The sequence below is a fragment of the Pseudoponticoccus marisrubri genome (assembly GCF_001482405.1).
GTDB classification, from domain to species: domain Bacteria; phylum Pseudomonadota; class Alphaproteobacteria; order Rhodobacterales; family Rhodobacteraceae; genus Pseudoponticoccus; species Pseudoponticoccus marisrubri.
In genome coordinates, this window is sequence record NZ_LPXO01000022.1 from 1 (window position 1) to 46067 (window position 46067).

A 46067-nucleotide genomic window follows, 5' to 3' on the forward strand; every position below is an offset into this window, starting at 1 on the left:
CGCCACGAAACTGCAAACGCGTAACATCAACCAGCGGTGAGCCAGAGCCTCCAGTCTGGAAAGCGCTCAAGCGTCCCAAATTATCTGACGACGGACAGAATGGGCGCCCACTGTTTCGCCGCCGTCATGTGAGGTGTCTCGCGGACGTAGCCAAACTGGTTCGGCTTCGGCACATGGGACCGGGATGCACGAAGCAAGGCGATAGCCTCCTCGTCAGTGTATCCCTTCTCGCGGCTAGCGACCTGGCGGGGCTTTGGCTGACGCACCTTTTCGGCGACGTTCTCCGGCAAGCGTTCGTTTTCATAAGCCCATGCGAAAACGGAGCGCACCGTTGGCAGGTAGATATCGCTCACCGTCTTGGGCGAAAGCCTCTCCACGTTCATCAGGTGGTCGCGCCACGCGATCAGGTCTTTCTTCGTTACCTGCCGGGCGTCCTCGTGCCGTAAGAAGGTCCGCAGGTTGCGAATGACCGGCTCTTGTCGCTTGCCACCGTCCTTGAGAAACCCGGCCTGGACGCGGCTCCGGCGGTAGTCCTGCCAAAGCAGCGTCAAGTTGACGGGCTTGGTTGCCGCTTCCGCAGGGGGCTTGCTCACCACAGGGTCAGATGGCTGGCCAGTATATTCGCCACGGTCGCGCTCAAGGGTCCGGCGAAGCGCCTCTATCTCGGCGCGCATCATGTGCGTAGCGAAAGCCGCGCGTTCCGCCGTTCCTCTATCGGCTGAGAGATTGTTGTACGATAGGAATGCGTCGATTTCGTGCTCGACCTGGTGCGTCTCACCGGCGGCGAGTTCGCGCTGCAGGGCGGCAAGGCGAGCCTCGCGGCTGGACTGGTCCAGCGCACGCGCTTCCTTGAGACTCAGGAAGTCGAGGGACGCGTAAAGGGCGGCTATAGGATCGGAGGCGACCTCGCCAGCTTCCACCTTTTTCATCAGCTTATCGCGCTCGGCGGCTATCTCATCTTTGCCGGGATAACTGGCGCGGTTGGCTTCGTCAGCTTCAAGCGCTTCGTTGTAGCGCTGCCAAACGGCGTGCCGAAAGTCGGCGGTCGTTATCGGCGTCCTGGCAGGAGCCGGTTTCAGTGGTGCTGGGTCTTCCGCCTTTGCCTTCCGCTCGGCGGCGGCGATCTGCTTTTGAAGACGGGCGACCGCCGCCGGGTGAAGCCGGAGCGCAGTGCGTCGGTCAGCACCTAGTGGCGCCACCAGTTCGCCACGCGGTCGGTCAAGGAATGGCCGAAGCCGCTTGGGAACGGCGATCCTCGCGTAGAAACGCCCGTCTTTCTCTTTCCAATACCGGAGCTTTCCAGCCATCACGCACTCCGTTTCTGGCACAGACTTTGGAACCAGAAACGGCATAAGTGCACGAAACGCAAGGGTTTTGTTTGCGATCAGTGACTTAGCCCGGTAGGCCCGGAGGGACTCGAACCCCCAACCAAGGCGTTATGAGCGCCCTGCTCTAACCAATTGAGCTACAGGCCCACCGTGGCGATCTGAGTACCAGACGGCCGCGAGGCGTCAAGCGGGGATGCGCCCTGCGGCTCGGAACGCGCATGTCGGACCGCTTCTCCTGTCGGCCCCGAATCTCCGCGCGGCCCGCGTGGTCAACCGACGGCGTTGCAGGGGCGCACGCTTTGGGCTAAGCGCGGGCGCAATTCGGGGAGATGGTGATGAGCGACGGCAAGAACGGGCTGACCTACGCGCAGGCGGGCGTGGATATCGAGGCGGGCAATGCGCTGGTGGACCGGATCAAGCCCGCCGCCGCGGCCACGGCGCGCGATGGGGTGATGTCGGGCCTCGGCGGGTTCGGTGCGCTTTTCGACCTCAAGGCCGCGGGTTTCAGCGACCCGGTGCTCGTGGCGGCCACCGACGGGGTGGGCACCAAGCTGCGCATCGCCATCGACACCGGCCATGTGGATGGGGTGGGCGTCGATCTCGTGGCGATGTGCGTCAATGACCTGGTCTGCCAGGGGGCCGAGCCGCTCTTCTTCCTCGACTATTTCGCCACCGGCAAGCTGGAGACCGAGACCGCCGCGCGGGTGATCGAGGGCATTGCGCGGGGCTGCGCGGCCTCGGGCTGCGCGCTGATCGGCGGCGAGACGGCCGAGATGCCGGGCATGTACCCCTCGGGCGATTTCGACCTGGCGGGCTTTGCCGTGGGCGCGATGGAGCGCGGCACCGCGCTGCCCGCCGGCGTGTCCGAGGGCGACGTGCTGCTGGGGCTGGCCTCGGACGGGGTTCATTCCAACGGCTACAGCCTGGTGCGGCGGCTGGTCGAGCTGTCGGGGCTGGACTGGGCCGACGACTGCCCCTGGGCGGAGGGCTCGCTGGGGGCAGAGTTGCTGACGCCGACGCGGCTTTACGTTCGGCCCGTTCTGGCGGCGCTGCGCGCGGGCGGCGTTCATGCGCTGGCCCATATCACGGGCGGCGGTCTGACCGAGAACCTGCCGCGTGTCCTGCCCGAGGGGCTGGGCGCCGAGGTGGATCTTGCCGCGTGGGAGCTGCCGCCGGTCTTCCGTTGGCTGCGCGAGACGGGCGGGATCGACACGGCCGAGATGCTGCGCACCTTCAACTGCGGCATCGGCATGGTGCTGGCGGTCGAGGCCGGCCGCGCCGAAGCGCTGGCCGAGGGCCTGCGCGGCGCCGGCGAGACGGTGGTGCCGCTGGGCCGCGTGGTGCCGGGGCAGGGCGTGACCTACACGGGCGCGCCGGGGTGATCCGTGTCGCGATCCTGATCTCGGGCGGCGGGTCGAACATGGTCCGGCTGGTCGAAAGCATGACCGGCGACCACCCCGCGCGGCCCTGCGTTGTGCTTTCCAACCGGCCCGAGGCCGGCGGGCTGGAGCGGGCGCGCGCGCTTGGCGTGCCGACCGAGGTGGTCGATCACCGGCCCTTCGGCCGCGACCGGGCGGGGTTCGAGGCCGCGCTGCAGGCCGCGCTGGCACCCCATGCGCCCGACCTGATCTGCCTGGCCGGCTTTATGCGGGTGCTGACCGCGGGCTTCGTCGCGCCGTGGGAGGGCCGGATGCTGAACATCCACCCCTCGCTTCTGCCCAAATATCGCGGGCTGGACACCCATGCCCGCGCGCTGGCGGCGGGCGATGCCGAGGCGGGCTGCACCGTGCACGAGGTCACCGCCGCGCTGGATGACGGTCCCATCCTTGGCCAGGCGCGGGTGCCCGTGTTGCCCGGCGACACGCCCGACACGCTGGCCGAGCGGGTGCTGGCGCAGGAGCACCGGCTCTACCCGGCCGTGCTGCGCCGGGTGGCCGCGGGCAATCGCGCGCCGCTGATGCTGGACGCGACGGCCTGAGATCCCGGCCGCCGGGGCACGTTGCATCCCCAACGCAATGCTATAGGGTGGCCGCCACGCCGCGGACCCGCGCGCCAGACCACAGAACAGGACCTGCCGGAGCCGGAATGAAGACAGTGACCACGACCGAAGACCTCGCGGCCTTCTGCCAACGCGCCGCCGCCGAAGACTACGTGACGGTCGATACAGAGTTCCTGCGCGAACGCACCTATTACTCCAAGCTCTGCCTGATCCAGCTGGCCCTGCCGGGCCGGGGCGACGATGACGCGATCCTCGTCGACCCGCTGGAGGGCGACCTGTCGCTGGAGCCGCTGCTGGAGCTCTTCCGCGATCCCTCGACCGTCAAGGTGTTCCACGCCGCGCGGCAGGATCTGGAGATCTTCCATGTCGATCATGGGGTGATCCCCACGCCGCTCTTCGACACGCAGGTGGCCGCGATGGTCTGCGGCTTCGGCGAGCAGGTGGGCTACGAGACGCTGGTCAAGCGCATCGCCAAGCAGCAGCTGGACAAGTCCTCGCGCTTCACCGACTGGTCGCGCCGGCCGCTGACCGAGGCGCAGAAGACCTATGCGCTGGCCGATGTCACCCATCTGCGCCAGATCTACGAGTTCCTCGACCGGAAGCTGGAAGAGACCGGGCGCGCGCGCTGGGTCGCTGAAGAACTGGCGACGCTGACGGACCCCGAGACCTACATCACCCGGCCGGGCGAGGCGTGGAAGCGGATCAAGACCCGCTCCAACAGCCCGCGGTTCCTGGCCATCGTGCGGGCGCTGGCCACCTTCCGCGAGGCCTATGCGCAGGAGCGCAACGTGCCGCGCAACCGGGTGTTCAAGGATGACGCGCTGGTCGAGCTGGCCTCGACCAAGCCGGCCAACCTGCAGGATCTGGGCCGCTCGCGGCTGCTGTTGCGCGAGGCGCGCAAGGGGCCGATCGCCGAGGGCATCCTGCAGGCCGTGCAGGACGGGCTGAACTGCCCCAAGGAAGAGCTGCCCGATGCCACCAACCCGCGCGACAAGCTGCAGGTGAACCCGGCGCTGGCCGACCTGCTGCGCGTGCTCTTGAAGGCCAAGACCGAAAGCTCGGGCGTGGCCTCCAAGCTGATCGCGCCCTCGGCCGACCTCGATGCCATCGCCGCGGGGGCGCGCGACGTGCCGGCGCTGTCGGGCTGGCGGCGCGAGGTCTTCGGCGAGGACGCGCTGCGGCTCTGCGAGGGGCGCATCGCGCTGGCTGCCAAGGGGCGCGACGTCTCGGTGATCGAGCTCTGACCGGGGCCGGGGCTGGGCGCCGGCACGGAATCACCCCGCCGGCCCCTGACGCGCGGGATCGGCAATTCCCCGCGCGGATGTGTTTTGACCCAATGCGCGATGCGATATACTGAGCCCTTGTCTGACAAGGGAGCGGCGCGTGCTGCGATTCATCTTTTCCTTCTTCGGCGGGATCTTTGCCGTGGTCACAATGGGCGCCATGATGGTCGCGCTGACGGTGGGTGCGGTGTTCTGGATGTACGGGCGCGACGTGCGCAGCCATGAACACCTGGCCCAGTACACGCCGCCGACGATCAGCCGCATCTACTCGGTCGAGGGGCGCGTGATCGACGAGTTCGCGCAGGAACGCCGCCTCTTCACGCCCGCCAACGAGATCCCCGACCTGGTCAAGCACGCCTTCATCTCGGCCGAGGACAAGAATTTCTACACCCATTCGGGCTACGACATCCGCGGCATCGCCGCCGCCGCCGTTCAGGCGGTGCAAAGCCGCGGCCGCGATGTGCGCGGCGCCTCGACCATCACCCAGCAGGTGATGAAGAACTTCCTGCTGAAGGGCGAGCGCCCGGCCGAGCGCAAGATCAAGGAGATCATCCTCGCCAACCGGGTCGAGGAGGCGATGAGCAAGGACAAGATCCTCGAGCTCTACCTCAACGAGATCTTCCTGGGCCAGAATTCCTACGGCGTGACTGCCGCCGCGCAGGTCTATTTCAACAAGACCCTGAACGAGCTTGCCCCGCACGAGGCCGCCTTCCTTGCCTCGCTGCCCAAGGCGCCGTCCAACTATCACCCCGTGCGCGAGAAGGAGCGCCTGCTGGCGCGCCGGGACTTCGTGCTCGAAGAGATGTACGAGAACGGCTATATCGACGAGGCCACCTATGAGGCCGAGGTCGCGCAGCCGCTGCGCTCGGTCCAGAACGGCGATTTCGAACCTTATCAGCGCGGCCTGCCGCCGCGGGACTATTTCACCGACGAGATCCGGCGCCAGCTGACCAAGGATTTCGGCGAGGACCAGTTCTTCTCGGGCGGCTACTCGGTGCGCGCCACAATCGACCGCGAGATGCAGGTCGAGGCAGCCACCTCGCTGCGCCGCGCGCTGGAGCAGTATGACCGCGGGCTGGGCCGCTGGACCGGCACGGGCAAGACCATCCCGGCCGAGGCACTGGCCTCGGAAGAGGCTTGGCGCGCGGCGCTGGCGGATGTGCGCGTGGCGCGCGACGTCGATCTCGTCCATCCCTGGCACCCGGCCGTGGTGCTCGAGGTGCGCGAGAACGAGCTGGTGATCGGCATCGAGGACGTGGCGCTGGACGACCCGCGCGGCAACCGCGTGCCGCGGTCCGACACGAACTGGTTCACCGGCAACCTCTTCGAGAATTTCGACGAGGGCGACGTAATCCATGTCCGCCAGATGACCGATGATTCCAGCGGCGCCTTCCTGCGCTGGTCGTTGCGGCAGGTGCCCAAGGTGCAGGGCGGCTTCATGGCGATGGACGTCAATACCGGCCGCGTGATCGCCATGCAGGGCGGATTTTCCTACCAGCATTCGGTCTTCAACCGCGCCACGCAGGCGCAGCGCCAGCCGGGGTCGAGCTTCAAGCCCTTCGTCTATGCCTCGGCGCTGGATTCGGGCTACACGCCCGCCACGATCGTGGTCGACGCGCCGATCGAGATCGACACGCCGCAGGGCGTGTGGCGGCCCAAGAACGCGTCGAACCGCTTCTACGGGCCGACACCGCTGCGCACCGGGATCGAGCGGTCGCGCAACCTGATGACCATCCGCCTCGCGCAGGAGGTCGGCATCGACGTGGTTGCGCGCTATGCCGAGAAATTCGGCGTCTACGACAACATGGGCCGCAACCTGGCCAATGCGCTGGGGGCGGACGAGACCACGCTGTTCAACATGGTCGCCGCCTACGCGATGTTCGCCAATGGCGGCGAGCGGGTCGAGCCGACGCTGGTCGACCGCGTGCAGGACCGCTACGGCGCCACGATCTACAGCCACGACGCGGCCGAGGGGAACCGCCGGGTCTGCGTCGATTGCGACGAGCCCGACCTTGCCCCGGGCCGCGGCCCGCGCATCGTGAACGAGCGCGAACGGGTCATGGACGCGATCACCGCCTACCAGCTGACCTCGATGATGCGTGGCGTGGTCGAGCGCGGCACTGCCAGCAAGACGGTCAACCTGTCGGTGCCGACCGCGGGCAAGACCGGCACGACCAACGATGCCAAGGACGTGTGGTTCGTGGGCTTCACCTCCAGCATCGTGGCCGGCTGCTATATTGGCTATGACACGCCGCGCCCGCTGGGCCGCGGGGCCTCGGGCGGGGGCATGTGCGGGCCGGTCTTCAACCGCTTCATGCAAAAGGCCGTGGCGAAATACGGCGCGGGCGAGTTCGACGTGCCGGCCGCCTGCGATTTCATCAAGATCGACCGCTTCTCGGGCGCGCGCCTTTCGGCCGATGCCTCGGGGCCCAACGTGGTCTCGGAATGCTTCCGCGAGGGCGAGGACCCGCTCTTCGGCATCCAGTTCGACGGTGGCTTCGCGGTCTCCGGCAGCTTCGACCTGATCCGCCCCGAAGGCGGCAACGCGGCCCGCGAGGTCACCACCTCCACCGGTCGCAAGGCCGTGGTGGGGCCCAAGGCGGGCTTCGGCACGCTCTCCTCGGGCGGGCTGTACTGATCGGGCGTCGGGGCGCACGTCGCCCCGCATCAGCAATGGGGCGGAGGCCGCCCCGCATCAGCAATGGGGCGTTTGCCGCCCCGTTCGGGCAAAGGGGGTGGCCACGGCCAAGGCAATGGGGGCGGTGGTCGCGCCGCCTAGGCGTCGGATGCAAGGGCGAGCAGCCGGGCCAGCAGATCGGCCTCGGCATCGCCCTCCAGCACCCCCTTGGCACGCCACGCGATGGAAAGCGCCGTCTTGGCCGCCGCCCACCGGGCGAGCCGCTGCGGCGTCGCCTGCACCGCGTCTGAAAACAGCGCCAACCGCCGGGCCAAGAGATCACCGTCGCGCTGCGCGCCGGCGCAGCCCCTGGGGTTGCGAAAGGCGTTGGCCAGCTCATAGCCCGGATCGCCCAGCACCCCCTTGGCGTCGATCACCACGGGCCCGGCCGCCGTGTCGATCACGTTGTCATGATGCAGATCGCCATGCAGGGGCGCCTGATCCGACCTGGCCAGCAGCGCCTCTGCCAGCGCGGATGCCCGGCCCATGTCGCGGCGCAGATCGTCAGGGCAGGCGGGGCCGCAGCGCAGCTGCCGCAGCGCCTCGAACCAGTCGGCCAGCACGGGCAGGCCGGGCGGCGGGCCGATCCGCGTGGCCCGCAGCGCGGCGGCACAGCCGGCCAGCCGCTCATCGGCGCGGACCAGCTGTCCCGCGCGGGCGAGATCGCCCAGCGTCGGCCCGGCCAGCCGGTCCATCAGCACCCAGCCCGGCCCATGCGCCCGCACCGGCACGACCGGTGCGCCCGCCGCCTGCCAGGCCTGCATCAGCGCGGCGCCGCCGGCTTCGTTCCCCGCATGGCCACGCCGGTAGAGCTTGAGCACCCGGTCAGCGCCCGCTGCATCAAGCACGCGCCACAGCTGCGCCGCCGGGGTCTCGGCCAGCGGTTCCGGCGCGCGCAGCCCCTCGGCCGCCATGATCCGCGACAGCTGATCTGCCATGTCGGTGCGTGCCTCCTTGCTCCGATCCCGGGCCCTTGGTATCACGCAGGCCTTGAAAGGCACGATAGAGGCAGGACCCGATGCGCGCGGAAGCTCAGAGCAATGTCGACAAGGTGCGGAAGTCACTGGACCTTCTGGCCCAGCGCCTGGGTGTCGAGACCGCCCAGCACCGGCTGGAGGAATTCAACGCGCGGGTCGAGGACCCCAACCTGTGGGATGACCCGGCCGCCGCGCAGAAGCTGATGCGCGACCGCCAGAGCCTTGTCGACGCGATGGAGACCTACGAGTCCATCAAGCAGGAGCTGGACGACCAGGTCGAGCTGATCGAGATGGGCGAGGCGGAAGAGGATGACGAGGTCGTCGCCGAGGCCGAAGCGGCGCTGGGTTCGCTGGTCGAGAAGGCCGCCAAGAAGGAGCTCGAGGCGCTGCTCAACGGCGAGACCGACGGCAACGACGCGTTCCTCGAGATCAAGGCCGGGGCCGGCGGCACCGAGGCCTGCGACTGGGCGCAGATGCTGGCGCGCATGTATGTCCGCTGGGCCGAGAAGCGCGGCTTCGAGGTGGAGCTGCAGGAGGAACAGGCCGGCGCCGAGGCGGGCATCAAGTCCGCCACCTACCAGATCAAGGGCAAGAACGCCTATGGCTGGCTGAAATCGGAATCCGGCACGCACCGGCTGGTGCGGATCTCGCCCTTCGGCAAGGGCACGCGCGAGACCTCGTTCGCGGCGGTGGGCGCCTACCCGGTGATCGACGACAATATCGAGATCGAGGTGAACCCGGCCGATATCCGCATCGACACGTTCCGCTCCTCGGGTGCGGGCGGGCAGCACGTGAACACGACCGACTCGGCCGTGCGGATCACCCACGCGCCCACCGGCATCGTCGTGACCAGTTCCGAGAAATCCCAGCACCAGAACCGCGACATCGCCATGAAGGCCCTGAAATCAAGGCTTTACCAGATGGAACTCGACCGGCGGAACGCCGAGGTCAACGCCCTGCACGAGGCCAAGGGCGATGCCGGCTGGGGCAACCAGATCCGGTCCTACGTGCTGCAGCCCTACCAGATGGTGAAGGACCTGCGCACCAACCACGAGACCGCCGATACCGGCGGCGTGCTGGATGGCAATCTGGATCCGTTCATGGAGGCCACGCTGGCCCTGCAGGTCGCCGGCAAGAGCCGCGCCGAGGCGGCCGCCGAGGACTAGGCGCGCTCAGCGCCGTGCCAGGCCGCTGGTGCAGCACTCGTCGACCCGACCCGGCGGCACGTCGCCCTTTTTCCAGCACATCGCTGAGTCGGCCTGGACACCGGGATTGACATAGGTCCAAGCCGCGCAGCGCGTGTCCGCGGCGCAGAGCAGCGCGCAGGTCCCGGTATCGGGCACCGGAATGCCGGTCTGCAGGTCGCGCCCGGGGATATTCACGTTCACCACGTGGCTGTGGCGCGCCAGCAGCCCGGTGATCTCGCCGGGCGACAGGGTGCCCTCGGCGAGGCCCGGGCGCGGCGCGTCGGGATCGGAGGAGGCCGCGGGTGGCGCCGGCTGCAACTGATCGCCGGACGGGGTGTCCTCGACGGAATTGCCCTGCGCGTGGCCGCCGGTGACCCAGAGCGTCAGGGCAAGCGACATAGCAGTCAGACGGCGCGACATGGCAGGACCTGCATTTGCGGATACCTGCTAGCCTGCCCGGAAACCCGCGTGCTGTCCAGATCTGCGTGCCCCCGGACGCCGGCGCCGGTCCGACCACTGCCGCGCGGCGGCAACCGTGGTGACACAAGGCGTCTTGCCCGGCCCGGCCACATGCCGTTTAGTGAATGTCGGACAGGGGAGGGTCTGACATGCCAGATACACCGAAACCCGGCGTGCCCGAACTGGGCCCGGTGGACATCTCGCTGCTGAAAGAGGCGCTGCGCCGCGGCTGGGGTGACCTGAAACGCGCCCCCGGCTTCGCGCTGGTCTTTGCCGGGGTCTATGTGCTGGGCGGCTGGATGATGATCTGGGTCACCTGGATCACCGGGCAGAGCTATTGGCTGGTCTTCGCCGCGATCGGCTTTCCGCTGATCGCGCCCTTTGCCGCGGTGGGCTTCTACGACATCAGCCGGCGGATCGAGCAGGGCCGACCGCTCGACTGGATGCAGATCTTCTCGGTGATCCTGCGGCAGTCACGCCGGCAGCTGCCCTCGATCAGCGCGATCATCATCGTCGTCTTCCTGTTCTGGTTCTTCCTCGCGCACATGATCTTTGCGCTCTTCCTCGGCCTGTCGACCATGACCAATGTCTCGACCTCCTACGACATCTACCTGACCTCGAACGGGCTGATGATGCTGGGGGTGGGCACGCTGGTCGGCGCGGGCTTTGCCACGCTGCTCTACATGATCACCGTGCTGTCGCTGCCGCTGCTGCTGGACCGCGAGATCGATTTCGTCACGGCGATGATCACCTCGTTCCAATACGTGCAGAGCCACCCGGTGCCGATGTTCCTCTGGGCGGCGTTCATCGCGGTCTTTACCTTCGTGTCGATGCTGCCGGGCTTTGTCGGGCTGTTCCTGTCGCTGCCGTTGCTGGGCCACGCCACGTGGCACCTCTATGACATGATCGCCTATGGCACGGCGCCGCATGGGCACCCGGCCGCCGCCTGAGATCACGGCGCCGTGATCTGGATCAAACCGGACATATATCGTTTCCTCTATACTTGAACCGCTGGTTCCCGTTGGCATGGGGCTGGCGGTCCAGCGCTGGAGGAGGAGGAACGATCATGTCGATCCTGAAATGGCTCTGCGTTGCCGCGCTGTCGCTGACCGCCCACGCGGCAAGCGCACAGAACGCGGAATACGGAGAGGAGTTGTACCAGCAGTTCTGCGCCACCTGTCACGGCGCTTCGGGCGAGGGCGACGGGCCCCTGACCCAGATGATGACGACCTCGGTGCCCGATCTGACCGGTCTGGCTGAGGCGAATGACGGCGCGTTCCCGATGCTGAACGTGCTGCACATCATCGACGGGCGCGACGACCTGCGGGCCCATGGCGGGCCGATGCCGGTCTATGGCGCGCTCTTCTCGGAGACGAGCGAGGTCAACTCGGCCTATGCCGACGTGCTGTACCGGCGCGGCCGGATCCTGTCGCTCGCCTATTACCTGGAGAGCCTGCAGAAATGAGTGCGGGGGCGCGGGGTTCAGGCCTCGCGCCCCTCGGCGCAAAGGCGGGCATGCAGTTGCGCCGCGCGCCCGTCGCCCAGTTCCAGCGCGAAGACATAGGCATGGGTCAGGAAGAACCCCGCCGCGTCGGCGTCGTTCACGCTGTCGGCGGCCTGCGTGTACAGCCCCACCAGCGCGCGCGTGTCGGCGCGGGCATGGGCGTCCAGCAGGCTGTCGTCGAGCGCCCTCATTCCGCCGCCTCCGCCTGTCCGCGATGCGCCATCAGCCGCATCGCCACCCAGTCGTGGAAGCAATGCGTGGGCCCATCCATCGCCGGCGAGAAGCGGCCCCCGTCGAACCCCGCCGCGTGGCGGCCGCGCTGCATCCCCTCTACCACGAAGATGTCCTCTTCGAAGACGGTCTTCCACAGCTGCGTGTTGCGTTGGCGCAGCCCGCTGTCGGTCTTGGGCTGCGCGTAGTAGAGATGCACGTTCTCGACTGTGCGGTCCGGCCCCTCGGGCACGACGATGATCGCGTAGGCGTGGTCGCGATGCACGCCCAGCAGCACGTTGGGATAGACTGCCAAGTACTCGGCCGCGGTGTTCCAGCGCTCGGACAGCCCGTCGAAATCCGGGAAGGGATCGCCGTTCTCGTTCAGCACCTGCCGGTAGACCAGCGTGCCCTGGCCCGAGAAGGCGCCGGGCTGTTCGATATTGTAGTGATCCTCAAGCCGGGAATAGGAGTTCAGGCCGGGATGCACCCAGGGCAGGTGGTAGCTTTCGCAGTAGTTCTCGACCGCGAGCTTCCAGTTGCCGGCCACCTCCAGCGTGATCACGCTGTCGCCGCCGCCATGGTGGAGCGGCTGCTCGAACTCGGCCCAGCGGGCCATCACCGGGGCCATGGCCTCTTCAAACGGCGGCGCGTCGCCCGAGATGTTGATCCACACGACGTCGCGCCAGACATGGCTGCGCACCTCGACCAGCCCCAGCGTCGCCCGGTCGATCGCGTCATGCACGTTGCGCCCGGGCCCGCCCACATGCGGGGTCGAGACGAGCCGGCCATCGGTGCCGTAGCACCAGGAATGGTAGGGGCAGCGGATCGCCCCCTCGATCTTGCGCGGCTCCTCGACCAGGATCATGCCGCGATGCCGGCAGATGTTCTGGAAGACGCGCACGGCGCCGTCCTTGCCGCGGATCAGCAGCAGCGGCATGCCTAGAAAGGTGATGGGCTTCGCGTCGCCCGCCTCGGGCACGTCCGCGGCCACGGCAAGGCCCGACCACGTGCCGAAGAGCAGCGCCTCGCGCTCCTCGGCATAGGTGGCCGGGTCGATGTAATGGGCGTTGGGCAGGCCATGGGCCTCGGCCACCGGGCGGCGGACATTGGCAAGCGTGTCGGCGGTGCGGGTCATGCGCGGGCTCCCGTATTCGTCAGGTGCCTTTCTCGCTAGCCCGCGGAGCCGATGCCGTCCCGCCCGTTCCCGACACGGATCGCCGCGCAGCGACGCGCGGCACGCGTCAGGAAAACGGCGTGCCCACCTGCAGCAGCTGCCGATGATAGGGGATCAGGTCATCCGCCGTGCAGAACCCCGCGCCGCGCGCGGCGGGCAGCACGTCCTTCAGCTTGCGCGCCACGTATTCGAAGACCAGCCGCTCGATCCGGCGCCCGGCGACACCCTCGCGCACGGTGCGCGCGGTATAGCCCACCCAGTAGTTGTTCTCGAAGGTGGGCACGCGGGCGAGGTAGTTGAACGAGGCGGTGGACGCGCCCTTGCGGCTGACCAGCGCCGCCACCCCGTCGCTCTGGGGCAGGATCGCGCCGCGGAACTCGCGCATGGCGGGGCTCATGGACAGGCCCTGCTGGCGCATGGCGTCCTTGGCCTCGAACCCCTTCATGAAGGTGCCGTCATCTGCGCGGAAGACGTAGACCACGCCCGTGACATAGCTGTCCTCGGTCAGGAAACTGCGCCGCGAGAAACGGTAGAAGCCGCTCGGGAAGTCCTCTTCGGGAACGGGACGGGCCGCGCTGCCCAGGAAATCGGCGATGGCGGGGTGACGCAGGATGCCCTCGTCGACGGTCGAGATCTGGTCCACCGGTTCCAGCAGGATACGCGCATCGACGCCGAAATAGGTGCAGATCCGGTGCAGCACGTCCGGCCGGGGAAAGCTTTCGCCGGCAAGGTAACGGTTGAATTGTGTCCGATTGATCCCGAGTTCGCGGCACAAGGCCGAAATCGAGACCGAGGTACCGGCCAGTTGACGCAGGTTTGCGCCAAGCATGCTGCGCAGCTCGGCAGGGCTGGGCCGATGAGGCGGCGAGGAGTCGGGTCCGGAGGGCATCTTCGCACTCTTATAAGTTGCTTGTTCTGTTGTGAAAACACTCGCCGAGACCTGTTCCTGCACGACTTGTACCACCTCTGTCTCTAGTTGGCGTCACTGTTGATGCTTACTCGCATCAAACCTGCCCAGATGCGGCACAAAAATCAAGGCGCCGACGCATGAAAACGAATGTTCTGTCTCAAAAGATTCATTCAATCTTTGGAGGTAGCTAACCAGAGAGTGCGTCATGGAAGATCGAATGTACGGAGTGGTGCTCTGGGCGGATCCCAGCGACAGCAAGGCGGTGATCTGGTGTGAAGATCACGGCAACCTCGCGTATTACTCCGCTGCCGAGCAGCCGGAGCAGAACATGCATCAGGGGATGGCGCTGGATGCGGGGGACCTGATCCAGTTCGACATGCGCGAGGACCGGGTCTGTCGCCGGGCGCGCAACCTGCGCCGGGTCGATGTGGGCTTTGCACCCACGCTGGCCGAGAAGCTGCAAGGCGGCGGCCGGAAGGGCGGGGAGGACAATGTCGTCGCCTTCCCCGCGGCACGGCGCGCCGTCGGCTGACCGACGGCGACGCCCGATCGCGTCAGGCGCGCGGGCTCAGTTGCCCCGCGCCAGCGCGGCCACACCGGTCCGCGCGATCTCGAGCAGGCCCAGCGGACGCATCAGGTCGGCAAAGGCGTCAATCTTGTCGGGCGTGCCGGTGATCTGGAAGACGAAGCTTTCCAGCGTCGAATCCACCACGTTGGCGCGAAAGATGTCGGCCAGGCGCAGCGCCTCGACCCGCTTCTCGCCGGCGCCGCCCACCTTGATCAGGGCCAGTTCACGCTCCACCGACTTGCCCTCGACCGTCAGGTCGTGAACCTCGTGCACCGGCACGATGCGGCCCAGTTGGGCCTTGATCTGCTCGATCACCTGCGGCGTGCCCGTGGTGACGATGGTGATGCGGCTCAGATGGCCCTGGTGGTCGACCTCGGCCACGGTCAGGCTCTCGATATTGTAGCCGCGCCCCGAGAACAGGCCGATCACCCGCGCCAGCACGCCGGGCTCGTTCTCGACCAGCACCGCAAGCGTGTGCGTCTCCTGCACGTCCGAGAAATTGGGACGCAGGTTGTAGGCCGAATGCTTCGACGAGCCTTTCTTGATATTCAGTGCAGACATTTCAGAGCCTCGGGTTTTCGATTGAGAGGAGAAACGGATGTTGATTGAGGGGCGGCGACCGCTGGGGGATGTCCTGTCGGAGGTGGCCTGTCCGGCCTCGCACGACCTGATCGCGCGCCTGGCTGCGAGCGAGCGCTTTGCCGTGCAACCGCTGAAGGTGCAGCTGATCGTCTCCCTCGACGGCGACAGGCTGGGCGGGTTCAGCCAACCGGGCGCGCGCTGGTTCCTGCGGATCAAGACGCTGATCGACAGCGATCTTCTCGGCAGCCGCAGCGGGCGCATTCCGGAGGGGTTTCACTGGCGCAGCCATCCGCGGTCCAATCCACATCTCTGGGTCGGGGGCAACAGCGCGGCCCCGGTCTTCGAGGCCGCGCTGCACGATATCACCGGCAGGCCGGTCTGATCACACCAAGACCGCGCCCTTGGTGCCGATGGCATCCTTGGTCGAGGCCTCGCCCAGCAGCATCTTGTTGTGCGGCTCGCCCGAGGGGATCATCGGGAAGCAGTTCTCGTGCTTCTCGACGAGGCAGTCGAAGATCACCGGCCCGTCATGCTCGATCATCTCCATGATCGCGTCGTCCAGGTCGGCCGGGTCGCTGACGCAGATGCCCTTGGCGCCGAAAGCCTCGGCCAGCTTGACGAAATCGGGCAGCGCCTCGGACCAGCTGTGCGAATAGCGCTCGCCATGCAGCAGCTCCTGCCACTGGCGCACCATGCCCAGCCGTTCGTTGTTCAGGATGAACTGCTTGACCGGCAGGCGGAACTGCACCGCGGTGCCCATCTCCTGCATGTTCATCAGCCAGGACGCCTCGCCGGCCACGTTGATGACCAGCGCCTCGGGATGGGCGATCTGCACGCCGATCGACGCCGGGAAGCCGTAGCCCATGGTGCCGAGGCCGCCGGAGGTCATCCAGCGGTTGGGATCCTCGAAGCCCATGTACTGCGCGGCCCACATCTGATGCTGGCCGACCTCGGTGCAGACATAACGGTCGCGCCCCTTGGTCAGCGCCTCCAGCCGGGCCAGCGCGTGCTGCGGCTTGATCGACTTGGGCGAGGGCTTGAAGGAGAGGCAGTCGGTCTTCTTCCACTCCTCGATCTGCGCCCACCAGCGCGACAGCGCCTCGCGGTTGACCTTGCGGCCGCGCGCCTTCCACAGGTTCAGCACGTCCTCCAGCACGTGGCCCACATCGCCCACGATCGGGAAGTCGGTCTTGACCACCTTGTTGATCGACGAGGGGTCGATGTCGATATGCGCCTTCTTCGACTGCGGGCTGAACGCGTCGATCCGCCCGGTGATCCGGTCGTCGAAGCGCGCGCCCACGTTGATCATCAGGTCGCAGCCATGCATGGCGAGATTGGCCTCGTAGAGCCCGTGCATCCCCAGCATGCCCAGCCAGTTCTTGCCCGAGGCGGGGTAGGCGCCGAGGCCCATCAGCGTCGAAGTGATCGGGAAGCCCGTCGCCTCGACCATCTCGCGCAGCAGCTGGCTGGCGGCCGGGCCGGAGTTGATCACGCCGCCGCCGGTATAGAAGACCGGGCGGGTTGCCGTTTCGATCGCCTCGACCAGGTCCTCGATCATCTCGGGATCGCCCTTGACCCGCGGCTGGTAATGGCTGACCGACACGCGCGGCGGCGGCGTATAGCTCGCCGAGGCGAACTGCACGTCCTTGGGGATGTCGACCAGCACCGGGCCGGGACGGCCCGAGCGCGCCACGTGAAAGGCCTCGTGGATGGTGGGCGCCAGCTTCTCGGTCTCCTTCACCAGCCAGTTATGCTTGGTGCAGGGCCGGGTGATGCCCACCGTGTCGGCTTCCTGGAAGGCGTCCGAGCCGATCATGAAGGTCGGCACCTGTCCGGTCAGCACGACCAGCGGGATCGAATCCATCAGCGCATCGGTCAGCCCGGTCACCGCGTTGGTGGCGCCGGGCCCCGAGGTCACCAGCACGACGCCGGGCTTGCCGGTCGAGCGGGCATAGCCCTCGGCCGCGTGCACCGCACCCTGTTCATGCCGCACCAGGATGTGGCGGATGTCGTTCTGCTGAAACACCTCGTCGTAAATCGGTAGAACGGCGCCGCCGGGATACCCGAATACGACGTCCACGCCCTGATCCTTGAGGGCCTGGACCACCATTTTCGCTCCGGTCATCTGACGTGTCATCTGCATTCTCCGTTCACGACACTTCGGTTCTGTTGCGCATAAAAAAGCCCCCGGTCGGCTGACGGGGGGCGCATGGGGTCCTCAATGGGTGTCCGTTACCGGCCCATGCGCCTGTTTCCTACGATTACCAGCAGGGTGCACATGACCCGGGGCTCCTTTCGTATGCGCTCGCGACATTAGGAGAGGGCCGTCGGGCCGTCAACCGCTGCACCTGCGAAAAGCGCGCCCGCGGGATGAAAAAATTGCGCGATCCGCCCGGCCTGCGACATTTTCGGCAAGGCCTTGCCGAGCAGGCCCGGCGGACGGGCCGAAGTTTCCGCGAGTTTTCCGCAATTCCGCCACGCCTGCGGGCGAGGCTGGGGGACAACGCGCGCGGCAATCCGTGCCCGCGCAGGACGACCGGACAGGAGGGGCGGCATGGCATGCAGGGTAACGCGATTGGCGGGGCGGGTCTTTCCCGAGGACCCGCTCGAGCTGGCCCGGACCGTGCGTGACTGGTTGGCGCGCACCGCGCCGATGGCCGACCGGCTGGTCGCGACCCCGCGCGCGGTGATCGCACCCCATGCCGGATTGCCGGTCTGCGGGGCGGTAATGGCCGGGGCCTGGTCGGCGACGCGCGATGCCGCGCCTGACCGGATCGTGCTGCTGGCCGCGGCGCCCATGCCGGATTTCACCGGCATCGCCGTACCCGTGCATCACGGCGCGATCGAGATCCCGGGCAAGAAGCTGCGCATCGACCGCGACGCCTGTCGCGCGCTGATCCGGTCGGGCCGGGCGCATGGGCGCGAGGCCGCCTTCGAGGCGCAGCCCGGAATCGACGCGCATCTGCCCTTTGCCCGCTTCCTGCATCCGCGCGTGCCCGTCGTGCCGCTGGTGGTCGGGCAGGTGGCCCCGGCACGGATCGCCGCGGTGATCGACCGGCTGGACCGCCTGCCGGGACAAACCCTGTTCGTCCTGTCCAGCGACCTCGGCCGGGCCGGGACCGCCGCCGAAGCGCGGCGGCTGCAGGCCCGGACGGCGGCGCTGATCGAGACCGGGCAGGGTGCGCGGCTAACCCCCGATGCGGCAAGCGGCGCGCTGGTGCTGGCGGGCTGGCAGGGCTCGCAAGCCGGGCAGGGGTGCCGGGCGCTGCGGCTGGGCCATGCGGTCACCCATCCCAAGGGCGGTGGACCGGTCTCGGGCCATGGCGCCTGGGCGGTCTACCCGCCCCAGGGGGCGCTGCTGCCGGACGGGCTGTCCGAGGTGCTGCTGGACGTGGCCCGGCGGGCCGTCGGCTCGGGCCTGTCACGCGGCACCGCGCCGCACATGCGGCCGGACAGCTATGCGTTGCCGCTGCGCACGCTCATGGCCAGCGCGGTCACGCTGACCGCGGGCGGGACCTGCATCGGATCGGCCGCGACGCTGACCCCGCACCTGCCGCTCGTAGCGGATGTGGCAGGCAACGCCGCGCGCGCCGCGCTGCGGGATCCGCGCGCCACAGGCCGGGCGCCCGATCCGCAGGCGCTGGGGATCGAGATCGACCTGCTGGGCCCGGCCACGCCGCTGGAGATGCCCGACGAGGCCGCGCTGCTGGCGCGGCTGGTGCCGGGCGAGACCGGGCTGGCCCTGTCCGATGCCGGGCGTCACGCGATGCTGCTGCCCTCGGCCTGGGCGGAGTTGGACGACCCACAGCTTTTCGTGGCGGCGCTGCGCCGCAAGGCCGGCCTGCCGCCGGATCACTGGAGCGCGACGCAGCAGATCCGCCTGCTGCATGCCGAGCGGCTGGTCGCGCCGGCCGAAGCGTTGCCGGTGGCGGCGTGAACAGGACCTGTGCGCAGGTCATGAATAGCTCAAATGCGCGCGATCCCGCGCGCCCTCAGGATGGACCCACACTCTAGAAAGAATTGGATAACAGCCGTGGCACGACGCATGCGATTTCGCGATCATTCCATTGTAACAAGCGGTTACGGCGCTCTTTTCATCAAGGACGTGAACCCTGCCGCCGCGTTGCGCCCCGGCAACAGTGTTGCGCAATCGCGCCCCGGATTGCGCGGTTTCGACGCTTTCCGCTTGGCCATCGCAAGAATGCAACAAAGCCGCTCAGAATCGTGAATTGAACCGATCGGTTTTCTGAGCAATCCTGAGAGCGGTCATTGAAGGCGAGGAGGTCGCCATGCAGCGCAACATATTCCACCGCGATTTCACCCTGTGCAAGGCCGTGGCGCTGGTCGTCCTGATCGGGTTGGCCACGTTCCTGCGCGACGTGCCGGCCTCGGCGCCGGACCTGGCGGGCACTGAGGCCGAGGGCGCGCGCATCGTGCCGGCCATGGTGCTGAAATTCTGGGGGGATTGCCCCGAGGATGATACCGCGATCGCCCTGTAACAGGCTCTGACCGCGACCGGGGCGGGCGTCACAGGTTGGCGCCGGTCCCCTGCAGCACGCCATGTTCCAGCGCATAGCGCGTCAGCCCGGCGGTCGTGCTGATCCCCAGCTTGCGCTTGATGTTCTTGCGATGCGTCTCGACCGTGCGGACCGAGATGTCGAGCACCAGCGCCACTTCCTTGTTCGACTTGCCCTGCGCCAGCTGCAGCAGCACCGTCTGCTCGCGGGTGGTCAGCTGCTCGCGCGTGCCGTCGCGCGGTGCCAGCGCGCCCTCGGCCCCGGTGCAGAGATAGCGTTCACCCGCCATGACGGCGTCGATGGCCTGCTTGATCTCGTCCGTGGGCACGTCCTTGAGCACGTAGCCCCGGGCGCCGTGGCTGAGTGCGGTCGAGATGTATTCGGGGCTGTCATGCATGGACAGGACGAGGATGCGGGTCGCCGGGCGGCGTTCGAGGATCATCTCGGTCGCCGACAGCCCGCCCAGCCCGGGCATGTTGAGATCCATCAAGATCACGTCGGGCGACAGCTCGTCCAGCCGGTCGATCATGGTCCGGCCATCGGACAGCGTGGCGATGACCTGCAGGTCGTCATAGCTTTCGAGGATGGCCTCGATTCCCTCGGCCACCATCGGGTGATCATCGACGACAACGACGCGGGTACGGGTCATGCCTTGGCTCTCGGTTGGGCGGGTGGCGCCTCTTCTGGGGGCAGCAGGTGCGTCAGCGGCACCTGCGCCTCGATAACGGTGCCCGCGCGGGAGGACAAGATGCGCAGGGTGCCGCCCAGCTGGTCGATGCGCTCCTGCATGTTGCGCAGCCCGATCCCGGTCTGGTCGCGGCGCCCGGCCTCCATGCCGGTGCCGTTGTCGGTGATGCGCAGCGTGGCGCCCGAGCGGTGGCCGCGCAGGTCGATATCCACCCGCGAGGCGCCGGAATGTCGCTCGACATTGGTCAGCGCCTCCTGCGCGATGCGGTAGAGCGCGATCTTGGCGTCCTGGTCCAGACGGTTGCGGAAGACCACGGTCTCGAAATGCGTCTCGATCCGGGTGCGGGCGCGGAAATCATCGGCCAGCGCCTTGATCGCGGGGCCGAGGCCCAGATCGTCCAGAACGCCCGGGCGCAGGTCGCGGCTGATCCGGCGCACCTCGTGGATCGCCTCGCCCAGGTTGTCGAGCCCCTTGTCCAGCGTGTCGGCGGCGCGCGCGTCGCCGCTGCGGATGCGCCTCTGGGTGATGTCCAGCGCGTATTTCACGCCGACGAGGATCTGGCTGATCCCGTCATGCAGCTCGCGCGCGACGCGGCCGCGCTCGGCCTCCTGCGCGTCGAAGACCCGCTGGGTCAGCTCCTTCAGCTTGGCATCGGCCAGCCGGCGCTCGCGGATGTTGAGGAACAGCCCCGACAGGAAGACCAGCAGCAGCGCCGACAGGGTGATGCCGCCGATATAGAGAAAGGTGCGCTGGACCCGCGCCTCGACCTCGGCCCGGGCCGCGGCGACGGTGTCGAGCACGTCGTCGATGAAGACCCCGGTCCCCACCGCCCAGCGCCAGGAGGGGAAGGAGGTCACGTAGGTTATCATCCGTGCCTCCTCGCCGGTGGAGGGCTTGGGCCAGAGATGCTCGACATAGCCCGCGCCCTGCCGTGCGGTGGCGATGAATTCCTGCACCACCGGCGTGCCCTCGCTGTCGGTCATGTCCCACCAGTTGGCATTGATCAGCTCGGTCTGGCGCGGCGAGACGAGGTTGGTGCCGTCGTAATCATAGACGAAGAAGAACCCGTCATCGCCATAGATCATCGCGGCGAGGATCTGCATCACCTGTTCCTTGGCCGCCGCATCATCGGGCGCCGCCGAGCCGTAGACGAAGTAGAACCCGTTGCGCGCCTGGGTGACGTAATTGCGCAGCTCGCGCTTCTTGGCCTCGATCAGCTGGGTCTCGAGGCCGCGGATCTCGCGCTCGGCCAGCGCGCGCGACTGCTCGGCCACCAGCACGGCGATCGCCGAGACGGCGAGGATCAGCGGCAGCGAGGCCAGCAGGAACAGCTTCTGCCCGTAAGAGATGCGAAGACGCGACATGGCCCTGTCATACAGCGAAATCCGGCGGTGGTGCAGGGGGCTTCAGGAATTCCTGACCCGTCAACGGTCAACGAGTCGTTGACCCAACGGAAAGTCCTGCGAGGCTGTGTCAATTGCGAGTCCCCACAAAATTTGCGTCCTCGTCATTCAGCCGGAAAGCTGCATGGCGACCGGCCATGAGAGGGCGCCCGCCGCGACCGAAACGAAATAGGCGATTCTGCGCGGTCGCGGCGATCCTTGGCGGTTGCCGCGGCCCTCGCACCCCGGTCGGCGTTTCAAACCGGCCATTTTCCCGGGCATCGTGTAACTTTTTCCGGCGGTCCTCCGTAGCAGTGGGTATTTTCTTGCGCGCGGAGTCTGAATACGGTGCGTGCACTCTAACGATCCGCGCGGGGCGGGGAGCCGCGCGCAAGATGACCTTCAGGGAGGATACCACATGGATCGCCGTAAATTTCTTCGCGCCTCGACCGTGGGCGCAGGCGCCGCTGCCGCGTCCAGCCTGGCCGCTCCGGCCTATGCGCAGGGCAAGCGCACGCTGACCATGGTCACCTCGTGGCCGCGCGGCTTTGCCGTTCTGGACGATGCCGCGTCCTATCTGGAAAAATTCGTGGCCGAGATGTCCGATGGCATGCTGACCATCGACAAAAAGGCCCCGGGCGAGCTGGTGGGCGCGCTGGAAGTGTTCGACGCCGTGTCCTCGGGCCAGGCCGACATGTATCACTCGGCCGATTACTACTTCGTCGGCCAGCATCCGGGCTATGCCTATTTCACCGCCGTGCCCTTCGGCGGCACCGCGCAGGAAGTGACCAACTGGTACTACCATGGCGGCGGCGAAGAGCTGCATGACGAGCTGGGCATGATCTTCAACCTCAAGGGTCTGATCGCCGGCAACTCGGGCTCGCAGTCGGGCGGCTGGTTCTCGAAGGAGATCGAGAGCGCCGACGATTTCAACGGCCTGAAGTTCCGCATGCCGGGCCTCGGCGGCCAGGCCCTGGGCAAGCTGGGCGCCTCGGTGCAGAACATCCCCGGCGGCGAACTCTACCAGGCGCTGTCCTCGGGCGCGATCGACGGGCTCGAGTGGGTCGGCCCGATGGCGGACGAGCGTGCCGGCTTCCAGGAAGTGGCCAAGATCTACTATACCGCCGGCTTCCACGAGCCGGGCTCGGCGCTGGCCGCCTCGGTCAACCTCGACGTGTGGAACGACCTGACCCCGCAGCAGCAGCACATCCTGCGCTACGGCTCGATGGCGACGACCCATTACCAGCTGGCCGAGACCCTGGCCAACAACGGTGCCGCACTGGCGCGCCTGCAGTCTCAGGGCGTGCGCACGCTGCAGTTCCCCGATGATGTCTGGGATGCGTTCGGCCGCGCCTCGGCCGAGGTGCTGGACGAGTACATGGATGACGAGCTGTTCGCCAAGATCCGCAACTCGTTCGACGAGAGCCTGGCCAACTCCGCCAGCTGGATCCAGAAGTCGGACGGCTACTACGTGGCGCAGCGCGTGCGCGTGCTGGGCGGCGACGCACCGTCCAACGACTGATCGCAACACACAGGCCGGGATCCCGAGGCGGGGTCCCGGCCGCCTTTTCTGAACAACGTGCCGGAACGACGGGGACCGGGCCGGGCTGATGCCGGCGCCGGTTTTCGGGTGAGGGGGGGACATGGAAGAGACGGAAGTGGTCGGCTTCGGGCAGGCCATCGGCGCCCTGGGCGACGGGATCGTCTGGGTGCTGACGAACATCGTCATGGCGTTCTACAATTTCGGATACGCGATCACCCATCCTGCCAGTTGGCTGAACTGGGGCGAGAACATCTCGATCATGCGCTTCGTGTATTACGGCGCCTCGGTCGAGTTCTTCTTCGTGGTGATGGTCTTCTTCTCGCTGATCTTCGCCATCGGCGTGTGGAAACGCGCCTTTCTGTGGAACGTGGTGATCGGGCTGGAATTCTTCGGCAACTGGGTCGGGCGCTTCTTTGCCTGGGCCGGTCTGCTGATGGTGCTGCAGCAGGTCATCATCGTCTTCATGCAGCGGATCTTCACCCGGCCGGACATCGTGTTCGGCTTCGGCATCCCGCTGCAATTCGACATCTCGTGGTATGCCGAGGAGCTCAAGCTCTACAACGCGATGGTCGTGTCGCTCTGCCTCGCCTACACCTTCGTGCAGGGCGGTCACGTGCGCGTCGACCTGATCTACTCGGCGGTCAGCCACCGCAAGAAGCGCATCATCGACATGTTCGGCTCGCTGTTCTTCATGATGCCCATGGCGGTGCTGATCTGGATGTATTCGTGGTTCTTCCTGTGGCGCTCGCTGATCGTGCCGCCGGTCTCGCCCTCGGATCCGCTGAGCCGGCTCGAACTGAAGGCGCGCGCGCTGCGCTGGAATGTCGAGACGATCGGCTTCTCGCCCAACGGCTTCACCGCCTACTTCCTGTTCAAGGTCCTGATGGTGGCGCTGGTGGCGATGATCTTCATCCAGGCCTGGGCGTTCTTCTACCGCTCGTGGCTGGAATATGTCGAAGGCGAAGAGGCCGACGGCAAGCATCTCGACAAGGATGTGCTCGAGAAGGGCGAAGAGCCCTACGACCACGCGGAATTCTGACAAAGGGGCAGGGCGCATGCTATTCGGACTGGACGGCGTCGAGATCGGCCTGATCATCGTCTTTCTCACGCTCTTTTCGGCCATTCTCTCGGGCTTCCCGGTGGCCTTTGCCATCGGCGGTGCCGGGGTCATCTCCTTCGGGATCATCGCGGCGCTGGACAGCGCCGGGCTTCTCATCCACCAGGCCATCGACACGTCGTCGGATGCCTACCGGGCGCTGGTCGCGTCCGGGGTGAACGAGAACTCGATCTCGATCTTCCGATACCCGGATCTGCCACGCTACGCGGCGGAATCGGTCTTTCCCGCCGGCGACTGGGAAGGCGCGCTGAAGCGCACCATCGCGGGCATCACAAACCGCATCAACGAACGCGTCATCGCGGGCCAGTCCATCGAGACTCTGCTGGCGGTGCTGATGTTCGTGCTGATGGGCATCGTGCTGGAACGCTCGAAGATCGCCAATGACCTGCTGACCACCATGGCGCGGGTCTTCGGTCCGCTGCCGGGCGGCCTGGCCGTGTCGATCGTGGTCGTGGGTGCCTTCCTGGCCGCCTCGACCGGTATCGTCGGCGCGACCGTGGTGACCATGGGCCTGCTCGCGCTGCCCACCATGCTGCGCAACAACTACTCGCCGGAACTGGCGACGGGCGTGATCGCGGCCTCGGGCACGCTGGGGCAGATCATCCCGCCCTCGATCGTGATCGTGCTTCTGGGCACGCTGGCGGGCGATCTCTACTCGGCCGCGCAGGAGGCCCGCGCGGTCGAGGCCGGCTGTACCGACGCGCTGACCTATCTGGGTGAGCCGGCGGTGGTCTCGGTGGGCACGCTGTTCCAGGCGGCGCTGCTGCCGGGGATCCTGCTGGCGGGGCTCTATGCCGCCTATGCCTTCGGCTACGCGATGCTGAACCCGTCCAAGGCGCCGGCCGTCGTGTCGACCGACTCCGAGAACGAGCCCGTGACCCGCGGCGAGGCGCTGACCTGGTACCTCTTCGTGCCGGTCGCCCTGATTGCCGGCATGATGCTGCTGGGCAATGTCAACGTGGTCGGCAGCCAGTCGGTCGAGGTGGACCGTTTCACCGACAGCGGCGAGACGGCCAGCCTGCGCACCAATGTGGGACCGCAATGCCAGGCCTCGATGATCGAGCTGCACGGGCAGGAGGCCTGGGACCAGGCCGTGGCCGAGCAGGCCGCGATCGACGCCGCCGGCGGCGTGGAATCGGCCGAGCGCCTGTCGCCCGAGGAGATCGAGGCCAAGCGCGCGGCGCAGATCGCCAATGCGGCCCCGATTGGCACCGGCATCGCGATCCTCAGCGTCTTCTTCGGCCTCGTGCTGTCGCTGGCGCGCGGGATCTCGCCCTCCTCCGATCCGCGCCCCCTGCAGATCGGCGCGGCCGGGATCGTGCTGGGGCTGCTGGTCGACTGGCTGCTGCTGTCGCCCACCACCTCGTCGGGCGTGACCGTGATCCTGATGGCGATCCCGTGGGCGGTGACGCTCTACGGCGTGGCCATCGGCATGAAGCGGCTTGCGGGCAACGAGCTGTTGCGCGTGGTGTTCCCGCCGCTGGTGCTGATCGTGGCGGTGCTGGGCTCGATCCTGGGCGGCATCACCAACCCCACGCCCGCCGCGGCGCTGGGGGCGGCAGGGGCCATCATGCTGGCCGCCTACCGCAAGCTGTCCGAGGAGGACCGCAGCCCGAAGATCATCCTGTGGTCGACCCTGGCCGTGGTGATCATGATCCTGATCGGGATCAATTTCGACCTGCGCATCAATACCGACGATGTCAGCGTCGAAAGCTGGATCGCCTTCTTCATGGCCTATGCCGCCTATCTCTACGCGCTGTTCGGGCTGCTCTTTGCCTGCTGGGTGCTGTTCCGCTCGGGCGTGCTGACACCGGCGGTGCGAGAGACGGCCAAGGTGACCTCGATGGTCTTCACCATCCTGATCGCCTCGCAGCTGCTGAACCTTGTGGTGATCTCCTTCGGGGGCGAGCACTACATCCAGCTCTTCCTGCGCAGCTTCGATGACGTGCGCACGGTGTTCATCATCGTGATGCTGGTGCTCTTCGTGCTGGGTTTCGTGCTGGACTTCCTCGAGATCATCTACATCGTCGTGCCCATCGTGGGCCCGGTGATCTACGGCGCGCATTTCGATCCGAAATGGGTGACCATCATGATCGCGGTGAACCTGCAGACCTCGTTCCTGACGCCGCCCTTCGGCTTCGCGCTGTTCTACCTGCGCGGCGTCGCCCCGCGCGAGGTGACCACGCAGCACATCTATCGCGGCGTGATCCCCTTCGTGATCATCCAGGTGGTGGGTCTGCTGCTGCTGGCCGCTTTCCCGGGCATCGTCACGATCATCCCGGACCTGATCCCGAACTGACCCGATGGACCGGGCCGCCCCCTTGCGGGGCGGCCCGGCTCCGCCTGACCCGGCGGTCCGACGCTGCGTCCCCTTTCCCCGGTTTTGTCACGTTCCCGTCGTTTCCTGACCCAGAACAGTGGGCATTCTCCTGAGCTATCGGAATTTCATCCGAAACAATCGAGCAGGAGACGGTCGCTATGACCCAGACAGGATTCGCACCCAAATCGGATTTCCAACCCCGCCACCCGTGGCCCGGCACCGACCCGCGCCCGCGCTCGCGGCACAGCCCCCGGCACGGACGGCCCGCGGGCCCGGTCTACCGGCCTGCGCCGCGCCCCGGCGACCGGGTGCTGCGGCACCCCGCGCCCGCGCAGGGCGCGCCCGGGCGTCTCGTGCCGATCACCCGCACGGTGGCGCTGCTGACGGCGATGCTGTTGCTGACACCGGTTCTTCCCGCGCTCCTCGGCTGAGGGGCGCGCCCGCGCGGTCAGGTGCCGCGCGAATCGGGGAAGGAGATATTGGCCACCTGCTCGGCGATCGGATCGGTCGAGAGCGGGTGGGTGTCCGGATCGTAGCTGGAGGGATCCTGCAGCCGTTCCCATTCGCCCTTGCGATAGACCTCCAGCGCGTCGAACTGCGCCTTGTAGCCCATCTTGTCGCTGCCCGGCACCCAGTAGCCCAAATAGACATAGGGCAGGCCGGCCTCGCGCGCGATCTCGACATGGTCGAGGATCATCCATGTCCCAAGCGAGCTGCGCGCCAGCTCGGGCTCGTAGAACGAGTAGACCATGGACAGCCCGTCATCCAGCATGTCGGTCAGGCAGACCGCGATCAGCGCGCCGCTGCGTGTGTCGCTATACTCGATCACGCGGCTGCGGATCGGGGTCTCCTCGATCATGGCGGCGAATTCGAACACGTCCATGTCGGCCATGCCGCCATCGGCATGACGCGTGTCGAGATAGCGGCGGAACAGGTCGTATTGTTCCTCGGTCGCCCAGGGGCTGGTCGCGCGGCGTTCGAAATGCGCGTTGCGCTTGAGCACGCGGCGCTGGCTGCGCGAGGGCTTGAAGCGGCTGACATCGATTCGCGCCGAGAGGCAGGCCGCGCAATCCGAGCAGGAGGGCCGGTAGAGCACGTTCTGCGACCGGCGGAAGCCCTGCTTGGACAGGCCGTCATTCAGCGCCTGTGCCCCGTCGCCCTGCAGCGCCGTGAACAGCTTGCGCTCCATCCGGCCCTCCAGATACGGGCAGGGCTGCGGCGCGGTGACGTAGAACTGCGGTGCAAGGGGTAGCGAATGGCGCATGGTCATCCGTTGGCTGTTGGTTGACAAAACGGTAACAACGATGGGCCGGGTCGCCAAGCCCTTGAAACGCTCAAGACCCCGCTTTTGCGGGGTCTTTCGGACCATCACCCGGCGTCATCGCGTCGCGGATCACGCGCGCCGGTTCAGCGCCACCGTGCCCAGCACCATGTCCGTCAGGCCCTGGCCGCGTTCGCTGAGGAACATCAGCAGGATCGAGCCCAGCTGCAGCAGCACCGTCGACATGGTCACGGTGTATCCCACCGTGTGCAGCAAGGCCTGTCCGGTATCCAGCCGCTCGCCCCAGGCGTTGCGCAGCTCGATCGCCATCAGCCGCATGCCCGGCGTGGCCGAGCGGTTCGAGATCGTGATCCAGCGATACAGGAAGCCGACCGTCAGGTAGATCAGCGGGATGACGAACAGCCCCACGACGGTGAACAGGGCAATCGGCAGGGTGATGAGCGCGATCAGGATCACGTCGACCACCCAGGCCAGGCCGCGCTTGATCGTGACGCCGTCATAGAAACCCGCCTGCGTCTCGGGGTCGGGCAGATGGGACAGCGGCTCGCTATACATGGGGTCCTCCTTGGGGGATGAAGACCCCCGCGACATGCGGGGGCCGGGCGTGTGGGGGCCGGCTCAGGCCTCTTCGGTCTCGCGCGTCGCGCGCTTCTCGCGCTCGTCCATGAACTGGTCGAACTCGGACTTGTCCTTGGCGTCGCGCAGCCGCTCGAGGAAGGCCTCGAAGGCGTCCTGTTCCTCTTCGAGGCGGCGCAGCGTCTCGGCCTTGTAGGCGTCGAAGGCGGTGTTGCCCGAGGGCTTCATCGCGCTCCAGGCCTGGCGGCGGGAGGCGTGCTTGCTGTGGCGGCAGGATTTGCTGAACATTTTCTTGCTCCAGATCATGTAGGCGAGAAGGGCAAGGCCGACAGGCCAGAAGAAGATGAAACCGAGAACCATGGCCGCGATCCAGGCGCCCTTGCCCTTGGAATCCAGCCAGGCCTCGCTCCGGGTCAGCCAGCCGGCATTGGCGGGCAGCTCGGATGAATATGCGGCGGTGGTCATGTCTCTCTCCGTGTTTGCGTTGCGATGTGAATGCTCTTCACATTGAGAAAGATCGGCGTTCGACCCGGCATGTTCAAGGGGCAATGTGAATGATTTTTACATTTTCCGCGAGACCAGGGATCCGGGGCGGTTCAAACGGGTGGCCGCCGCGGGGTTTGAGTATTTTCAAAGAGAAGAAGCCGAAGAGCGGTGCGTGAACGCCGCCACCTGCGCGCCGGTCAGCCCGGGCAGAAGGCGGGGATCGAGCGGGAAGACATGGCGCGGGGTGCCCGCCGCCGCCCAGATCACGTCAAACTCCATCAGCCGCGGGTCGAGCCAGGCGCGGATCGGGGTCAGGTGCCCGATCGGTGCGACGCCACCGATGGCGAACCCGGTCTGCGCCCGCACCAGCGCGGCATCGGCGCGGCCAAGCGGTGCGCCCGCCAGCGCCGAGGCCCTGGCATCGTCCACCCGGTTGCCGCCCGCGGTCAGGAACAGCACCACCTCGTCCGTGTCGCCCGCGCGGTAGATGATCGACTTGGCGATCTGGTCCAGCGCGCAGCTGACCGCCTCGGCCGCCTCCTGCGCGGTGCGGGCCTGTCCGACCTCGCGGATGCCGTCGGGCAGGCCGGCCGCCTCGAGCGCGGCGCGCACGCGTTTCAGGCTCTTGCTCATGGGATCTCCTTTTTGCCGCATCCTGTCGCGGCATCCGGAGGAGGGCAAGACAGGTTGCCTTTGCCGCGCGGCCATGGCCATCTGCGCGCATGAGGATCTCGTCGCATATCACCCGCCTGCCACGTCCCTTCGATGCCGACCGCGCCGCCGAGGCGCGGGCTGCGGCGGGCTGGGCCACGGGCCCGCTGGCCGAGCTGATCGCCGGCACGGGCGGGTCGAGCCCCTATCTGAAGGGGCTGATCGAGACGGAGAGCGCGTGGCTGGAGGGCGCGGTCGAGGATGTGGAGGCAGCACTTGCCACGCTGAGGGATGAGCTGAACGAGACGCCCGGTGACGGCATCGGCACCGCGCTGCGGCAGGCCAAGCGGCGGGTCGCGCTGATCGCGGCGCTCTGCGATCTCTCGGGGGCCTGGGCACTGGAACAGGTGACCGGCGCGCTGACCGATTTCGCCGACCTGTCCGTCTCGCTGGCGCTGCGCGCCGCCATCGCGCGCGAGATCCGACGCGGCAAGCTGCCCGGCCAGACCGAGGCGGACATCCCCGCCGCCGGCGGCATGGTGGCGCTGGCCATGGGCAAGATGGGCGCGGGCGAGCTCAACTATTCCTCGGATATCGACCTGATCTGCCTCTTCGACGAGACACGCTATGACCGGGACGACTATCACGAGGCGCGCGCCGCGCTGGTGCGGGCCACGCGCAAGATGGCCGCCACGCTGACCGACCTGACCGGCGAGGGCTATGTCTTCCGCACCGACCTGCGGCTGCGCCCCGACCCGGCCGTCACCCCGGTCTGCATGGCGATGGAGGCGGCCGAGCGGTATTACGAGAGCCTCGGACGCACATGGGAGCGGGCCGCCTATATCAAGGCGCGCCCCTGTGCGGGCGACATCGCGGCGGGCGAGCGCTTTCTGGGCGAGCTGAAACCCTTCGTCTGGCGCAAGCACCTTGACTTTGCCGCCATCCAGGACGCGCATGACATGCGGCTGCGCATCCGCGCGCACAAGGGGCTGCACGGGCCGATCACGCTGTCGGGGCACAACATGAAGCTGGGCCGCGGCGGCATCCGCGAGATCGAGTTCTTCACCCAGACCCGGCAGCTGATCGCCGGCGGGCGCGACCCCGAGCTGCGCTCCCGTGGCACCGTGCCGGGGCTGCGCGTGCTGGCCGAGAAAGGCTGGATCCCGAGTGACGTGGCCGAGACCCTGGCCGATCACTACCGCGCGCATCGCACGGTCGAGCACCGGGTGCAGATGGTGGGTGACGCGCAGACCCATGACCTGCCCAAGACCGACGACGAGATGGAGCGGCTGGCCTGCCTGATGGGCACCGACCGCGCCGCGCTGGAGGCGGAGCTGGTGGACCGGCTGACCGAGGTGCACCAGCTGACCGAGGGCTTCTTCGCGCCCGACGAGGGTAGCGAGGCCGATATGCCCGAGGCGCTGGCCGAGAGCGAGATCCCCAGCCGCTGGCCCAGCTATCCCTGCCTGCGTTCGGAACGCGCCATGACGATCTTCAAGCGCCTGCGCCCCGAGATCCTGCGCAAGCTGGGTGAGACGGCGCGCCCCGAAGAGGCGCTGGCCGCTTTCGACGGATTCCTGCGCGGCCTGCCGGCGGGGGTGCAGCTTTTCTCGCTCTTCGAGGCCAACCCGCAGCTGATCGACCTGATCGTCGACATCGCCGGCACCTCGCCGGACCTCTCACGCCATCTCGCGCGCAATGCAGGCGTGTTCGACGCGGTGATCGGCGGCGGCTTCTTCGCGCCCTGGCCGGGCATGCGGGCGCTGCGGCAGGAACTGTCCGACCTGCTGGCCGAGGCCGATGATTACGAGCGTCGGCTGGACGCGGCGCGGCGCTGGGGCAAGGAATGGCATTTCCGCGCCGGCGTCCACCTGCTGCGCGGGCTGATGGACCCCGAGGAGGCCGGCCACGCCTATGCCGAGCTGGCCGAGGCCACGCTTTCGGCGTTGTTCCCGGTGGTGGTGGTGGAGTTCGCCCGCAAGCACGGGCCCCCGCCGGGGCGCGGCGCGGTGGTGCTGGGCATGGGCTCGCTGGGGGCGGGGCGGCTGCACGCGCGCTCGGATCTCGACGTGATCGTGATCTACGATGCCGACGGGGTGGAGGCCTCGGACGGGCGCAAGCCCTTGGACTCGCGCAGCTATTACGCGCGGCTGACCAAGGCGTTGATCACCGCCATGACCGCGCAGACCGCCGAGGGGCGGCTCTACGAGGTGGACATGCGGCTGCGCCCCTCGGGCAACCAGGGGCCGGTGGCGACGTCCTGGGACAGTTTCCGCAACTACCAGAGCAACGAGGCCTGGGTGTGGGAGCACCTGGCCCTGACCCGTGCGCGGGTGGTGGCCGGGGCGGCGGGGCTGGCCGGCGATGTCGAGGCGTTCCGGCGCGAGTTGCTGGGCACGCCGCGCGCGGCGGACACGATCCTGCAGGAGGTGGCGAAGATGCGCGCCCGGATCGCCGCGGCCAAGGACAGGGGCGACCCGTGGGAGCCCAAGATCGGCTTTGGCCGCATGCAGGAGATCGACCTCGTGGCGCAGGCGGCGGCGCTGCTTTCGGGCCGGCCGGTGCGCCAGACGCCGCGCGCGCTGCGGCAGGCGGACTGGATCGCGCAAGAGGACCGCGCCGCGCTGATCGAGGCGCATGGCCTGTGCTGGGCGTTGCAGATCGGCGCGCGGCTGGTCAGCGACGAGGCGCTGGATCCCGAGAGCCTTGGCACGGGGGGCTGCGACTTCCTGCTGCGCCTGACCGGCAGGTCGGATATGACCGAACTGAGGTCGCGACTGGAGGCGGCAACGGCCCGCGCCGGCGCCATCATCGACCAGCTTCTGCCAGAGACAAGCGAGGGCGCGTCATGACAGGCGACACGGTGGATCCCAAGGGGCTGATCGCCGAGGCCTACCGGATCGAGGGGATCACCCCGGCCGAGTGCCGGTCGATCTTTCTCGACTGGGCGCTGTCGGTGCCCACGGGTGTGGATGCCAGGGCGCTGGTGGCCGTGCTGCTGTCGCGCCACGGCGCGCCGGGTCACCCGATGACGACGGTGCTGCGCGACGGGCTGGACGAGGCCGGGGCGCCGCGCCGCCGCGGCGGGCGCGGCGGACGGCGGCGCTGAGGGCTCAGCGGGGCAGGGCGGCCGCCTCGCGGGCCAGCGCCTCGATCGCATCCCAGTCGCCGGCCGTGACCTTGTCCTTGGGCGCCACCCAGGAGCCGCCGCAGCACAGCACGTTGGACAGCGACAGGTAGTCGCCCACGTTCTTCATGCTGACCCCACCAGTGGGGCAGAAGCGCACCTGCGGGATGGGGGCGCCGATCGCCTTGAGCGCGGGCGCGCCGCCATTGGCCTCGGCGGGGAAGAATTTTTGCACGGTATAGCCGCGCTCCAGCAGGCGCATCACCTCGGAGGAGGTGGCGGCGCCGGGCAGGATCGGCAGGCCGGCCTCTTCGCAGGCCGACAGCACCGTGTCGGTGGCCCCGGGCGAGACGCCGAACTGCGCGCCGGCATCCACCGCGTTGCGCACGTCATCGGGCGTCAGCAGAGTGCCCGCGCCGACCACGCCGCCTTCGACCTGTGCCATCTCGCGGATCACGTCCAGCGCGGCCGGGGTGCGCAGCGTGACCTCGAGCACGGGCAGGCCGCCCTTGACCAGCGCGGTGGCCAGCCCCTTGGCCTGCGCGGCCTCCTCCACGACGAGGACCGGGATCACGGGGGCGAGTTGGCAGAGCTCCAGCGATTTCTGGCTGGCATCGGCAGGGGTGATCATCGGCAGTCTCCGGTGGAACAGGGATAATGTCTGGGGAACAGGAAGCAGGGCGCGCGCGAAATGTCGAGAGGGCGCGCGCCCCTTGGGATCATCTGGAGGTCAGACCACCACGGCCGCGCCGTTCGAGGACAGGCCCACATTCTGGCGGAAGGCCTCGAACAGCTCGCGGCCGACGCCATGGCCATTGTCGCTCAGATCCGCGGTGGCCAGTTCTCGACTGTCGAAATCGGGGGCGAGGCAGTCCAGCGTGCCCTTGACCGCGTCCAGCCGCACGATGTCGCCATCGCGCACCTTGGCCAGCGGGCCGCCATTCTTGGCCTCGGGCGAGACATGGATCGCCGCCGGCACCTTGCCCGAGGCGCCCGACATGCGGCCATCGGTGACCAGCGCCACCTTCAGCCCGCGATCCTGCAGCACCGCCAGCGTCGGCGTCAGCCCGTGCAGTTCGGGCATGCCGTTCGAGGACGGGCCCTGGAAGCGCACGACAAAGATCGTGTCCTCGGTGATCTCGCCGGCCTTGAAGGCGGCCTTGACGCTGTCCTGGTCCTGGAAGACGCGGGCCTTGGCCTCGATCACGTGACGCTCGGAGGCGACGGCCGAGACCTTGATCATCCCGTGGCCCAGGTTGCCGTAAAGCTGCTTGAGCCCGCCGGTCGGCTGGAACGGGTTCGAGGCGGGGCGCACGATCTTGTCGTTCTGCGTCTCCTTCGGGCCATCCACCCAGGTGACCCGGTCGCCGTTCAGACGCGGCTCCTGCGTGTAGCGCGACAGCCCGTCACCGGCCACGGTGGTCACGTCGTCATGCAGCAGGCCGGCCTCCAGCAACTCGGCCATCATGAATTGCAGCCCGCCCGCGGCGTGGAAGTGGTTCACGTCGGCCAGCCCGTTGGGATAGACCTTGGCCATCAGCGGCGTCACGCTCGAGATCTCGTCGAAATCCTCCAGCTCCAGCGCGATGCCGGCGGCCCGCGCCATGGCCGGCATGTGCAACACGAGGTTGGTGGAGCCGCCGGTGGCCATCAGCCCGACGATGCCGTTTACGAAGGCCTTGGCGTCCAGCACGTCGCAGACCGGGCGGTAATCATTGCCCAGATTGGTGATCTGCAGCGCCCGCTCGGCGCCCGCCACGGTCAGCGCGTCGCGCAGCGGCGTGTTCGGGTTGACGAAGCTGGTGCCCGGCAGGTGCAGCCCCATGAACTCCATCAGCATCTGGTTGGTGTTCGCCGTGCCGTAGAAGGTGCAGGTGCCGGGGCTGTGATACGAGGCCATCTCGGCCTCCATCAGCTTGTCGCGGCCCACCTCGCCTGCGGCGAATTGCTGGCGCACCTTGGCCTTCTCGTCATTGGGCAGGCCCGAGGGCATGGGCCCGGCGGGCAGGAAGATGCCCGGGATGTAGCCGAAAGTCGCGGCTGCGATGACAAGCCCCGGCACGATCTTGTCGCAGACGCCCAGGTAGACGGCGGCGTCGAAGACATTGTGCGACAGCGCCACCCCGGCGGCCAGCGCGATCACGTCACGCGAGAACAGCGACAGCTCCATGCCGACCTGGCCTTGCGTGACCCCGTCGCACATGGCCGGCACGCCGCCCGCCACCTGCGCCGTGCCGCCCGCGTTGCGCGCGGCGGCGCGGATCAGGTCGGGGAAACGCTCGAAGGGCTGATGCGCCGAGAGCATGTCGTTATAGGCGCTGACAATGCCGAGGTTCGGGGCGTGGCCGGTGGACAGCGCGTCCTGGTCCTGGCCCATCGCGGCATAGGCATGGGCCTGGTTGCCGCAGGTCAGGTGCGCGCGGCGCGGGCCTTCGTCGGCGGCGCGCCGCATCCGGTCGAGATAGGTGGCGCGCATGTCCGTGCTGCGGGTCTCGATCCGCTCGGTCACGCGAGCGATGGTGTCGTTGAGCGCCATGGGGATCTCCGATCTGTTCGTTGCCCCTCCCTTACACCAGTTAGCGCTAACAGTAAAGCCGGAGGCTACCTGGGAAAAAGCCGGAGGCGCGCGGTCGTCATGCGCGACGGGCAGGGCCGCGCGCTGTGCCCGCCGCGGTGCTCCCGGCCCGGGAATGATCCCGGATCCGCCGCAAAGCGGCCCGAATCCTCGGCGACAACAGTGGTTAACCAAGTCCGAATGGACAATGCGCGTCCAAACGGCGCGCGCCCCGAGGCAGAAAGGATCCACGCATGACACCTCTTCGCATCGCAGCCGGGCTGTTCGTGATCGCCGGCCTCTCGGCTTGCGGCGCCGCGCCCAAGGTGGCGCGCAACGCGCCCTTCGAACCCGTCCCGGCCGAGACCCGCATCGCTGCCCCGGCGCAGACCGCCAGCCTTGCGCTTGCGGCGCCTGCGCGCCGCGACCTGCGCATCGCCGACGTTGCGATCGAGATCCCCAAGGATCTGACCGTCTCCGAGGCCAATCTCTACTACCCCGTGGCCGATATCGTCTGGCGCGGCGACCCGTACGGGCCGCGCAAGCCCCAAGTCGCCGCGATCCTGCGCGAGGCGGCCGACCGGGCCCGCGCCGAGCTGGATGGCAGCCGCCCCGCGCGGGTCGAGATCCGGCTCGACCGATTCCACTCGATCACGGAAAAGGCCCGCTACACGCTGGGCGGCGTGCACTCGATCACCTTCCACCTGAACATCATCGACATGGAGACCGGCGCCCATATCGTGCGCGGTCGCAAGGTGAAGGCCGACCTGCGCGGCTTCGGCGCGGACAAGGCGCTGGAGGCCGAGCATGCCGGGCTGGGCATGAAGGAACGCATCCAGCGCCACCTGGCGCGGGTGATCGCGGCCGAGGTCGGTCAACCCGAGGGCTGGACGGAAAAGGGCATTGCCGAGGGCGACGCGCCCGCCACGTTCTGAGCGGCGCTTTTCACCCGCAAGAAAGCAGGCTAAGGCAGGCGCCATGTCCGCCGAAGCCCCCGACCGCCCCGTCCTGCGCCTGAAACCCAAGGCCAATGCCCGCGCCATCCGGCGCGGCGCGCCATGGATCTACGACAACGAGCTGGTCATGGACCGGCGCAGCAAGGCCATCGCGCCGGGCAGCATCGCCCGGCTGGAAGACCATGAACGTCAGCCGCTGGGCACAGTCGCGGTCAACCCCGGCTCGCGTATCGTGGCCCGCATGCTCGACCCCGACCCGGAGGCCCGGATCGACCGCGCCTGGCTGGCCGCGCGGCTGGAGCGGGCGCTGGCGCTGCGCGCGCGGCTCTATCCCACCCCGTTCTACCGGCTGGTCCATGCCGAGGCCGACGGGTTGCCCGGCGTGGTGATCGACCGCTTCGGCGACCACGCGGTGATCCAGCCCAACGCCGCCTGGGCCGAGGCGCGGCTGGAGGCCCTGACCGAGGCGCTGGTGCAGGTCACCGGCGTGACCTGCGTGCTCAAGAATGCCGGCGGCCGCGGCCGGGCGCTGGACGGGCTGGATGATACCGATGCCGTCCTGCACGGCACCGCGCCCGACGCGCCCATCCCCGTCGAGATGAACGGCGCCACCTACATGGCCGACCTGACCGGCGGCCAGAAGACCGGCCTGTTCTACGACCAACGCGAGAACCATGCCTTTGCCGCGCGGCTGGCAAGCGAGGCGCGCGTGCTGGACGTGTTTTCCCACGTCGGCGGCTTCGGCCTTGCCGCGCTGGCGGGGGGCGCGGCCTCCGTCACCTGCGTCGACGGCTCGCAGCCCGCGCTGGAGCTTGCCGAGGCCGGCGCCCGGGCGATGGGCGGGGCCGAGCGCTTCACGACCCGGCAGGGCGATGCCTTCGACCAGCTGCAGGCGCTGGCCGGTGAGGAGGCGCGGTTCGAGCTGGTGATCTGCGACCCGCCCGCCTTCGCCCCTGCCAAGCCCGCGCTGGACAAGGGCTTGCGCGCCTATGAGCGCGTGGCACGCCTTGCCGCGCCGCTGGCGAGCGAGGGCGGCGTGCTGGTGCTGTGCTCCTGTTCCCATGCCGCGGATCTGTCGGCCTTCACCGGCGCCTGCCTGCGCGGCATCGGCCGGGCCGGGCGCCGGGCGCAGCTGCTCCACACCGGCTTTGCCGGGCCGGACCACCCGCTGCTGCCGCAGCTGGCCGAATCGGGCTATCTCAAGGCGCTGGTGTTCCGGCTGTGAAAGTGCTGCTGGACACCTGCGTGCTGTATCCAACGGTGATGCGCGCGGTGCTGCTGGGCGTGGCGGGGCAGGGGCTGTTCACCCCGCTCTGGTCGGCGCGCATCCTCGAGGAATGGGCCCGCGCCGCGCGCAAGCTGGGCCCCGATGGCGAGGCGCAGGCCCGCGGCGAGATCGCCCTGACCCGCGCCGCCTGGCCCGGGGCCGAGGTGGCGTGGAAACCCTCGCTCGAGGATCGGCTCTGGCTGCCCGATGGCAATGACGTGCACGTGCTGGCCGCTGCCGTCGCGGGCTCGGCCGACGTGATCGTCACCGCCAATGCGCAGGATTTCCCGCGCGGCGTGCTGGCCGAGGAAGGCCTGTCGCGCGCCGATCCGGATGCCTTTCTGCTGGGCCTCTGGCAGGGCGCGCCCGAGGCGGTCGCCACGGTCTGTCAGGCCTGCGCCGCCGAGGCCGGGCGCCTGTCGGGCGAGGACTGGACCCCGCGCCGCCTGCTGAAGAAGGCGCGCCTGCCGCGGCTGGCCAAGGCGCTTGGCTGAGCCGCGCCCGACCGGGCCCGCGCGGGGTTGTGCCCGGCGAGGGGGCGGTCTATCTCCGGTGAAACCCGATGATTTCCCTCGGATACGATTGCGAGGCTCCGACACGTGACCCCACCGCGCCTTGAAATCCGCGACCTCGTGCGCCGCTTCGACGGGCGCACCGTGGTCGACCATGTCTCGCTCAGCATCGCGCCGGGCCATGTCACCTGCCTGCTGGGCCCCTCGGGCTGCGGCAAGTCGACCACGCTGCGCATGATCTCGGGCGTCGAAATGCAGGATGCGGGCACCATCCACGTGGATGGCGAGCTGGTCTGCGACACCGTGTTCCGCGTCCCGCCCGAGCGGCGCTCCATCGGCATGATGTTCCAGGATTTCGCGCTTTTTCCGCATCTCAGCGTGGGCGAGAACGTGGGCTTCGGCCTGTCCGGCCCGGGCTCTGAACGGCGCGCCCGCGCCAAGACCCTGCTGGATCGCGTCGGGCTGGCGCATTTCATCGACGAATACCCGCACCAGCTCTCGGGGGGCGAACAGCAGCGCGTCGCGCTGGCCCGCGCGCTGGCGCCGCGCCCGCGCATCATGCTGATGGACGAGCCCTTCTCGGGGCTGGACAACCGGCTGCGTGACGGCATCCGGGACGAGACGCTGGACCTGCTCAAGGAAGAGGGCACCTCGGTCCTGCTGGTCACGCACGAACCCGAGGAAGCCATGCGCATGGCCGACGAGATCGCGCTGATGCGCGACGGGCGGATCGTGCAGCAGGGCGCGCCCTACAACATCTACAACGCGCCCGCCGACAAGGAGGCCGTGGCCTTCTTCAGCGATGTCAACGTCTTGCGCGGACAGGTGAAGGGCGCGCTGACCGAGACGCCCTTCGGCCAGTTCCTCGCGCCGGGCGTGCCGGACGGCGCAGAGGTCGAGATCGTCTTCCGCCCCCAGCATGTCGGCATCGATTTCGACCGCGACGGGCGCGGCCCCAACCCCACTGCCATGGCCGGTACGCCGGCGCGCGGCATCGTGCAACGCGCGCGCTTCATCGGTTCCGAGAGCCTGGTGGAGTTCCGCATGGAACATGGCGGCCAGGTGCTCAAGGCCACGGTGCCGAATGTCTTCCTGCCGCAGCCGGGCCGCCCGCTCTGGCTGACCATCCGGCGCGACCGCTGCTTCGTCTTTCCCGCTCAGGGCTGAGCGCGCCGCAGCCGGTCCAGCACGTAAACCCTGATCGACGAGGCCAGCCCAACATCGGGGTCGCGCGCCGCGTCGATCTCCGAGGCCAGCGCGTTCAGCGCCTTGCCATCCGCGGCCGCCATCTCGCGGAAGGCCTGCCAGAACGCGTCTTCCAAAGACACCGATGTTCGGTGCCCGCGCAAGGTCAGCGAGCGCTTCACCGGCCGGCCCGATCTTGCGTCACTCGTCAAGCTTGTGCCCGTCCAGCGCGCGCCGTGCCTTGTCATCGCGTGCCTTGGCCAGACCCTTCTCGGCCTTGCTCTGCCCGTGGCGCGCGGCATTCTCGTCGCCCTTGCGGCGCTTCTCGGCGCGGGCCTTCTGCTTGCGGAAGGTGGAGAGATTGACCGTCTTGCCCATGCCCGAAGCTTAGCGCGGCTGTTCAGGGCAGGAAAGGGGGCTCCGCCCCCTCGCCGCGAGCGCGGCTCACCCCCGGAGTATTTGCCGGAAAGATGAAAGGTCAGGGGTCGGCCTGTCTTTCATCTTTCTCCAAATACTCGGGGGAGGCTCGCAGAGCCGGTGGCGAAGCCCCCCACGTCGCTTAGGCTTTCGGCCCGACCATCTGCTCGGGGCGTACGACCCGGTCGAAGGTTTCCTCGTCCACGAAGCCCAGGCCGATGGCCTCTTCCTTGAGCGTGGTGCCCTTCTTGTGCGCGGTCTTGGCGACCGTGGTGGCATTGTCATAGCCGATCTCGGGCGCGAGCGCGGTGACCAGCATCAGGCTTTCGCGCATCAGCTTCTCGATCCGGTCGCGGTTGGCTTCCAGCCCGTCGACGAGGTTGTCGGTGAAGGCCGAGGCCGCGTCGCCCAGAAGCTGCATGCTCTGCAGCACGTTATAGGCCATCATCGGCTTGTAGACATTGAGCTCGAAATGGCCCTGGCTGCCGGCAAAGCCCACGGCGGCGTCGTTGCCCATGACATGGGCGCAGACCTGGGTCAGCGCCTCGCATTGGGTCGGGTTGACCTTGCCGGGCATGATCGAGCTGCCGGGCTCGTTCTCGGGCAGGATCAGCTCGCCCAGCCCGCAGCGCGGGCCCGAGCCCAGCAGGCGGATGTCATTGGCGATCTTGAAAAGCGAGGCCGCCACGGTCTTGAGCGCGCCGGACATCTCGACCATGGCGTCATGCGCGGCCAGCGCCTCGAACTTGTTGGGCGCGGTCACGAAGGGCAGGCCGGTGATCTGCGCCATGTTGGCGGCCACGGTCTCGGCCCAGCCCTGTTGGGTATTGAGCCCGGTGCCCACGGCGGTGCCGCCCTGGGCCAGCTCGTAGATCCGCGGCAAGGCCGCCTTGATGCGCTCGATCCCCATGGCGACCTGGTGCAGGTAGCCCGAGAATTCCTGGCTGAGCGTCAGGGGGGTCGCATCCTGGGTATGGGTGCGACCGATCTTGATGATGCCGTCGAACTCGGCGACCTTGCGCGCCAGCGCGCCGTGCAGCTTCTCGAGCCCGGGCAGCAGCACCTCGTGCGCGGTCACGGCCGTGGCTATATGCATCGCGGTGGGGAAGGTGTCGTTCGAGGACTGGCCCATGTTGCAGTGATCGTTCGGATGCACCGGGTCCTTGGAGCCCATGGTGCCGCCGAGGATCTCGATCGCGCGGTTGCCGATCACCTCGTTGGCGTTCATGTTCGACTGCGTGCCCGAACCGGTCTGCCAGACGACCAGCGGGAAGTTGTCGTCGAGCTTGCCCTGGTGCACCTCGGAGGCGGCCTCGATGATGGCGTCGGCGATCTTCGCATCCAGCTTGCCATTGGCCTTGTTGGCCATGGCGCAGGCCTGCTTGATCACGCCCAGCGCGCGCACGATGGCCACGGGCTGGCGTTCCCACCCGATGGGGAAGTTCAGGATGGACCGCTGGGTCTGGGCGCCCCAGTACTTGTCGGCGGGGACGTCGAGCGGGCCGAAGCTGTCGGTTTCGGTGCGGGTTCCGGTCATCGCAATGCTCCTGCGGATAGGGTCGCCTTGTCATAGCCGATGCGTGGTGAAAGGCAACACGGCATACCGTGGGATACCGTTAACATCCGCAGGTTTCGGGCGCGGCTTGCGCGACCCTACTTGCGGAACCGGTCGAGGCTGACGACCTCGGCATCCTGATGGGCCTCGCGCGCGGGCGGCTGGCCGTCCTCGGGCGGCTCGGGCGGGTGCGGCCCGTCATCATCCTCGTCATCCTCGTCCTGGCTTTCGAAGCGCAGGCCGAACTCGACCGAGGGATCCACGAAGGTCTTGATCGCGTCGTAGGGGATGTAGAGCCGCTCGGGCGCGTCGCCGAAATTCAGCGTGACCGAGAACCCCTCGTCGGTGACCTCGAGCCCGTCGAACCAGTGCTGCATGACCACCGTCATCTCGCCCGGGTAGCGGTCGGCCAGCCAGTCGGCCAGCTCGGTCTCGGGGTGCTGGGTGTCGAAGGTGATGAAGAAGTGATGCTCTCCCGGCAGGCCGCGGGATTGCACATCCTCCAGCACCTCCTGGATCAGACCGCGCATGGCGCGATGCATCAGCTTGCCGTAATCGATACCTTCTGACATGTCGTGAGCCTTCCCCTGTCTCCCTCACCATATTGTTTTTGACGCGGAACGAAAGGGGGGAATGCTCAGAGCCGCGACAGCGCCCAGGCCAGCGCCGCGCAGGCCACCAGCGTGACCGGCACGCCGCGTTTCAGCCCGATCAGCAGGATCCCGGCCAGCGCAATTGCGGGCAGCACCTGCCAGCGCAGCGAGGCGGGCACCGGCAGGTCGACCTGCACCGGCCCGGCCCCCACCTGGGTCAGCTGCGCGAACAGAACGTGCAGCGCGAACCAGAGCGACAGGTTCAGGATCACGCCCACCACCGCGGCGCTGATCGCTGCCAGGGCCGCGGTCAGCCGTGGCCGCGCCAGCAGCGTCTCGACGTAAGGGGCGCCGGCGAAGATCCACAGAAAGCAGGGCACGAAGGTCATCCAGAGCGTCAGCGCGCCCGCGGCCAGTGCCAGCCCGGGGCCGCCCTGCGCATGTCCCGTCAGCTGGCCCACGAATTGTGTCACCAGGATCAGCGGACCGGGCGTCGTCTCGGCCAGGCCCAGCGCGTCGACCATCTGCTCGGGCGCGAGCCAGCCGCGGATCTCGACCACTTCCTGCGCCATGTAGGCCAGCACGGCATAGGCGCCGCCGAAGGTGACGACCGCCAGCTTGCCGAAGAAGACCGACAGGTCGAAGAGCAGTTCCTGCCCGGACAGGTACAGTACCGGCAGCGGCGCCAGCCAGAGCGCGGCCCAGAGCAGCAGCGTGGCCGGCCGGGTGCGCGCCACGGGCGTCGCCTCGGGCAGCGGGGTGTCGGGCGGCGCTGCGCGCCACGCCCCCCAGAGCGCGGCCAGCGCGATGATCAGCGGAAAGGGCAGGCCCAGAGCGAAGAGCGCCACGAAGGAGAGCCCCGCGAGGGCCAGATCACCCCGACCGCGCAGCGCCTTCTGCGACAGCCGCCAGAGCGCCTGGGCCACGATGACCAGTACGCAGGCCTTCACGCCCAGCAGCAGCGCCTCGGTCTCGGGGCGGGCACCGTATTGCGCATAGAGCAGGGCCAGCGCCGCGAGCAGCGCCGCGCCGGGCAGCACGAAGAGCCCGCCCGCCACCAGACCGCCGGGGATGCCGCGCAGGCGCCAGCCGGCATAGGTGGCCAGCTGCATCGCCTCGGGCCCGGGCAGCAGCATGCAGAAGCTGAGCGCGCGCAGGAATTGGGCCTCGGTCAGCCAGGGCCGTGCCTCGACCAGTTCGCGATGCATCAGCGCGATCTGCGCCGCGGGCCCGCCGAAGGACAGAAGGCCGATGCGTCCGAAGACGGAAAACAGGGTGGAGAGTGGCGTCATGCAGCGGCCCCTGACAGCTTGGCGCAACAGTTTCATGACACACCAGTCGGTTGCACGCCGTTTTTCACGTGACCTGCGGGGGATTGGCGATGTGGGGGAAGTGCAGGCTTTTGCCTGTTCCCGCCTTTCTGGCGCAACATCAAGGCGATGCGTTTTCCAACGTCGGCCCGAACAACCGCGAACACGCCGAGAACGAACCGGCATTTTGTAAAGCGTTTCAAAGCATTGCTGAAAAAGAAGACGCCGCTGCGGCTGGTCCCCGCAACGGCGCTGAGAGCGTATGTGAAGCAGGTCAGCTTACCCCTCACGATAGCCCGTTGTGGCGCGGCGCGCCAGACATTATCGCGCGGCACTTCGAAGGGGGTCTGGTATGAACGCTTTGACCCCCCAAGCGATGCTTTCTGAGCCGTGGCCCTACCTGGGCACCCCCGAGGAACGCGCGGCGCTCTTTCGCAAGGAACTGTTGAGCGCGGCCCTGGGTTACGCGGCCAAGGGCTATCCGGTGTTCCCCGCTATTATGATCGACGGCCAGAAAAAGCCGCTGGTCAAGTGGGGCAAGGGCGAAGATGGCCACCCGGAACAGACCAAGCGGCGGGCGACGACTGACCCCGAGACGGTCAAGGCGTGGTGGGCGCGCTGGCCTCTGGCCATGATCGGAATGCCCACTGGCAAGCCGTCTGGCGTGGTAGTGCTGGACATTGACCGCAAGAACGGGGTGGACGGGCTGGCCAATCTGCGGGCGGTCGGGATCGACCCCTATTCCCTGTCCCCGGTCATATCCATCACCCCGAGCGGCGGCTTGCATGTGTTCATGCGCTACAATGGCCCGCTCAAAAACTCTGCGGGCCTCTTGGCGGCGGGCGTCGATATTCGGGGGGACGGCGGCTATGTCGTCCTGCCCCCGTCTCTGCCGTCCATCACTCGCGACGAATACCAATGGGAAGGGGGCGGCTATGGGTGCCTGTAACCTTCCCGAGTATCCCCGCGATCTGCGGTCGCTTGAGGATACCAAGCGCGGCGAGAAATGGGCGCGGCGGGCGCTGGACGCTGAGGCGGCGATTGTGGCGGGCGCGATGAACGGCACCCGCAACACGACGCTGAACAACGCGGCGCTCAAGCTGGGCCACAAGGTCGCGTCGGGATACCTGCAAGCGGCTGAGGTCGAGGCGGCTTTGATGGAAGCGGCGCAACGGTCGGGGCTTGCTCAAGAGGATGGCCCCGAGACGGTGCGTGCCACGATCAGGAGCGGCCTGACGGCTGGTCTGCAAGAGCCTGAACACCCGCAAGACCGGCCCGACTATCGGCCAGCCCCGCGCGGCCCGACGATCATTCAACCGGCCCCGGCGCGTGAGAGCCAATTCTATTCGGCGGCATCGCTCAAGGGGAAGCCGGTCCCGCCCCGGCAATGGCTGGTGCACGGACTGGTGCCCCAAAAGACGGTCACGCTTTTCAGCGGCGACGGGGGCACCGGCAAGAGCCTCTTGGCGCTGCAACTGGCGGTCGCGGTCGCGGCACAAACCGCATGGATCGGCAAGACGGCGAACACCGGGCGCGTGATCTTCCTGAGTGCCGAGGATGACGACGACGAATTGCACCGGCGGCTTGATGACATTCTGACGGCTGAGGGCCGGGACTATGACGATCTGTCGGGCCTCACCCTGCGGTCGCTGGCGGGCGAGGATGCGTTGCTGGCGGTCGAGACGCAAATTGCCCTGATGCAATCCGCGCTGTTCGAGGAGTTGGACAAGCGGGCGGCTGAGGAAGCCCCGGCCCTGATCGTCATCGACACCCTGGCGGACGTGTATCCGGCCAATGAGAACGACCGGGCCAAGGTGCGGCAATTCGTGGGCATCCTGCGCGGTCTGGCGATCAAGCGGAAATGCGCGGTCCTGCTGCTGGGCCACCCGTCCCTGACCGGCCTCAATAGCGGCACGGGAACGTCAGGATCGACGGCATGGAATAACTCTGTCCGGTCGCGGCTCTACCTGTCGCGGATCACCGACAACGGCTTTGAGCCTGACCCTGACGCGCGGGTGTTGTCCACCAAGAAAGCCAACTATGGGCGCACGGGTGGCGAGATCAATCTCAAATGGGAGGCTGGCCGCTTCATCGCTGAGGCGCAGCCCACGGGGCTTGATGCGCTGGCCGCCGGAGCCAAGGGCGAGCGGGTATTCCTCAAGCTGCTGGACACCCTGACCGCGCAAGGCCGCTACGTCTCTGCCAGCCCCGGCCCGACATACGCCCCGACGCAATTCGCCAGCCACCCCGAGGCTGAGGGCTGCACCAAGCGGGCGCTCAAGAGCGCGATGGATGCGCTTTTCGGACGCGGCGAGATCGTCATTGCCAGCCACGGCAGCGGCGCGAAAGCCCGCTCACACATTGCCAGAAAGGGGGCCGATCATGGTCAAGAGTAAGGGTGCAACCCCCGGTGCAATACTGAGTGCAACCCCCGGTGCAACCCCCCGCCAACACCCGGTCAACGGGGGTGCGACACATACCCCTAATACCCCATGCGTTGCACCCGCCAATGGCGGCGGGCACGCGCAGAGTGCCACCGACACCGACGTCGTTCTTCTGGGACATCAAGACAAAGCCGTTCCCGCCAGTGAACGTACGCGCACTTGGCTCCTCCAGCCGCCATGAAAGGGGCTGGAAATTCACCGATCTTCGAAAACACACCAGGTGGCAAAAAAATGGATGTGAAATATGACCAAAATGAAAGACCCTTCAATCATGTCGCTGGTCAAAGACCAAAAGGTCGACCCTTTTCAGTTCTTGGGAGGGTCAATCGTCGGAGCGTGGAACGAAACTCTCTTGAACCAAACCATGATGAGCGTGTGGGCGAGGAACTCACCGCCAGAGACGCAGGACCAGCACTTTGATGCAACGCTCGCGGCAATGGCTGGAATGGAGCCACGAGACGAACTCGAAGCCATGATGAACGCGCAATTGATCGCATCCCACAACGCGACAATGGAGTTCTATCGTCGAGCAAACCAAACTGGCCAAAATTTTGAGGGTGCATGCGCGGCACTCAACCAGGCCACCAAGCTGTCTCGCAACTTTGCGCGACTGGTCGAGGTTCGGTGGCCTGCCCCTATTGGGTGGTCCGGTTTCAGTCTTAGTGCATGACGGGTCTCGGCGCCAAGGTAGATGCCTGGGGCGGGGGCGATCCGCCATCTCGGG

Annotated in this window: 47 protein-coding genes and 1 tRNA gene; 26 read left to right on the plus strand and 22 right to left on the minus strand. The window is 67.8% G+C overall.

Annotated features, from left to right (window positions below):
* Window positions 1-80 precede the first annotated feature (80 nt).
* Both AVJ23_RS20615 and AVJ23_RS20620 read right to left on the minus strand, forming a co-directional pair.
* Entirely contained in the window at window positions 81-1307 is a 1227-nt protein-coding gene (locus AVJ23_RS20615) for a site-specific integrase (protein ID WP_157772746.1), read from the minus strand.
* 94 nt (window positions 1308-1401) lie between these two features.
* Window positions 1402-1475, minus strand: a tRNA-Ile gene (locus AVJ23_RS20620).
* A 188-nt stretch (window positions 1476-1663) separates the two neighbouring features.
* Here AVJ23_RS20620 and purM point away from each other — a divergent pair.
* From purM to AVJ23_RS20640, 4 genes are all read left to right on the plus strand, one after another.
* On the plus strand, window positions 1664-2710 hold the full coding sequence (purM, locus tag AVJ23_RS20625) for a phosphoribosylformylglycinamidine cyclo-ligase (protein ID WP_058864126.1): 1047 nt from the start codon (window positions 1664-1666) through the stop codon (window positions 2708-2710).
* Entirely contained in the window at window positions 2707-3306 is a 600-nt protein-coding gene (gene purN, locus AVJ23_RS20630; RefSeq protein WP_084794832.1) for a phosphoribosylglycinamide formyltransferase, read from the plus strand. Before purM ends, purN begins: the two co-directional genes overlap by 4 nt.
* 107 nt (window positions 3307-3413) lie before the next feature.
* A complete protein-coding gene (rnd, locus tag AVJ23_RS20635; protein ID WP_058864127.1) occupies window positions 3414-4571 on the plus strand; it encodes a ribonuclease D in 1158 nt (385 codons plus the stop codon).
* 139 nt (window positions 4572-4710) lie between these two features.
* Window positions 4711-7248: a penicillin-binding protein 1A gene (locus AVJ23_RS20640; RefSeq protein ID WP_058864128.1), complete on the plus strand. Its 2538-nt coding sequence runs from the start codon at window positions 4711-4713 to the stop codon at window positions 7246-7248.
* A 137-nt stretch (window positions 7249-7385) separates the two neighbouring features.
* Here AVJ23_RS20640 and AVJ23_RS20645 read toward each other — a convergent pair whose 3' ends face one another.
* Window positions 7386-8225, minus strand: coding sequence for an aminoglycoside phosphotransferase family protein (locus tag AVJ23_RS20645; protein ID WP_058864129.1), 840 nt, complete (start codon window positions 8223-8225; stop codon window positions 7386-7388).
* An 80-nt stretch (window positions 8226-8305) separates the two neighbouring features.
* Here AVJ23_RS20645 and prfB point away from each other — a divergent pair, with 80 nt between their 5' ends.
* Entirely contained in the window at window positions 8306-9430 is a 1125-nt protein-coding gene (prfB, locus tag AVJ23_RS20650) for a peptide chain release factor 2 (protein ID WP_058864130.1), read from the plus strand.
* Window positions 9431-9436: 6 nt separating this feature from the next.
* On the opposite strand, the gene AVJ23_RS20655 is transcribed toward prfB, so the two are convergent.
* Window positions 9437-9850 (minus strand): PAN domain-containing protein, encoded by a 414-nt coding sequence (locus tag AVJ23_RS20655; RefSeq protein WP_058864131.1) that lies wholly within the window; start codon window positions 9848-9850, stop codon window positions 9437-9439.
* A gap of 209 nt (window positions 9851-10059) precedes the next feature.
* Between AVJ23_RS20655 and AVJ23_RS20660 the strand changes: the two genes are divergently transcribed.
* Window positions 10060-10860 carry a DUF2189 domain-containing protein gene (locus tag AVJ23_RS20660; RefSeq protein ID WP_058864132.1) on the plus strand — a complete coding sequence of 267 codons (801 nt, stop codon included), beginning with the start codon at window positions 10060-10062 and terminating at the stop codon, window positions 10858-10860.
* Between the two features lie 116 nt (window positions 10861-10976).
* A complete protein-coding gene (locus AVJ23_RS20665; protein WP_084794836.1) occupies window positions 10977-11375 on the plus strand; it encodes a c-type cytochrome in 399 nt (132 codons plus the stop codon).
* Between the two features lie 17 nt (window positions 11376-11392).
* On the opposite strand, the gene AVJ23_RS20670 is transcribed toward AVJ23_RS20665, so the two are convergent.
* From AVJ23_RS20670 to AVJ23_RS20680, 3 genes are all read right to left on the minus strand, one after another.
* Window positions 11393-11605, minus strand: coding sequence for a hypothetical protein (locus AVJ23_RS20670; RefSeq protein WP_058864133.1), 213 nt, complete (start codon window positions 11603-11605; stop codon window positions 11393-11395).
* Window positions 11602-12762 carry an aromatic ring-hydroxylating oxygenase subunit alpha gene (locus tag AVJ23_RS20675; RefSeq protein WP_058864134.1) on the minus strand — a complete coding sequence of 387 codons (1161 nt, stop codon included), beginning with the start codon at window positions 12760-12762 and terminating at the stop codon, window positions 11602-11604. The genes AVJ23_RS20670 and AVJ23_RS20675 overlap by 4 nt, the downstream gene beginning before the upstream one ends.
* Window positions 12763-12868: 106 nt before the next feature.
* Window positions 12869-13630, minus strand: a complete 762-nt coding sequence (locus AVJ23_RS20680) for a helix-turn-helix domain-containing protein (RefSeq protein WP_058864164.1) — start codon at window positions 13628-13630, stop codon at window positions 12869-12871.
* A 286-nt stretch (window positions 13631-13916) separates the two neighbouring features.
* Between AVJ23_RS20680 and AVJ23_RS20685 the strand changes: the two genes are divergently transcribed.
* Window positions 13917-14243 carry a hypothetical protein gene (locus AVJ23_RS20685; protein ID WP_157772747.1) on the plus strand — a complete coding sequence of 109 codons (327 nt, stop codon included), beginning with the start codon at window positions 13917-13919 and terminating at the stop codon, window positions 14241-14243.
* Between the two features lie 36 nt (window positions 14244-14279).
* Here the strand turns inward: AVJ23_RS20685 and ilvN are convergent, their stop codons facing one another.
* Window positions 14280-14840 carry an acetolactate synthase small subunit gene (gene ilvN, locus AVJ23_RS20690; RefSeq protein ID WP_058864136.1) on the minus strand — a complete coding sequence of 187 codons (561 nt, stop codon included), beginning with the start codon at window positions 14838-14840 and terminating at the stop codon, window positions 14280-14282.
* A gap of 37 nt (window positions 14841-14877) precedes the next feature.
* Between ilvN and AVJ23_RS20695 the strand changes: the two genes are divergently transcribed.
* On the plus strand, window positions 14878-15243 hold the full coding sequence (locus tag AVJ23_RS20695) for a hypothetical protein (protein ID WP_058864137.1): 366 nt from the start codon (window positions 14878-14880) through the stop codon (window positions 15241-15243).
* Here AVJ23_RS20695 and AVJ23_RS20700 read toward each other — a convergent pair whose 3' ends face one another.
* Entirely contained in the window at window positions 15244-16998 is a 1755-nt protein-coding gene (locus tag AVJ23_RS20700; protein WP_058864165.1) for an acetolactate synthase 3 large subunit, read from the minus strand. It abuts the gene before it with no gap.
* Between the two features lie 417 nt (window positions 16999-17415).
* Here AVJ23_RS20700 and amrA point away from each other — a divergent pair, with 417 nt between their 5' ends.
* From amrA to AVJ23_RS20710, 3 genes are all read left to right on the plus strand, one after another.
* Window positions 17416-18798, plus strand: a complete 1383-nt coding sequence (amrA, locus tag AVJ23_RS20705; RefSeq protein ID WP_084794838.1) for an AmmeMemoRadiSam system protein A — start codon at window positions 17416-17418, stop codon at window positions 18796-18798.
* A 96-nt stretch (window positions 18799-18894) separates the two neighbouring features.
* A complete protein-coding gene (locus AVJ23_RS22960) occupies window positions 18895-19089 on the plus strand; it encodes a hypothetical protein (RefSeq protein ID WP_157772748.1) in 195 nt (64 codons plus the stop codon).
* 61 nt (window positions 19090-19150) lie between these two features.
* Complete coding sequence (locus AVJ23_RS20710; protein WP_058864139.1) at window positions 19151-19360, plus strand: hypothetical protein; 210 nt, start codon at window positions 19151-19153, stop codon at window positions 19358-19360.
* 28 nt (window positions 19361-19388) lie between these two features.
* Here AVJ23_RS20710 and AVJ23_RS20715 read toward each other — a convergent pair whose 3' ends face one another.
* Both AVJ23_RS20715 and AVJ23_RS20720 read right to left on the minus strand, forming a co-directional pair.
* A complete protein-coding gene (locus AVJ23_RS20715; protein WP_058864140.1) occupies window positions 19389-20027 on the minus strand; it encodes a response regulator transcription factor in 639 nt (212 codons plus the stop codon).
* Entirely contained in the window at window positions 20024-21430 is a 1407-nt protein-coding gene (locus AVJ23_RS20720) for a cache domain-containing protein (protein WP_058864141.1), read from the minus strand. Before AVJ23_RS20720 ends, AVJ23_RS20715 begins: the two co-directional genes overlap by 4 nt.
* A gap of 436 nt (window positions 21431-21866) precedes the next feature.
* Here AVJ23_RS20720 and AVJ23_RS20725 point away from each other — a divergent pair, with 436 nt between their 5' ends.
* From AVJ23_RS20725 to AVJ23_RS20740, 4 genes are all read left to right on the plus strand, one after another.
* On the plus strand, window positions 21867-22970 hold the full coding sequence (locus tag AVJ23_RS20725; protein WP_058864142.1) for a TRAP transporter substrate-binding protein: 1104 nt from the start codon (window positions 21867-21869) through the stop codon (window positions 22968-22970).
* A gap of 121 nt (window positions 22971-23091) precedes the next feature.
* Window positions 23092-24030 carry a TRAP transporter small permease subunit gene (locus AVJ23_RS20730; RefSeq protein ID WP_058864143.1) on the plus strand — a complete coding sequence of 313 codons (939 nt, stop codon included), beginning with the start codon at window positions 23092-23094 and terminating at the stop codon, window positions 24028-24030.
* 16 nt (window positions 24031-24046) lie between these two features.
* Window positions 24047-26407, plus strand: coding sequence for a TRAP transporter large permease (locus tag AVJ23_RS20735; protein ID WP_058864144.1), 2361 nt, complete (start codon window positions 24047-24049; stop codon window positions 26405-26407).
* A gap of 179 nt (window positions 26408-26586) precedes the next feature.
* On the plus strand, window positions 26587-26859 hold the full coding sequence (locus tag AVJ23_RS20740; protein ID WP_058864145.1) for a hypothetical protein: 273 nt from the start codon (window positions 26587-26589) through the stop codon (window positions 26857-26859).
* A 17-nt stretch (window positions 26860-26876) separates the two neighbouring features.
* Here the strand turns inward: AVJ23_RS20740 and AVJ23_RS20745 are convergent, their stop codons facing one another.
* The 4 genes from AVJ23_RS20745 to AVJ23_RS20760 all read right to left on the minus strand — a co-directional run bounded on the left by AVJ23_RS20745 (window position 26877) and on the right by AVJ23_RS20760 (window position 29405).
* Entirely contained in the window at window positions 26877-27692 is an 816-nt protein-coding gene (locus tag AVJ23_RS20745) for an arginyltransferase (RefSeq protein WP_058864146.1), read from the minus strand.
* Between the two features lie 129 nt (window positions 27693-27821).
* Window positions 27822-28265 (minus strand): RDD family protein, encoded by a 444-nt coding sequence (locus tag AVJ23_RS20750; RefSeq protein WP_205626897.1) that lies wholly within the window; start codon window positions 28263-28265, stop codon window positions 27822-27824.
* Window positions 28266-28328: 63 nt separating this feature from the next.
* The gene (locus AVJ23_RS20755) at window positions 28329-28751 is read right to left on the minus strand and encodes a DUF2852 domain-containing protein (RefSeq protein WP_058864147.1); all 423 of its coding nucleotides are present in this window, start codon (window positions 28749-28751) and stop codon (window positions 28329-28331) included.
* Window positions 28752-28916: 165 nt separating this feature from the next.
* The gene (locus AVJ23_RS20760; protein WP_058864148.1) at window positions 28917-29405 is read right to left on the minus strand and encodes a YbaK/EbsC family protein; all 489 of its coding nucleotides are present in this window, start codon (window positions 29403-29405) and stop codon (window positions 28917-28919) included.
* An 89-nt stretch (window positions 29406-29494) separates the two neighbouring features.
* Here AVJ23_RS20760 and AVJ23_RS20765 point away from each other — a divergent pair, with 89 nt between their 5' ends.
* Both AVJ23_RS20765 and AVJ23_RS20770 read left to right on the plus strand, forming a co-directional pair.
* Window positions 29495-32275: a [protein-PII] uridylyltransferase family protein gene (locus AVJ23_RS20765; protein WP_058864149.1), complete on the plus strand. Its 2781-nt coding sequence runs from the start codon at window positions 29495-29497 to the stop codon at window positions 32273-32275.
* Entirely contained in the window at window positions 32272-32532 is a 261-nt protein-coding gene (locus tag AVJ23_RS20770; RefSeq protein WP_058864150.1) for a hypothetical protein, read from the plus strand. The genes AVJ23_RS20765 and AVJ23_RS20770 overlap by 4 nt, the downstream gene beginning before the upstream one ends.
* A gap of 4 nt (window positions 32533-32536) precedes the next feature.
* On the opposite strand, the gene eda is transcribed toward AVJ23_RS20770, so the two are convergent.
* Together eda and edd are read right to left on the minus strand one after the other, a co-directional pair.
* A complete protein-coding gene (gene eda / locus AVJ23_RS20775) occupies window positions 32537-33181 on the minus strand; it encodes a bifunctional 4-hydroxy-2-oxoglutarate aldolase/2-dehydro-3-deoxy-phosphogluconate aldolase (protein WP_205626898.1) in 645 nt (214 codons plus the stop codon).
* Window positions 33182-33280: 99 nt separating this feature from the next.
* Window positions 33281-35086 (minus strand): phosphogluconate dehydratase, encoded by a 1806-nt coding sequence (gene edd, locus AVJ23_RS20780; RefSeq protein WP_058864151.1) that lies wholly within the window; start codon window positions 35084-35086, stop codon window positions 33281-33283.
* Between the two features lie 272 nt (window positions 35087-35358).
* Between edd and AVJ23_RS20785 the strand changes: the two genes are divergently transcribed.
* The 4 genes from AVJ23_RS20785 (at window position 35359) to AVJ23_RS20800 (ending at window position 39006) form a co-directional block, all read left to right on the plus strand.
* Entirely contained in the window at window positions 35359-36039 is a 681-nt protein-coding gene (locus tag AVJ23_RS20785) for a DUF6778 family protein (RefSeq protein WP_058864152.1), read from the plus strand.
* Between the two features lie 43 nt (window positions 36040-36082).
* A complete protein-coding gene (locus AVJ23_RS20790; RefSeq protein WP_058864153.1) occupies window positions 36083-37285 on the plus strand; it encodes an RSP_2647 family RNA methyltransferase in 1203 nt (400 codons plus the stop codon).
* The gene (locus AVJ23_RS20795) at window positions 37282-37821 is read left to right on the plus strand and encodes an RSP_2648 family PIN domain-containing protein (protein WP_058864154.1); all 540 of its coding nucleotides are present in this window, start codon (window positions 37282-37284) and stop codon (window positions 37819-37821) included. Before AVJ23_RS20790 ends, AVJ23_RS20795 begins: the two co-directional genes overlap by 4 nt.
* 105 nt (window positions 37822-37926) lie before the next feature.
* On the plus strand, window positions 37927-39006 hold the full coding sequence (locus AVJ23_RS20800) for an ABC transporter ATP-binding protein (RefSeq protein WP_058864155.1): 1080 nt from the start codon (window positions 37927-37929) through the stop codon (window positions 39004-39006).
* On the opposite strand, the gene AVJ23_RS20805 is transcribed toward AVJ23_RS20800, so the two are convergent.
* From AVJ23_RS20805 to chrA, 5 genes are all read right to left on the minus strand, one after another.
* On the minus strand, window positions 38997-39272 hold the full coding sequence (locus AVJ23_RS20805; RefSeq protein WP_058864156.1) for a ribbon-helix-helix domain-containing protein: 276 nt from the start codon (window positions 39270-39272) through the stop codon (window positions 38997-38999). The genes AVJ23_RS20800 and AVJ23_RS20805 overlap by 10 nt on opposite strands.
* Complete coding sequence (locus AVJ23_RS20810) at window positions 39226-39402, minus strand: DUF4169 family protein (protein WP_058864157.1); 177 nt, start codon at window positions 39400-39402, stop codon at window positions 39226-39228. Before AVJ23_RS20810 ends, AVJ23_RS20805 begins: the two co-directional genes overlap by 47 nt.
* 181 nt (window positions 39403-39583) lie before the next feature.
* Window positions 39584-40978 (minus strand): class II fumarate hydratase, encoded by a 1395-nt coding sequence (gene fumC, locus AVJ23_RS20815; protein ID WP_058864158.1) that lies wholly within the window; start codon window positions 40976-40978, stop codon window positions 39584-39586.
* A 116-nt stretch (window positions 40979-41094) separates the two neighbouring features.
* Window positions 41095-41568 (minus strand): SspB family protein, encoded by a 474-nt coding sequence (locus AVJ23_RS20820; RefSeq protein WP_058864159.1) that lies wholly within the window; start codon window positions 41566-41568, stop codon window positions 41095-41097.
* 65 nt (window positions 41569-41633) lie between these two features.
* The gene (gene chrA / locus AVJ23_RS20825; protein WP_058864160.1) at window positions 41634-42881 is read right to left on the minus strand and encodes a chromate efflux transporter; all 1248 of its coding nucleotides are present in this window, start codon (window positions 42879-42881) and stop codon (window positions 41634-41636) included.
* Window positions 42882-42970: 89 nt separating this feature from the next.
* On the opposite strand from chrA, the gene AVJ23_RS22965 reads away from it, so the two are divergent.
* The 4 genes from AVJ23_RS22965 (at window position 42971) to AVJ23_RS22970 (ending at window position 46013) form a co-directional block, all read left to right on the plus strand.
* Window positions 42971-43255 carry a hypothetical protein gene (locus tag AVJ23_RS22965; protein ID WP_157772749.1) on the plus strand — a complete coding sequence of 95 codons (285 nt, stop codon included), beginning with the start codon at window positions 42971-42973 and terminating at the stop codon, window positions 43253-43255.
* A complete protein-coding gene (locus tag AVJ23_RS20830; protein ID WP_058864161.1) occupies window positions 43252-43848 on the plus strand; it encodes a bifunctional DNA primase/polymerase in 597 nt (198 codons plus the stop codon). The genes AVJ23_RS22965 and AVJ23_RS20830 overlap by 4 nt, the downstream gene beginning before the upstream one ends.
* On the plus strand, window positions 43835-45295 hold the full coding sequence (locus AVJ23_RS20835) for an AAA family ATPase (RefSeq protein WP_240484757.1): 1461 nt from the start codon (window positions 43835-43837) through the stop codon (window positions 45293-45295). The genes AVJ23_RS20830 and AVJ23_RS20835 overlap by 14 nt, the downstream gene beginning before the upstream one ends.
* Before the next feature lie 292 nt (window positions 45296-45587).
* A complete protein-coding gene (locus tag AVJ23_RS22970; protein WP_169795959.1) occupies window positions 45588-46013 on the plus strand; it encodes a hypothetical protein in 426 nt (141 codons plus the stop codon).
* Window positions 46014-46067: the final 54 nt, after the last annotated feature.

Coding starts and splice junctions, on each gene's coding strand:
- AVJ23_RS20665 (WP_084794836.1), top strand. CDS start 10,977: ATGTCGATCCTGAAATGGCTCTGCGTTGCCGCGCTGTCGCTGACCGCC.
- AVJ23_RS20790 (WP_058864153.1), top strand. CDS start 36,083: ATGTCCGCCGAAGCCCCCGACCGCCCCGTCCTGCGCCTGAAACCCAAG.
- AVJ23_RS20680 (WP_058864164.1), bottom strand. CDS start 13,630: ATGCTTGGCGCAAACCTGCGTCAACTGGCCGGTACCTCGGTCTCGATT.
- AVJ23_RS20645 (WP_058864129.1), bottom strand. CDS start 8,225: ATGGCAGATCAGCTGTCGCGGATCATGGCGGCCGAGGGGCTGCGCGCG.
- AVJ23_RS20720 (WP_058864141.1), bottom strand. CDS start 21,430: ATGTCGCGTCTTCGCATCTCTTACGGGCAGAAGCTGTTCCTGCTGGCC.
- AVJ23_RS20710 (WP_058864139.1), top strand. CDS start 19,151: ATGCAGCGCAACATATTCCACCGCGATTTCACCCTGTGCAAGGCCGTG.
- AVJ23_RS20670 (WP_058864133.1), bottom strand. CDS start 11,605: ATGAGGGCGCTCGACGACAGCCTGCTGGACGCCCATGCCCGCGCCGAC.
- AVJ23_RS20765 (WP_058864149.1), top strand. CDS start 29,495: ATGAGGATCTCGTCGCATATCACCCGCCTGCCACGTCCCTTCGATGCC.
- AVJ23_RS20820 (WP_058864159.1), bottom strand. CDS start 41,568: ATGTCAGAAGGTATCGATTACGGCAAGCTGATGCATCGCGCCATGCGC.
- AVJ23_RS20730 (WP_058864143.1), top strand. CDS start 23,092: ATGGAAGAGACGGAAGTGGTCGGCTTCGGGCAGGCCATCGGCGCCCTG.
- AVJ23_RS20685 (WP_157772747.1), top strand. CDS start 13,917: ATGGAAGATCGAATGTACGGAGTGGTGCTCTGGGCGGATCCCAGCGAC.
- AVJ23_RS20740 (WP_058864145.1), top strand. CDS start 26,587: ATGACCCAGACAGGATTCGCACCCAAATCGGATTTCCAACCCCGCCAC.
- AVJ23_RS20660 (WP_058864132.1), top strand. CDS start 10,060: ATGCCAGATACACCGAAACCCGGCGTGCCCGAACTGGGCCCGGTGGAC.
- AVJ23_RS20835 (WP_240484757.1), top strand. CDS start 43,835: ATGGGTGCCTGTAACCTTCCCGAGTATCCCCGCGATCTGCGGTCGCTT.
- AVJ23_RS20770 (WP_058864150.1), top strand. CDS start 32,272: ATGACAGGCGACACGGTGGATCCCAAGGGGCTGATCGCCGAGGCCTAC.
- AVJ23_RS20675 (WP_058864134.1), bottom strand. CDS start 12,762: ATGACCCGCACCGCCGACACGCTTGCCAATGTCCGCCGCCCGGTGGCC.
- AVJ23_RS20830 (WP_058864161.1), top strand. CDS start 43,252: ATGAACGCTTTGACCCCCCAAGCGATGCTTTCTGAGCCGTGGCCCTAC.
- AVJ23_RS20735 (WP_058864144.1), top strand. CDS start 24,047: ATGCTATTCGGACTGGACGGCGTCGAGATCGGCCTGATCATCGTCTTT.
- amrA (WP_084794838.1), top strand. CDS start 17,416: ATGGCATGCAGGGTAACGCGATTGGCGGGGCGGGTCTTTCCCGAGGAC.
- AVJ23_RS20715 (WP_058864140.1), bottom strand. CDS start 20,027: ATGACCCGTACCCGCGTCGTTGTCGTCGATGATCACCCGATGGTGGCC.
- AVJ23_RS20655 (WP_058864131.1), bottom strand. CDS start 9,850: ATGTCGCTTGCCCTGACGCTCTGGGTCACCGGCGGCCACGCGCAGGGC.
- edd (WP_058864151.1), bottom strand. CDS start 35,086: ATGGCGCTCAACGACACCATCGCTCGCGTGACCGAGCGGATCGAGACC.
- AVJ23_RS20810 (WP_058864157.1), bottom strand. CDS start 39,402: ATGGGCAAGACGGTCAATCTCTCCACCTTCCGCAAGCAGAAGGCCCGC.
- prfB (WP_058864130.1), top strand. CDS start 8,306: ATGCGCGCGGAAGCTCAGAGCAATGTCGACAAGGTGCGGAAGTCACTG.
- AVJ23_RS22970 (WP_169795959.1), top strand. CDS start 45,588: ATGACCAAAATGAAAGACCCTTCAATCATGTCGCTGGTCAAAGACCAA.
- AVJ23_RS20805 (WP_058864156.1), bottom strand. CDS start 39,272: ATGACAAGGCACGGCGCGCGCTGGACGGGCACAAGCTTGACGAGTGAC.
- fumC (WP_058864158.1), bottom strand. CDS start 40,978: ATGACCGGAACCCGCACCGAAACCGACAGCTTCGGCCCGCTCGACGTC.
- AVJ23_RS20695 (WP_058864137.1), top strand. CDS start 14,878: ATGTTGATTGAGGGGCGGCGACCGCTGGGGGATGTCCTGTCGGAGGTG.
- AVJ23_RS20755 (WP_058864147.1), bottom strand. CDS start 28,751: ATGACCACCGCCGCATATTCATCCGAGCTGCCCGCCAATGCCGGCTGG.
- ilvN (WP_058864136.1), bottom strand. CDS start 14,840: ATGTCTGCACTGAATATCAAGAAAGGCTCGTCGAAGCATTCGGCCTAC.
- AVJ23_RS20760 (WP_058864148.1), bottom strand. CDS start 29,405: ATGAGCAAGAGCCTGAAACGCGTGCGCGCCGCGCTCGAGGCGGCCGGC.
- rnd (WP_058864127.1), top strand. CDS start 3,414: ATGAAGACAGTGACCACGACCGAAGACCTCGCGGCCTTCTGCCAACGC.
- eda (WP_205626898.1), bottom strand. CDS start 33,181: ATGATCACCCCTGCCGATGCCAGCCAGAAATCGCTGGAGCTCTGCCAA.
- AVJ23_RS20745 (WP_058864146.1), bottom strand. CDS start 27,692: ATGCGCCATTCGCTACCCCTTGCACCGCAGTTCTACGTCACCGCGCCG.
- AVJ23_RS20615 (WP_157772746.1), bottom strand. CDS start 1,307: ATGGCTGGAAAGCTCCGGTATTGGAAAGAGAAAGACGGGCGTTTCTAC.
- AVJ23_RS20700 (WP_058864165.1), bottom strand. CDS start 16,998: ATGACACGTCAGATGACCGGAGCGAAAATGGTGGTCCAGGCCCTCAAG.
- chrA (WP_058864160.1), bottom strand. CDS start 42,881: ATGACGCCACTCTCCACCCTGTTTTCCGTCTTCGGACGCATCGGCCTT.
- AVJ23_RS20785 (WP_058864152.1), top strand. CDS start 35,359: ATGACACCTCTTCGCATCGCAGCCGGGCTGTTCGTGATCGCCGGCCTC.
- purM (WP_058864126.1), top strand. CDS start 1,664: ATGAGCGACGGCAAGAACGGGCTGACCTACGCGCAGGCGGGCGTGGAT.
- AVJ23_RS22965 (WP_157772749.1), top strand. CDS start 42,971: ATGTGGGGGAAGTGCAGGCTTTTGCCTGTTCCCGCCTTTCTGGCGCAA.
- AVJ23_RS20750 (WP_205626897.1), bottom strand. CDS start 28,265: ATGTATAGCGAGCCGCTGTCCCATCTGCCCGACCCCGAGACGCAGGCG.
- AVJ23_RS20725 (WP_058864142.1), top strand. CDS start 21,867: ATGGATCGCCGTAAATTTCTTCGCGCCTCGACCGTGGGCGCAGGCGCC.